General features: G+C 72.2%; 55 protein-coding genes (2 of these 55 only partly in view). 23 read left to right on the forward strand and 32 right to left on the reverse strand.

Annotated elements, in window-relative coordinates:
* The 3 genes in view from GA0070561_RS01075 to hutH are tightly spaced (each overlapping or abutting the next) and all read left to right on the forward strand, a layout consistent with a single transcriptional unit that may run on beyond the window.
* Nucleotides 1-1051, forward strand: the 3' portion of a protein-coding gene (locus tag GA0070561_RS01075; RefSeq protein WP_091393553.1) for a formimidoylglutamate deiminase. 317 nt of this gene lie to the left of the window's left edge; the window shows 1051 of its 1368 coding nt (coding positions 318-1368); its start codon lies beyond the left edge, outside the window; the stop codon is at nt 1049-1051.
* The gene (hutI, locus tag GA0070561_RS01080; protein ID WP_091393556.1) at nt 1048-2235 is read left to right on the forward strand and encodes an imidazolonepropionase; all 1188 of its coding nucleotides are present in this window, start codon (nt 1048-1050) and stop codon (nt 2233-2235) included. The genes GA0070561_RS01075 and hutI overlap by 4 nt, the downstream gene beginning before the upstream one ends.
* On the forward strand, nt 2232-3770 hold the full coding sequence (hutH, locus tag GA0070561_RS01085; RefSeq protein WP_091393558.1) for a histidine ammonia-lyase: 1539 nt from the start codon (nt 2232-2234) through the stop codon (nt 3768-3770). Before hutI ends, hutH begins: the two co-directional genes overlap by 4 nt.
* Nucleotides 3771-3832: 62 nt before the next feature.
* Here the strand turns inward: hutH and rdgB are convergent, their stop codons facing one another.
* The 9 genes from rdgB to GA0070561_RS01130 all read right to left on the reverse strand — a co-directional run bounded on the left by rdgB (nt 3833) and on the right by GA0070561_RS01130 (nt 10786).
* Complete coding sequence (gene rdgB, locus GA0070561_RS01090; protein WP_091393561.1) at nt 3833-4450, reverse strand: RdgB/HAM1 family non-canonical purine NTP pyrophosphatase; 618 nt, start codon at nt 4448-4450, stop codon at nt 3833-3835.
* Between the two features lie 49 nt (nt 4451-4499).
* Nucleotides 4500-5225, reverse strand: coding sequence for a ribonuclease PH (rph, locus tag GA0070561_RS01095; RefSeq protein WP_091393564.1), 726 nt, complete (start codon nt 5223-5225; stop codon nt 4500-4502).
* Between the two features lie 122 nt (nt 5226-5347).
* Nucleotides 5348-6091, reverse strand: a complete 744-nt coding sequence (locus GA0070561_RS01100; protein WP_091393566.1) for an MBL fold metallo-hydrolase — start codon at nt 6089-6091, stop codon at nt 5348-5350.
* A 223-nt stretch (nt 6092-6314) separates the two neighbouring features.
* Nucleotides 6315-7280, reverse strand: coding sequence for a PLP-dependent cysteine synthase family protein (locus tag GA0070561_RS01105; protein WP_091393569.1), 966 nt, complete (start codon nt 7278-7280; stop codon nt 6315-6317).
* 11 nt (nt 7281-7291) lie between these two features.
* A complete protein-coding gene (locus tag GA0070561_RS01110; RefSeq protein WP_091393572.1) occupies nt 7292-7693 on the reverse strand; it encodes a MoaD/ThiS family protein in 402 nt (133 codons plus the stop codon).
* A 65-nt stretch (nt 7694-7758) separates the two neighbouring features.
* Nucleotides 7759-8247, reverse strand: coding sequence for a M67 family metallopeptidase (locus tag GA0070561_RS01115; RefSeq protein ID WP_030487200.1), 489 nt, complete (start codon nt 8245-8247; stop codon nt 7759-7761).
* A 52-nt stretch (nt 8248-8299) separates the two neighbouring features.
* Nucleotides 8300-8800, reverse strand: a complete 501-nt coding sequence (locus GA0070561_RS01120) for a DUF2017 domain-containing protein (RefSeq protein ID WP_091393575.1) — start codon at nt 8798-8800, stop codon at nt 8300-8302.
* A complete protein-coding gene (gene clpS, locus GA0070561_RS01125; RefSeq protein ID WP_088946433.1) occupies nt 8797-9087 on the reverse strand; it encodes an ATP-dependent Clp protease adapter ClpS in 291 nt (96 codons plus the stop codon). The genes GA0070561_RS01120 and clpS overlap by 4 nt, the downstream gene beginning before the upstream one ends.
* A 148-nt stretch (nt 9088-9235) precedes the next feature.
* Nucleotides 9236-10786: a P-loop NTPase family protein gene (locus GA0070561_RS01130; protein WP_091393578.1), complete on the reverse strand. Its 1551-nt coding sequence runs from the start codon at nt 10784-10786 to the stop codon at nt 9236-9238.
* 195 nt (nt 10787-10981) lie between these two features.
* Between GA0070561_RS01130 and GA0070561_RS01135 the strand changes: the two genes are divergently transcribed.
* Genes GA0070561_RS01135 through GA0070561_RS01150 form a run of 4 tightly spaced genes read left to right on the forward strand, consistent with a single transcriptional unit; the run spans nt 10982 to nt 16883 of the window.
* Nucleotides 10982-13660, forward strand: a complete 2679-nt coding sequence (locus GA0070561_RS01135) for a LuxR C-terminal-related transcriptional regulator (RefSeq protein WP_091393581.1) — start codon at nt 10982-10984, stop codon at nt 13658-13660.
* 16 nt (nt 13661-13676) lie between these two features.
* Nucleotides 13677-14963, forward strand: coding sequence for a nicotinate phosphoribosyltransferase (locus GA0070561_RS01140; protein ID WP_091393583.1), 1287 nt, complete (start codon nt 13677-13679; stop codon nt 14961-14963).
* 50 nt (nt 14964-15013) lie between these two features.
* On the forward strand, nt 15014-15595 hold the full coding sequence (locus GA0070561_RS01145; protein ID WP_091393586.1) for an isochorismatase family protein: 582 nt from the start codon (nt 15014-15016) through the stop codon (nt 15593-15595).
* 40 nt (nt 15596-15635) lie between these two features.
* A complete protein-coding gene (locus GA0070561_RS01150; protein ID WP_091393589.1) occupies nt 15636-16883 on the forward strand; it encodes an MFS transporter in 1248 nt (415 codons plus the stop codon).
* An 818-nt stretch (nt 16884-17701) separates the two neighbouring features.
* Here the strand turns inward: GA0070561_RS01150 and ctaD are convergent.
* Nucleotides 17702-19462 (reverse strand): aa3-type cytochrome oxidase subunit I, encoded by a 1761-nt coding sequence (ctaD, locus tag GA0070561_RS01155; RefSeq protein WP_091393593.1) that lies wholly within the window; start codon nt 19460-19462, stop codon nt 17702-17704.
* Between the two features lie 130 nt (nt 19463-19592).
* Nucleotides 19593-20699 (reverse strand): FAD-dependent monooxygenase, encoded by a 1107-nt coding sequence (locus tag GA0070561_RS01160; RefSeq protein WP_091393596.1) that lies wholly within the window; start codon nt 20697-20699, stop codon nt 19593-19595.
* Nucleotides 20700-20998: 299 nt separating this feature from the next.
* Between GA0070561_RS01160 and GA0070561_RS01165 the strand changes: the two genes are divergently transcribed.
* Nucleotides 20999-22120, forward strand: coding sequence for a glycoside hydrolase family 12 protein (locus GA0070561_RS01165; protein ID WP_091393598.1), 1122 nt, complete (start codon nt 20999-21001; stop codon nt 22118-22120).
* Nucleotides 22121-22175: 55 nt separating this feature from the next.
* On the opposite strand, the gene GA0070561_RS01170 is transcribed toward GA0070561_RS01165, so the two are convergent.
* The 3 genes from GA0070561_RS01170 to GA0070561_RS01175 form a co-directional block, all read right to left on the reverse strand.
* Nucleotides 22176-23141, reverse strand: coding sequence for a golvesin C-terminal-like domain-containing protein (locus GA0070561_RS01170; protein ID WP_091393601.1), 966 nt, complete (start codon nt 23139-23141; stop codon nt 22176-22178).
* Nucleotides 23141-23293, reverse strand: coding sequence for a hypothetical protein (locus GA0070561_RS33435; protein ID WP_167362321.1), 153 nt, complete (start codon nt 23291-23293; stop codon nt 23141-23143). Before GA0070561_RS33435 ends, GA0070561_RS01170 begins: the two co-directional genes overlap by 1 nt.
* A 124-nt stretch (nt 23294-23417) precedes the next feature.
* Nucleotides 23418-24206 (reverse strand): aldo/keto reductase, encoded by a 789-nt coding sequence (locus GA0070561_RS01175; RefSeq protein WP_091393604.1) that lies wholly within the window; start codon nt 24204-24206, stop codon nt 23418-23420.
* A 94-nt stretch (nt 24207-24300) separates the two neighbouring features.
* Here GA0070561_RS01175 and GA0070561_RS01180 point away from each other — a divergent pair, with 94 nt between their 5' ends.
* Both GA0070561_RS01180 and GA0070561_RS01185 read left to right on the forward strand, forming a co-directional pair.
* Complete coding sequence (locus GA0070561_RS01180; protein ID WP_091393607.1) at nt 24301-25344, forward strand: DNA polymerase ligase N-terminal domain-containing protein; 1044 nt, start codon at nt 24301-24303, stop codon at nt 25342-25344.
* A gap of 14 nt (nt 25345-25358) precedes the next feature.
* Nucleotides 25359-26549 (forward strand): threonine synthase, encoded by a 1191-nt coding sequence (locus tag GA0070561_RS01185; protein ID WP_091393609.1) that lies wholly within the window; start codon nt 25359-25361, stop codon nt 26547-26549.
* Between the two features lie 51 nt (nt 26550-26600).
* Here GA0070561_RS01185 and GA0070561_RS01190 read toward each other — a convergent pair whose 3' ends face one another.
* The 4 genes from GA0070561_RS01190 to GA0070561_RS01205 form a co-directional block, all read right to left on the reverse strand.
* Entirely contained in the window at nt 26601-27968 is a 1368-nt protein-coding gene (locus tag GA0070561_RS01190) for a pectate lyase (protein ID WP_091393613.1), read from the reverse strand.
* Nucleotides 27969-28225: 257 nt separating this feature from the next.
* Nucleotides 28226-30025 carry a glycoside hydrolase family 15 protein gene (locus tag GA0070561_RS01195; protein WP_091393616.1) on the reverse strand — a complete coding sequence of 600 codons (1800 nt, stop codon included), beginning with the start codon at nt 30023-30025 and terminating at the stop codon, nt 28226-28228.
* A gap of 42 nt (nt 30026-30067) precedes the next feature.
* Nucleotides 30068-30460, reverse strand: a complete 393-nt coding sequence (locus GA0070561_RS01200; RefSeq protein WP_091397116.1) for a cupin domain-containing protein — start codon at nt 30458-30460, stop codon at nt 30068-30070.
* Nucleotides 30461-30707: 247 nt separating this feature from the next.
* Nucleotides 30708-31586 (reverse strand): sulfotransferase domain-containing protein, encoded by an 879-nt coding sequence (locus tag GA0070561_RS01205; protein ID WP_091393619.1) that lies wholly within the window; start codon nt 31584-31586, stop codon nt 30708-30710.
* Nucleotides 31587-31677: 91 nt separating this feature from the next.
* Between GA0070561_RS01205 and GA0070561_RS01210 the strand changes: the two genes are divergently transcribed.
* Complete coding sequence (locus GA0070561_RS01210; RefSeq protein WP_181539544.1) at nt 31678-32748, forward strand: beta family protein; 1071 nt, start codon at nt 31678-31680, stop codon at nt 32746-32748.
* Between the two features lie 8 nt (nt 32749-32756).
* Here GA0070561_RS01210 and GA0070561_RS01215 read toward each other — a convergent pair whose 3' ends face one another.
* Entirely contained in the window at nt 32757-33038 is a 282-nt protein-coding gene (locus tag GA0070561_RS01215; protein WP_091393621.1) for an adhesin, read from the reverse strand.
* A 192-nt stretch (nt 33039-33230) separates the two neighbouring features.
* Nucleotides 33231-34304, reverse strand: coding sequence for an NAD(P)-binding domain-containing protein (locus tag GA0070561_RS01220; protein WP_091397124.1), 1074 nt, complete (start codon nt 34302-34304; stop codon nt 33231-33233).
* 109 nt (nt 34305-34413) lie between these two features.
* Here GA0070561_RS01220 and GA0070561_RS01225 point away from each other — a divergent pair, with 109 nt between their 5' ends.
* A complete protein-coding gene (locus tag GA0070561_RS01225; protein WP_091393624.1) occupies nt 34414-35130 on the forward strand; it encodes an MIP/aquaporin family protein in 717 nt (238 codons plus the stop codon).
* Nucleotides 35131-35196: 66 nt separating this feature from the next.
* The gene (dacB, locus tag GA0070561_RS01230; RefSeq protein WP_091393627.1) at nt 35197-36780 is read left to right on the forward strand and encodes a D-alanyl-D-alanine carboxypeptidase/D-alanyl-D-alanine endopeptidase; all 1584 of its coding nucleotides are present in this window, start codon (nt 35197-35199) and stop codon (nt 36778-36780) included.
* A gap of 45 nt (nt 36781-36825) precedes the next feature.
* Here the strand turns inward: dacB and GA0070561_RS01235 are convergent, their stop codons facing one another.
* The 3 genes from GA0070561_RS01235 to GA0070561_RS01245 all read right to left on the reverse strand — a co-directional run bounded on the left by GA0070561_RS01235 (nt 36826) and on the right by GA0070561_RS01245 (nt 39000).
* The gene (locus GA0070561_RS01235; RefSeq protein ID WP_091393630.1) at nt 36826-37155 is read right to left on the reverse strand and encodes a hypothetical protein; all 330 of its coding nucleotides are present in this window, start codon (nt 37153-37155) and stop codon (nt 36826-36828) included.
* A 118-nt stretch (nt 37156-37273) separates the two neighbouring features.
* On the reverse strand, nt 37274-38122 hold the full coding sequence (locus GA0070561_RS01240; RefSeq protein WP_244166019.1) for a hypothetical protein: 849 nt from the start codon (nt 38120-38122) through the stop codon (nt 37274-37276).
* Between the two features lie 284 nt (nt 38123-38406).
* Nucleotides 38407-39000, reverse strand: a complete 594-nt coding sequence (locus tag GA0070561_RS01245) for a pentapeptide repeat-containing protein (RefSeq protein WP_091393633.1) — start codon at nt 38998-39000, stop codon at nt 38407-38409.
* A gap of 96 nt (nt 39001-39096) precedes the next feature.
* Between GA0070561_RS01245 and GA0070561_RS01250 the strand changes: the two genes are divergently transcribed.
* Both GA0070561_RS01250 and GA0070561_RS01255 read left to right on the forward strand, forming a co-directional pair.
* Nucleotides 39097-40329, forward strand: coding sequence for a serine hydrolase domain-containing protein (locus GA0070561_RS01250; protein ID WP_091393635.1), 1233 nt, complete (start codon nt 39097-39099; stop codon nt 40327-40329).
* A 52-nt stretch (nt 40330-40381) separates the two neighbouring features.
* Complete coding sequence (locus GA0070561_RS01255) at nt 40382-41023, forward strand: NAD(P)-dependent oxidoreductase (protein ID WP_091393638.1); 642 nt, start codon at nt 40382-40384, stop codon at nt 41021-41023.
* 23 nt (nt 41024-41046) lie between these two features.
* Here GA0070561_RS01255 and GA0070561_RS01260 read toward each other — a convergent pair whose 3' ends face one another.
* Nucleotides 41047-41511, reverse strand: coding sequence for a PPOX class F420-dependent oxidoreductase (locus GA0070561_RS01260; protein ID WP_091393641.1), 465 nt, complete (start codon nt 41509-41511; stop codon nt 41047-41049).
* Nucleotides 41512-41553: 42 nt separating this feature from the next.
* The gene (locus GA0070561_RS01265) at nt 41554-42192 is read right to left on the reverse strand and encodes a DUF6642 family protein (RefSeq protein ID WP_091393643.1); all 639 of its coding nucleotides are present in this window, start codon (nt 42190-42192) and stop codon (nt 41554-41556) included.
* Nucleotides 42193-42497: 305 nt separating this feature from the next.
* Between GA0070561_RS01265 and GA0070561_RS01270 the strand changes: the two genes are divergently transcribed.
* A complete protein-coding gene (locus GA0070561_RS01270; protein ID WP_091393646.1) occupies nt 42498-43277 on the forward strand; it encodes a D-Ala-D-Ala carboxypeptidase family metallohydrolase in 780 nt (259 codons plus the stop codon).
* A gap of 102 nt (nt 43278-43379) precedes the next feature.
* On the opposite strand, the gene GA0070561_RS01275 is transcribed toward GA0070561_RS01270, so the two are convergent.
* The 3 genes from GA0070561_RS01275 to GA0070561_RS01285 all read right to left on the reverse strand — a co-directional run bounded on the left by GA0070561_RS01275 (nt 43380) and on the right by GA0070561_RS01285 (nt 45922).
* Nucleotides 43380-43733, reverse strand: a complete 354-nt coding sequence (locus GA0070561_RS01275) for a hypothetical protein (protein WP_238677641.1) — start codon at nt 43731-43733, stop codon at nt 43380-43382.
* A gap of 201 nt (nt 43734-43934) precedes the next feature.
* Nucleotides 43935-44684 carry a response regulator gene (locus GA0070561_RS01280; RefSeq protein WP_091393653.1) on the reverse strand — a complete coding sequence of 250 codons (750 nt, stop codon included), beginning with the start codon at nt 44682-44684 and terminating at the stop codon, nt 43935-43937.
* The gene (locus GA0070561_RS01285; protein WP_091393656.1) at nt 44663-45922 is read right to left on the reverse strand and encodes a sensor histidine kinase; all 1260 of its coding nucleotides are present in this window, start codon (nt 45920-45922) and stop codon (nt 44663-44665) included. The genes GA0070561_RS01280 and GA0070561_RS01285 overlap by 22 nt, the downstream gene beginning before the upstream one ends.
* 133 nt (nt 45923-46055) lie before the next feature.
* Between GA0070561_RS01285 and GA0070561_RS01290 the strand changes: the two genes are divergently transcribed.
* From GA0070561_RS01290 to GA0070561_RS01305, 4 genes are read left to right on the forward strand one after another with little or no spacing between them, the layout of a single operon-like run.
* Nucleotides 46056-46952, forward strand: a complete 897-nt coding sequence (locus GA0070561_RS01290) for an ABC transporter ATP-binding protein (protein WP_091397128.1) — start codon at nt 46056-46058, stop codon at nt 46950-46952.
* Nucleotides 46949-47746, forward strand: a complete 798-nt coding sequence (locus GA0070561_RS01295; RefSeq protein WP_091393659.1) for an ABC transporter permease — start codon at nt 46949-46951, stop codon at nt 47744-47746. The genes GA0070561_RS01290 and GA0070561_RS01295 overlap by 4 nt, the downstream gene beginning before the upstream one ends.
* Before the next feature lie 2 nt (nt 47747-47748).
* A complete protein-coding gene (locus GA0070561_RS01300) occupies nt 47749-48498 on the forward strand; it encodes a YqeB family protein (RefSeq protein WP_091393661.1) in 750 nt (249 codons plus the stop codon).
* A gap of 32 nt (nt 48499-48530) precedes the next feature.
* Nucleotides 48531-49094 (forward strand): SOUL family heme-binding protein, encoded by a 564-nt coding sequence (locus GA0070561_RS01305; RefSeq protein ID WP_091393664.1) that lies wholly within the window; start codon nt 48531-48533, stop codon nt 49092-49094.
* 1 nt (nt 49095) lies between these two features.
* Here GA0070561_RS01305 and GA0070561_RS01310 read toward each other — a convergent pair whose 3' ends face one another.
* From GA0070561_RS01310 to GA0070561_RS01320, 3 genes are read right to left on the reverse strand one after another with little or no spacing between them, the layout of a single operon-like run.
* A complete protein-coding gene (locus GA0070561_RS01310; RefSeq protein ID WP_091393667.1) occupies nt 49096-50103 on the reverse strand; it encodes a hypothetical protein in 1008 nt (335 codons plus the stop codon).
* Between the two features lie 42 nt (nt 50104-50145).
* Nucleotides 50146-52569 (reverse strand): ABC transporter permease, encoded by a 2424-nt coding sequence (locus GA0070561_RS01315; RefSeq protein WP_244166020.1) that lies wholly within the window; start codon nt 52567-52569, stop codon nt 50146-50148.
* Nucleotides 52563-53312, reverse strand: a complete 750-nt coding sequence (locus tag GA0070561_RS01320; RefSeq protein WP_167362322.1) for an ABC transporter ATP-binding protein — start codon at nt 53310-53312, stop codon at nt 52563-52565. Before GA0070561_RS01320 ends, GA0070561_RS01315 begins: the two co-directional genes overlap by 7 nt.
* A 169-nt stretch (nt 53313-53481) precedes the next feature.
* On the opposite strand from GA0070561_RS01320, the gene GA0070561_RS01325 reads away from it, so the two are divergent.
* The 3 genes from GA0070561_RS01325 to GA0070561_RS01335 are packed head-to-tail and all read left to right on the forward strand — an operon-like array spanning nt 53482 to nt 55872.
* Complete coding sequence (locus tag GA0070561_RS01325; RefSeq protein WP_244166021.1) at nt 53482-54639, forward strand: sensor histidine kinase; 1158 nt, start codon at nt 53482-53484, stop codon at nt 54637-54639.
* Nucleotides 54636-55304 carry a response regulator gene (locus GA0070561_RS01330; RefSeq protein WP_091393674.1) on the forward strand — a complete coding sequence of 223 codons (669 nt, stop codon included), beginning with the start codon at nt 54636-54638 and terminating at the stop codon, nt 55302-55304. The genes GA0070561_RS01325 and GA0070561_RS01330 overlap by 4 nt, the downstream gene beginning before the upstream one ends.
* Nucleotides 55305-55332: 28 nt before the next feature.
* Nucleotides 55333-55872: a DUF1697 domain-containing protein gene (locus tag GA0070561_RS01335; RefSeq protein ID WP_091393677.1), complete on the forward strand. Its 540-nt coding sequence runs from the start codon at nt 55333-55335 to the stop codon at nt 55870-55872.
* Nucleotides 55873-55914: 42 nt separating this feature from the next.
* On the opposite strand, the gene GA0070561_RS01340 is transcribed toward GA0070561_RS01335, so the two are convergent.
* Nucleotides 55915-56010, reverse strand: partial view of an MBL fold metallo-hydrolase gene (locus GA0070561_RS01340; RefSeq protein ID WP_091393680.1) — the 3' portion only. It continues 882 nt past the right edge of the window; the window shows 96 of its 978 coding nt (coding positions 883-978); the start codon falls outside the window, past its right edge; it ends in the stop codon at nt 55915-55917.

The following is a 56010-nucleotide window of genomic DNA, read 5'->3' on the forward strand; positions in this document are numbered from 1 at the left end:
GGAGACCTACCTCGCTCTGGCCCGGGCCGTCTACGCCGAGATGGCGCTGACCGGGATCACCTGCGTGGGCGAGTTCCACTACCTGCACCACCGCCCGGACGGCGGCGCCTACGACGACCCGAACGCGATGAGCGAGGCGCTGGTGGAGGCCGCCGCGCACGCCGGGATCCGGCTCACACTGCTGGACACCTGCTATCTGACCTCCAGCGTGGACGGTCGACCCCTCGCCGGACCGCAGCGCCGCTTCGGCGACGGCGACGCGGGCCGCTGGGCCGAGCGGGCCGGCGCGTTCCAGCCGACGGACCCGCACGCCCGGGTCGGCGCGGCAGTGCACTCGGTGCGGGCCGTTCCGGCGGATCAGTTGCGCACTGTCGCCGACTGGGCCCGGGAGCGGCAGGCACCACTGCACGTGCACCTCTCCGAGCAGCCCGCCGAGAACGACGAGTGCCGGGCCGTGCACGGGCGTACGCCCACCGCGCTGCTCGCCGAGCACGGCGTGCTCGGGCCGCACACCACCGCCGTGCACGCCACCCACCCCACCAGCGCGGACCTGTCCCTGCTCGCCGACAGCCGGACCGGGGTGTGCCTCTGCCCGACCACCGAACGGGACCTCGCCGACGGCATCGGCCCGGCCCGGCGGATGGCCGACGCGGGCATCCGGTTGAGCCTCGGCAGCGACAGCCACGCCGTGATCGACCTGTTCGAGGAGGCCCGGGCGGTCGAGCTGGACGAGCGGCTGCGTACCCGCCGGCGTGGACACTTCGCGCCGCTCGACCTGCTGAACGCGGCCAGCGTCGCCGGGCACGCCGCGCTGGGCTGGGCCGACGCCGGGAGGATCGCGGTGGGCGCCCGCGCCGACCTGGTGACGGTACGCCTGGACAGCGCCCGCACCGCCGGGGTGCCGCCGGTGGGCGCGTTCTTCGCCGCCGGCGCGGCGGACGTCGAGCAGGTCGTGGTGGACGGTCGGGTGGTAGTGGCCGAGGGCCGACACCTGACCGTGGACGTGCCGGCCGAACTGTCGTCCGCGATCGAGGCGGTGACCCCCGCATGAGCGGCAGCCTGCTGGTCGACAACATCGGGGAGCTGGTCACCAACGGTGCCGGCGAGGGCCCGCTCGGCATCCGCCGCAACGCCGCCGTGCTGGTCGAGGAGGGCCGGGTGGTCTGGGTCGGGCCGTCCGCGTACGCGCCGGCCGCCGACCATCACGTCGACGCCGGTGGGGCCGCCGTGCTGCCCGGTTTCGTGGACAGCCACGCCCACCTGGTCTTCGCCGGGGATCGGGCCGCCGAGTTCGCCGCCCGGATGGCCGGTCAGCCCTACACCGGCGGCGGCATCCGGACCACTGTCGGTGCCACCCGGGCCGCCACCGACGAGGAGCTGCGTGCCACGGTGCGCCGGCTGCGCGGGGAGGCGCTGCGCCAGGGCACCACGACCATGGAGATCAAGAGTGGGTACGGCCTGACCGTCGCCGACGAGGCCCGCTCGCTGCGGATCGCCGCCGAGACCAGCACCGAGACCACCTTCCTGGGCGCGCACGTGGTGCCCGCCGAGTACGCCGACCGCCCCGACGACTACGTGGGGTTGGTCTGCGGGCCGATGCTGGCCGCCGCCGCTCCGTACGCGAAGTGGATCGACGTGTTCTGCGAGCGGGGCGCCTTCGACGTGGACCACGCCCGCGCCATCCTGGCCTGCGGTCGGGCCGCCGGGCTGGGCGTACGGCTGCACGCCAACCAGCTCGGCCCCGGCCCCGGGGTGCAGCTGGGCGTGGAGCTGGACGCGGCCAGTGTCGACCACTGCACCCACCTGAGCGACGCCGACGTGGCCGCGCTCGCCGACACGGCCCACAGCGACGGGTCGGGCACCCGCACGGTGGCGACCCTGCTGCCCGGCGCGGAGTTCTCCACCCGCTCGCCCTACCCGGATGCCCGCCGGCTGCTCGACGCCGGTGTCACAGTGGCGCTGGCGACCGACTGCAACCCCGGCTCGTCGTACACCTCGTCGATGCCGTTCTGCGTGGCCCTCGCGGTCCGCGAGATGCGGATGACCCCGGCGGAGGCGGTCTGGGCCGCCACCGCCGGTGGCGCGCGGGCGCTGCGCCGCGACGACATCGGTGTCCTCACCCCCGGCGCGCGGGCCGACCTCGTCGTCCTCGACGCGCCGTCGTACCTGCACCTGGCCTACCGGCCCGGTGTCCCCCTGATCCGCCAGGTAATACGCAACGGAGTGCCGCAATGACGCACGTGACCATCCAGCCCACCGGAGTCTCCGCCGAGGACGTGCTCGCGGTGGCCCGCGGCACCGCCACGGTCGTCCTCGCCCCGGCCACCATCGACGCGATGGCGACCAGCCGGGCCATCGTGGACGGCATCGAGTCGTCGGGCCGTCCCGTCTACGGGGTCTCCACCGGGTTCGGCGCGTTGGCCAACACCTTCATCGCCCCGGAGCGGCGGGCCGAGCTGCAACACGCGCTGATCCGCTCGCACGCCGCCGGGGTGGGCGCCCCGATGCCGCGCGAGGTGGTCCGGGCCATGATGCTGCTGCGGGTCCGGTCCCTCGCCCTGGGCCGATCCGGGGTCCGGCCGCTGGTCGCGGAGGCCCTGGTCGACCTGCTCAACCACGACATCACCCCCTGGGTGCCGGAGCACGGCTCGCTGGGCGCCTCCGGTGACCTGGCGCCGCTGGCGCACTGCGCGCTGGTGCTGCTCGGCGAGGGTTGGGTGCTCGGCCCGGCCGGTGAGCGGCAGGACGCGGCCGACGCGTTGACCGCCGCCGGGCTCAAGCCGATCGAGCTGGCCGCCAAGGAGGGGCTGGCGCTGATCAACGGCACCGACGGCATGCTCGGCATGCTGCTGCTGGCCATCCACGACGCCGCGCACCTGTTCGCCATGGCCGACGTGACGGCGGCGCTGGCCATCGAGGCGATGCTCGGCTCGGAGCGGCCGTTCCTGCCCGAGCTGCACGCGATCCGGCCGCACCCCGGTCAGGCGGCGTCGGCGGCGAACATCCACCGCCTGTTGCAGGACTCCCGGGTGATGGACTCGCACCGCGACGACCTGGCGCACGCCGTGCAGGACGCGTACTCGATGCGCTGCGCGCCGCAGGTGGCCGGCGCGGCCCGCGACACCCTGGACTTCGTCCGCACTGTCGCCGGCCGGGAACTGGTGTCAGTGGTGGACAACCCGGTGGTGTTGCCGGACGGCCGGGTCGAGTCGACCGGTAACTTCCACGGCGCCCCGCTCGGCTTCGCCGCGGACTTCCTCGCCATCGCCGCCGCCGAGGTGGGCGCGATCGCCGAGCGGCGGGTCGACCGGCTGCTCGACGTGACCCGCTCCCGGGAGCTGCCGGCGTTCCTCTCCCCCGACGCCGGGGTCAACTCCGGGCTGATGATCGCCCAGTACACGGCGGCCGGGATCGTCGCCGAGAACCGTCGACTGGCCGCCCCCGCCTCGGTGGACTCGCTGCCCACCAGCGGGATGCAGGAGGACCACGTCTCGATGGGCTGGGCGGCGGCCAAGAAGCTGCGCACCGTGCTGGACAACCTGACCAGCCTGCTCGCTGTGGAGCTGCTGGCCGGCGTACGCGGCCTCCAGCTGCGCGCCCCGCTGCAGCCGTCACCGGCCGGCCGGGCGGCCGTCGCCGCCCTCGGTGCGGCAGCCGGCGAGCCCGGACCGGACGTGTTCCTCGCCCCGGTCATGGAGGCGGCCCGCGCCGTCGTCGCCGGGCCGGAGTTGCGCGCCGCCATCGAACGGGAGGTCGGCCCGCTGGGCTGATCTCCGGCGGGTCGCTGTCGTCCGCCGCGGGTCAGGCGGCGGGCGGCAGCACCTCGTGCCCGTCAGGCGGCGGGCGGCAGCACCTTGGCGATTAGTTTGGCCAGCTCGCGCAGCGCCTTGCCCCGGTGACTGATGGCGTCCTTCTCCGCCGGGGTCAGCTCGGCGTTGGTCCGGTCCTGTCCGTCGCCCAGGAAGATCGGGTCGTAGCCGAACCCGCCGTCGCCGCGCGGCGCACGCAGCACCCGCCCGGACTGCCGGCCGTCGACGAGGTGCTCCTTCCCGCCGGGCAGCACCAACGCGACGGTGCAGACGAACGAGGCGGCCCGCTGCTCGTCCGGGACGTCGGCGATCTGGTCCAGCACCAGCTGAAGGTTGGCCCGGTCGTCGCCGTGCTGGCCGGACCAGCGGGCGCTGAACACCCCCGGCATGCCGTTGAGCGCGTCGACAGCGAGCCCGGAGTCGTCGGCGATGGTCGGCAGTCCACTCTGCCGGCAGCCCTCCCGCGCCTTGATCAGCGCGTTCTCGCCGAAGGTCAGGCCGGTCTCCGGCAGCTCCGCGTACTGCTCGACGTCGTCCAGCCCGAGCAGGGCGATCCGGTGCGCGCCGAGCGCGCCGTCCAGGATCCGCTGCAGCTCGACCAGCTTCTTGCGGTTACGGGTGGCGAGCAGGACCTTGTTCATGCTGAGACACCTTTGTTCGCGACTGCGGGGCTCGCAAGCTTCCTCGCGCTCACGCGAGGGCCTTCCGCTGGGCTTCGGCCAACTCGGCGCAGCCGGCGACGGCCAGGTCGAGCAGGGCGTCGAGCTGGTCGCGGGCGAACACGCCCGCCTCACCGGTGCCCTGCACCTCGACGAAGTCGCCAGCCCCGGTGCACACCACGTTCATGTCCACCTCGGCGGCGACGTCCTCCTCGTAGCAGAGGTCGAGCCGGGCCTCCCCGGCGATGACCCCCACGCTGACCGCGGCCACCGAGCGGTGCATCACCTTCTCCGGCTTGCCGGCCAACGACTTGCGGGCGGCAAGCCAGCCCACCGCGTCGTGCAGGGCGACGTACGCGCCGGTGATCGCGGCGGTGCGGGTGCCGCCGTCGGCCTGGAGCACGTCGCAGTCGAGCACTATCGAGTTCTCGCCGAGCGCCTTGAGGTCGATGCTGGCCCGCAGACTGCGGCCGATCAACCGGGAGATCTCGTGGGTACGACCACCGACCCGACCCTTGACGCTTTCCCGGTCGGAGCGGGTGTTGGTGGCCCGGGGCAGCATCGCGTACTCGGCGGTCACCCAGCCGAGCCCGGAGCCCTTGCGCCAGCGGGGCACCCCCTCGGTGACGCTCGCCGTGCAGAGCACCCGGGTGCCGCCGAACTCGACGAGCACCGAGCCCTCCGGATGGGTGCTCCAGCCTCGGGTCAGGGTCACCGGTCGAAGTTGAGAGGGCCCTCGCCCGTCAGGTCGCGCCATCCCTGCACCCTATGCGGTGCGGCGATCCACCTCGCTCGCGGTGCCCCAGGGAACGTCCGCGACGTGCACACCGAGGAACCCGGCGACCGCCGGCCGGGGCCCCGCGAACCGGGCGTGCTGCGTCAGACGTCGTAGCTGGCGCCGGGCCGGACCACCTCGAGCGGCCCGGTGTACGCGGAAGCGGCCGACTCCAACGTGTGCGCCTCGCTGCCCCACGCGGGCACCAGGTGGGTGAGCAGCAGCCGACCCACAGCGGCCTTGGTCGCCGCCTCGCCGGCCTCCCGACCGGTCAGGTGCAGATCCGGCGGATTGTCCATGCCGTCGAGGTAACTGGCCTCGCAGAGGAACACGTCGGCGTTCTGGGCCAGCCGCAGCAGCGCCTCACAGGGCGCGGTGTCCGACGAGTAGCACAGCGAACGGCCGTCGTGCTCCAGCCGCACACCGTACGTCTCGACGGGGTGGTTGACCCGGTCGACGGTGACGGAGAACGGGCCGATCGGGAAGGTGCCCGGCTGGAGTGCGTAGAACTGGTACACGTCCTCCACCGAACCGTCGTCGCCGTAGGCGGCGCTGAGCCGGTCCGGTGCGCCGGCGGGCGCGTACACCGGCAGGGCCGGGTAGGGGCCGTCCGGGGCGTACCGGCGCACCACCACGTACAGCACGGCGTCGAACATGTGGTCACAGTGCAGGTGGGTCAGCAGGATGGCGTCCGGGGCGTGCAACCCCGCGTACCGCTGGAGGCTGGACAGCGACCCCGAGCCGAAGTCGACCAGGAGCCGGAAGCCGTCGGCCTCGACGAGGTACGCCGAGCAGGGCGACTCGGGGCCAGGGAAGCTGCCGGCGCTTCCCAGAACGGTCAGTCGCATCGAGTGGTCTCGCTGTCACTATCAGTAGCAACCGCGCCGGCGATGGTCCCGGCCATGATCTCTACCGACGCGTACGCCACGCTGCGCAGCCTACGCTGGCGCACCCGGCAGCAAGAATCACCCAACGGAAGTTGTCACGAACGTGACACCCACTCGCGGTACGTCGGGAAGCGCACGGGCCGTCGACGAATGTCGACGGCCCGTAGTCGGCAGACCAGACCGGTCAGGCCCAGAGCTGCCCGTCCAGGGCGTCCTCGGCATCGGCGAGGGTGCCGCCGTACGCGCCGGTGGACAGGTACTTCCACCCGCCGTCGCAGACCACGAAGGCCACATCGGCCCGCCGGCCGTCGCGCACCGCCTCGTGCGCCACCGCCAGCGCGGCGTGCAGGATCGCACCGGTGGAGAACCCGGCGAAGATGCCTTCCACGTCCACGAGCTGGCGGGTACGCAACACCGCGTCCCGGGTGCCGACCGAGAACCGCCGGGAGAGCACCGAGGCGTCGTAGAGCTCCGGAACGTACCCCTCGTCGATGTTGCGCAGGCCGTAGACCAACTCGCCGTAGCGCGGCTCGGCGGCCACGATCTGAATGCCCTCGACCTTTTCCCGCAGGTAACGCCCGGTGCCCATCAGGGTGCCGGTGGTGCCCAGCCCGGCCACGAAGTGCGTGATGCTGGGCAGGTCGTGCAGCAGCTCCGGCCCGGTCGTCTCGTAGTGCGCCCGCGCGTTCGCCTCGTTGCCGTACTGGTAGAGCATCACCCAGTCGGGGTGCTCGACGGCGATCTGCTTCGCCGTGGCGACCGCCTGGTTGGAACCACCCGCCGCCGGCGAGAAGATGATCTCGGCCCCGTACATCCGGAGCAGCTGCACCCGCTCGGTGGAGACGTTCTCCGGCATCACGCAGACCAGCCGGTAGCCGCGCAGCTTCGCCACCATCGCCAACGAGATGCCGGTGTTGCCACTCGTCGGTTCGAGGATGGTGTCACCCGCGCGGAGCCGGCCAGCCTCCTCCGCCGCCCGGACCATGAACAGCGCCGCGCGGTCCTTGATGCTGCCGGTGGGGTTGCGGTCCTCCAGCTTGGCCCAGAGCCGCACCGGAGGGGCACCGTCGGGCACCGTCGGGGAGAGTCGGGGCAGGCCGACCAGCGGCGTACCCCCGCAGGCGTCGAGCAGGCTGTCGTACCGCGCCATGGCGGCCGACCTCAGCGAGCCGCGACGGCGCCGCGGGCCACTGCGGCGGCGGCACTCTGCGAGCTGATGCTGTGCGAGCTGATCGCCGCTGCCGCCGCGCTGTGCGAGCTGATCGCCGCTGCGGCGGCGAAGCCGAACGCGCCGCCCGCCACCGCCGGCAGGATGGTGACGCTGTCGCCGTCGGAGAGCTTCGCGTCGAGCGCGCCCAGGAATCGGACGTCCTCGTCGTTCACGTAGACGTTGACGAAGCGGTGCAGCGTGCCCGCGTCGGTGATCAGCCGGCCGCGCAGACCACCGTGCCGCGAATCCAGGTCGGTGAGCAGGTCGGCGAGCGTGTCGCCGGTGCCGTCGACGACCTTGGCGCCGCCGGTGTAGCTGCGCAGGATGGTGGGGATGCGAACCTCAATAGCCATGATGTGGAACTCCTCGATCGGGTGTGCCTACGGTGACGGGACGAGACGGCTGCGGCGCTGACAGGTCAGCGGCCGGAACACTCGTAATCGACCGTCGCCGGGCTCTGCCCGAACATGTAGGACTGGACGGCGTGCGGGTCGACACCGGCCTCCACGACACGGACCGGCTCCTCGGTGACCACGCCATCGACGATCCGGAAGGACCGGATCTCCTCCGAGTCGGGCTCACGGGTCGACACGAGCAGGTAGTGCGCCCCCGGCTCACCGGCGAAGGAGACATCCGTCCGCGACGGGTACGCCTCGGTGGCGGTGTGCGAGTGGTAGATGACGACGGGCTCTTCGTCCCGGTCGTCCATCTCCCGCCACACGCGCAGGTGCTCCATCGAGTCGAACTCGTAGAAGGTCATCGACCGCGCGGCATTGTCCATCGGGATGTGCCGGGTCGGGGTGTCGCTGCCGACGGGACCGGCGACCACGCCGCACGCCTCGTCAGGGTGATCCCGGCGCGCGTGGGCGACGATCGCGTCAATGATCGACCGGTCGATGCTCAGCACGTGCACCAGCCTAACGCCTGCCGGGCACGGGCCGAAGTGGTGCCGGTCACCCCTAGTCGATCAAGGCGTTGAGCAGCGACTCCTGTAGATATCCGAGATAGGCGTAGACCGAAAGCTGGAACACCCGGCTGGAACCCGGGTCCTCAGCGACCGCGTCGTCCAACTCCTCGCCCAGATCCGTGCCGTCCTTGATCTCCAGGCGGACGCCCATCGCGAGCCGGGCGTCGTTCAGTGCCCGCAACCACGCCTCGGCGGCCTCGGCGTCCAGCCGCACCTCGCCACCGGCGTCGTCCGGCAACGCGGCCAGGATCGCCCCCGCCTGATCGATCTTCGCGGTCTTCAGGTCGCCCTCGGTGTAGCGGCGGAACTCGGCGGTGCCCGGAGCGTCCTGTGGGTAGACCGCCGGAAAGAGCCGACCGACCACCGGGTCGGTGTGGTCGAAGCCATCGGTGAGCAGACCCACCACCTCGGAGGCGACCTTGCGCAGCACCCGCACCTCGTCGACGGCGAAGACTGCGACGTAGTGACCGGCCTGGCGATGGAACATGCTCATGATCTGTCCACCGTCGCCCACAGCCCGTACGCGTGCAGCTGCGACGCGTCGTGCTCCATCCGTTCGCGGGCACCGGTGGAAACCACGGCGCGGCCCTTGTGGTGCACGTCCAGCATCAGCTGTTCGGCCCTCTCCCGGCTGTAGCCGAAAAGCTTCTGGAAGACCCAGGTCACGTACGTCATCAGATTGACCGGGTCGTCCCACACGATCGTCACCCACTGCCGGTCGGACGCCGGCACCTCGTCAGTGTCCGGCGTCTCGACCGGTGCAACCTGCGGAGCCGCCATGCCCCCCATCGTGCCACCGGTTTCCCGGAACCGAGGAACCGGAACGCCGGCCCGGCGCGGATCACCCACCCCGGGCCCTCCCGACCCGCCCCGGACGCCATCGGAGGTGGGGTCCGGCCCGGACCCGGACCAACCGGTGGGCGCGCCGTCAGGCGAGCAGAATGCCGTGATCGACTGCATCGGAGAGCACCACGCCCAGCGAGAGGCGGATCACCTCGAACCGTCGGGAGATCTCCCTGGACAACCCCAACTCGACCTCGCGCACCGCCCGTTGGGACCAGGCCCGCGCCGCGCTGTGGTCGCCGGTGCCGGGCGTACGCCACTGCTGCCAGCACCCGCCGGAGAGCGCCACCGCGATGGGCGGGAGCACCTCGTCCCGGGACGCCACCGGATAGCTGGCGGCGGCGTCGATCGCCTCCAGGCCGGTCAACTCGGCCACGCCTGCCGTGCTGGTGATCAACAGCACCTTGTCCAGTTCGTGGCCGGGCCGGTGATCGGCCAGGCCGTACTGCACCGCGGCGGCGATCCGGCGGCGCACACCTTCGGCCGGCGGCGCGCCGAGCACCTGGGACGCGACGTCGGTCATGATGCCGCGCACCGCCTGATCGCACTGCGCGGTGGCCAGCAACGACAACGCCGCCATCTCCCGGTCGAGGAGATCCGGTAGGCCGGCACAGCCGACTCCGAACACGATCTCCTGAACGGCCCGAAGGTGGATGTTCGCCAACTCCAGGGCGAGGTGCTGGCGGATCCGCTGAGCACACGAGCGGGCGTGGCGGTCGAGCCGCTCGGACCAGTCACCCGCATCGGCGGCCACGGCGACGCGGCCCTGCTGGCCCGGTAGAACCGGTGGGTCGACGCTGGCCCGCTGCAACCCCTCACGCGACGCCCAACCCACCAGCGCCCGCCGCAGGTCGGCGGCGGTGTCGGCCCCGTCGACCGGGAACCACCGTGCGCTGGCCAGCGCCGGCACCGCGGCCAGGAGTGCCGCCCGATGTGCCTCCACCGTCACCGCGACCGCGTCCACCTCGGTCTCCGCACCCCCGACCGGCGGGACGGACGCCCCCGCGCCCTCCGTAGTCGCCGTGCCGTCGGTCAGCGGAGCCCACCCCGCCGCGCCGGGGGTGACCGCGAAGACGACCTCCACCGAGGTCGGGGCGACTTCGGCGAGCAGGTTCAACTCGGCGGCGGTGAAGGCCTGGTCGGCGGCGATCACGAAGAGCAGCGCGCCGGCTCGGCCCGCCGCTTCGAGCAGCACCCGGGTGCCGGACACGCCGAGGGTGGCGGTGTCCGGAACATCGACCAGGGTGAAGTGCCGCAGCAGCGGCTGGGGCACGCTCAACTCGACCCGCCGGGGCGGGCGGGCCAACGCCGGACCGGCGGCGTCCCGGTCCGCGCCGTACGAGTGCGGCTGGCGGTAACCGGGCACGAACGCCGCGCGGGTGGGCACCTTGGCGTCGCGCACCACCAACCAGCTGCCCGCCGGCACTGTGAGCATGACCGGGTCGAGCTCGAGCAGGGTGGCGAGCACGGCACGCCGCTCGGCACCGGCCGGGCCGACGGCGACCACACCGAGCGGCTCGTCCGGGGCGGCGCCGGACACGCCGACCCGGGTGGGGAGGGGGCCGCAGATGGGTAGGTCGGTTGGGCCGGTCATGTCGTCCGGCGAATCGACCGAGGGGAGAGGGCCCTGCTTCATCAGGTGCCTCCCGTTGCAGGTGACCGTGGGTCCGGTCGCGAAAATTCCGGTGCGTCAACCCGGATGTTCCGAAGACTACGGGCGGGCTGGCGACCGGGCGGAACACCTCGAATACTCACGGGTAATTGTGCGAATACTCAACTTCGCACCGTGACGGTGCGGGCGCGGACGGATTCCGGTCGATATGCTGCGCGAATGAGTCGATGGGAGTTCGTCGGCCGCACGGGTGAGCTCAACCGCCTGCTGGAGGCGGTGACCGGTGAGGCCGGCCGCGGGCTCTTCTTCAGCGGCAGCGCTGGCATCGGCAAGAGTCGGCTGCTGCGCGAGGGCGTGGGCGCGTTGCCCACCGACCGGTTCGCGATCTGGTCCATCGCCGCCAGCGCCACCACCGCGGCGCTGCCGTTCGGCGGGCTGGTCCAGGTCCTCCCCGCCGAGCAGCCCCAGGGCCTCTCCCCCGCCGGCATCCTGCGCTGGGCGCTCAACGTGCTGCAACAGCAGGCGGCCGGCCGACGGATCGTGCTCGCCATCGACGATGCCCACCTGCTCGATCCCCCCTCGGCCGCACTTGTGCATCTGGTCGCCCGCGCCGAGAACGCCACAGTGGTCGGCACCCTGCGCGACGGCGAGCAGATCCCGCTGCCGATCCGCGCACTCTGGACCGACGACCTGGTCGAGCACGTCGAGCTGACCCCGATGCCGCAGGAGGAGACCACCGACCTGCTGGCGGCGATCCTGGGCGGCCCGGTCGACGCCGGCTCCGCCGACCGGCTCGGCCGGCTGTCGGCCGGCAACCCGCTGCTGCTGCGCGAGCTGGTGCACGCCGCCAACGGCAGCGCCGAGTTGAAGCGCACGTACGGGATCTGGAAGTGGACCGGGCGACTGGAACTGGCGCCCAACCTGACCGACCTCATCGACACCCGGGTCGGCAAGCTCACCGACGGCGTCCGCGCGGTCGTCGAGCTGGTCGCGTTCGGCGAACCACTGGGCCTGCACCTTCTGAGGCAGGCCGCCGAACAGTCGGACGTGGAGACCGCCGAAGAACGCGGGCTGATCACCGTCATCCAGCACGACCGGCGCACCAACGTCCGGCTGGCGCACCCGCTCTACGGCGAGGTGATGCGCCGTCGCTGCCCGGTCAGCCGCACCCGCCGACTCCAGGCACACCTCGCCGAGCTGCTCGAGCAGGTCGGCAAACGCCGACGCGACGACCTGTTGCGGGTGGCCGTCTGGCGACTCGACTCGGGCACCGCACAGGACCCGGCTCTGCTGCTGGACGCAGCGGTGCAGGCGTTCACCCGCTACGACGTGCCGCTGGCGACCCGCCTGGCGCGGGCCGCGCTGAACGCCGACGGCGGCTACGACGCGGCGGAGCTGCTGGCCACCATCCTGATGTTCGCCGACCGACCCGACGAGGCGATCGACGTCCTCGACGCGGTCACTCCCGAACCCGGCGACGAGCGGCGGCTCTGCCGCTGGCTGACCGTACGCGGCATGGTCAGCTACTGGGGGCTGAGCCAGCAGTCCACGGTGGAGGAGATCGCAAGCCGGGTCGAGCAGCTCAGCGACTCCGCCGACCGGTCCCGGGTGCACGCCTTCGAGGCGATCATGCGTCTGCACCGACTGGACACGACCACAGCTGTGCAGCTCAGCCGACGGGTACTGGACCGGCCGGCGGCCGGCGTCGCCGCCCGCGAGCTGGCCCGTTCCACCATCGCGTACGTCCAGGCCGCGCAGGGCGAGCTGACCCGCAGCGGTACGGCGATCGCCCAGGTGCACTCGGCTGCGGCGAGTTGGCGCACCGACATGCCGTACCTCCAGTTGGCCCTGGAACTGGCCCGAGGCACCCGGCTCATGCTCACCGGTGACCTGGCCGGGATCGACGCGATCGTGGCCGACGAGTTCGCCGACCTCGCCGGAGCCGGCGACTTCCGCCTCGGCACCGGCTACCTGGCCATCCTCCAGGCGTACGCGGCCCGGCTGCGCGGGCAGAGCGACGCGGCCATGCGGACCTCGCTGGGTGCCTGCGCGGTGCTGGCCACGAGTCGGGTCTACGCCGGTCTGGCCCAGGCCGAACGCGCCCAGGCGGCGGCGCTGCGCGGTGACGCCACGCAGGCGGTTGCGGCGATGGCCGAAGCCGACCGCACCCACGCGCCGGGCATGGCGGTGCTCTACCCGTGGCTGGAGCAGGCCCGGGGCGCGTCGCTCGCCGCCTCGGGTGACCTCCCGGGCGCTGTCAAACACCTCGGTGACCTGGTGGATCGACTGCGCTCGGACGGCTTCGCCGGGCACGAGGTGCATGTCCTGCACGACCTCGTCCGACTCGACCAGGCGGGCATGGCTGTCGGCCCCACCTGCTCCGACGGTGGTCGGCGCACCGTCGCGCAGCGCCTCGCCGAGCTCTCCGAGCGGGTCGACGGGGTGCTCCCGCCGCTGCTGGCCCGGCACGCCCGCGCCGCGGTGACCGACTCCCCCACCGATCTGCTCGCGGTCGCCGACGACTATGCCGCCCTGGAGTTGACCGTGTACGCCGCCGAGGCCACCTCCCAGGCCGTCCAGCGGCTGCGCCGGCAGCACTCGGCTGCCGCCAACGACGCCCGGGAACGCCTCGCCGGGTTGCTCGGGCGCTGTGACCTGATCCGGACGCCGGCGCTCCAGGCCGGCGCGCCCGTGCTCACCGAGCGGGAGTGGCAGGTGGCGCGCCTCGCCGCACACGGCGCTCCCAGCCGGGCCATCGCCGAACGGCTCTACCTCTCGGCGCGCACCGTGGAGAACCACCTCCAGCGGATCTACGCCAAGCTCGGCGTCACCGGCCGGGCCGAGCTGTGGGCGGCGTTACGCTCGATCCCGGGCCACGACGGCGTCGACCCGAGCTGAACCTTAGGCTGGGGCGGTGAGCATCCACCGCCCCGCGCTCCTGACCGACCACTACGAGCTGACCATGGTCAGCGCGGCACTGAAGGACGGCACCGCCGACCGCCGCTGTGTCTTCGAGGTGTTCAGCCGCCGGCTGCCCAGCGGCCGCCGGTACGGCGTGGTCGCCGGGACGGCCCGGCTGATCGAGCTGATCCGCGACTTCCGGTTCGACCCCACCGAGGTCGAGTTCCTGCTGCGGACCGGGGTGGTCGACGAGACGGCGGCGGCGTGGCTCACCGACTACCGCTTCACCGGCGACATCGACGGGTACGCCGAGGGTGAGCTGTTCTTCCCCGGTTCACCGATCCTCACCGTCTCCGGTGGCTTCGCCGAATGTGTGGTGCTGGAGACGCTGGCGCTGTCCGTGCTCAACCACGATTGCGCGGTGGCCGCCGCGGCGGCCCGGATGGTGACCGCGGCGCGGGGCCGGACGCTGATCGAGATGGGGTCGCGTCGGGCACACGAGGAGGCGGCGGTGGCGGCGGCGCGGGCCGCGTACCTGGCCGGGTTCCGGTTCACGTCCAACCTCGCCGCCGGCGCGCGCTACGGCATCCCGACGGCGGGCACGGCGGCGCACGCGTTCACCCTGCTGCACGACGACGAGCGGGCGGCGTTCGCCTCGCAGGTCGCCACGCTGGGCAAGGACACCACGCTGCTGGTCGACACGTACGACATCAGCCAGGGCATCCGCAACGCCATCGCGGTGGCCGGGCCGGACCTGCGTGCGGTACGGATCGACTCCGGCGACCTCGCGGTGATCGCTCAGCAGTCCCGGGAGTTGCTCGACTCGCTGGGCGCCACCGAGACCAAGATCATCGTCTCCGGCGACCTGGACGAGTACGCGATCGCCGCGCTGGCCGCCGAACCGGTGGACATGTACGGCGCCGGCACGGCCGTGGTCACCGGCTCCGGAGCACCGACCGCCGGGCTGGTCTACAAACTGGTCGAGGTCGAGGGACGGCCGGTGGTGAAGCGCTCCGAGCACAAGGCCACCATCGGCGGCCGGAAGGTCGCGGTCCGCCGGCACAAGCCGACCGGCACCGCCACCGAGGAGGTCATCGTCCCGCAGGGCGTTCCCGACCGGCAGCCCAACGACCGCCTGCTCCAGCAGTCGTACGTGGTCGCCGGTGAATCGGTGCCGCTGCCCACCCTCGACGAGTCACGGGAGCACCTGCGGGAGTGCCTGATCTCCATCCCGTGGGAGGGGCTGAAGCTCTCGGCCGGCGATCCGGCCGTGCCGGTCACCGTCGTACCCGCTGGCTGAGTCATCCCCGAGCGCCACCGACCGACCGTGCGGAGAGAGGAAACCCCCCGATGGCGAACGCGCTGATCATCGTGGACGTGCAGAACGACTTCTGCGAGGGCGGCTCGCTGGCCGTCGCCGGCGGCGCAGGCGTGGCCGCCGGCATCTCCCGGTTACTCGCCGCCGAGCCGGACCGGTGGACGCACGTGGTCGCCACCAAGGACTACCACGTCGACCCGGGTGCCCACTTCGGCGATCCGCCGGACTTCGTGGAGTCCTGGCCCCGGCACTGCGTGGTCGGCACCACCGGTTCGGAGTTCCACCCGGAACTGGACACCGCCCGAGTCGAGGCGATCTTCCACAAGGGCGAGCACGCGGCGGCGTACTCCGGTTTCGAGGGGCATGCCGACGACGGCGAGTGCCTGGCCGACTGGCTGCGCCAGCGCGACGTGGACCGGGTCGACGTGGTCGGCATCGCCACGGACCACTGCGTCCGGGCGACCGCACTGGACGCCGCCCGGGAGGGTTTCGCCACCACCGTGCTGCTGGAGTTGACCGCCGCCGTCGCCCCGGCGACCACCGACGTGGCCCTGCGCGCGATGGAGGGCGCCGGGGTGATCATGCACGGCCAGCCTGTGATCAGGGCCGCATGAGGCGCTAATTGGTTGGCCAAGGGGCCGCCGCCGGTCGAGGATGTCGCCGGAGGTACGGACCCACGTGAACATGAAGCCTTACCGGCGGGCGCTCGCCCTGCCCGGCCTGCGGTCGCTGCTACTGGTTGCCGTCCTCGCCCGCATCCCGCTCACCGCGACCGGGGTGACGCTGACCTTCCACGTGGTGCTCGATCTTGATCGGGGCTACGGCGCGGCCGGCCTGGTGGGTGCGGCGGTCACCGTGGGCGCGGCGATCGGCGGGCCGCTGCTCGGCCGACTCGTGGACCGGCGAGGACTGCGCCCGGTCCTGGTGCTCACCGCCATCGCCGAGGCGATCTTCTGGACCACCGCGCCGTCGCTGACGTACCCCGTGCTCCTGCCGGCCGCCTTCGTGGCCGGCTCCCTGGCCCTACCCATCTTCTCCGTGGTCCGTCAGTCGATCGCCGCGCTGGTCCCCGAGGACCAACGCCGCCCGGCCTACGCACTGGACTCGATGTCGGTGGAGCTGTCCTTCATGATCGGCCCGGCGTTGGCAGTGGCCCTGGTCACCGCTATCTCCGCGCAGACCACCATGTATCTGGTCGGTGGCGGCATCGTCGCCGCCGGGATCGCCCTGTGGGTGGTCAACCCACCGATCCGGGAGGCCACCGAGCCCACCGGCCCACAACGCCGCGTGCCGCGCCGGGAGTGGCTGAGCCCCCGACTGCTCGCCATCCTTGCGCTCAGCGCCGCCGCGACCCTGGTGCTCGGGGGCACCGACGTGGCGGTGGTCGCCGTCCTGCGGGCCAGCGGCGAGGTCGGGTGGACCGGCGCGGTGCTGGCCATCTGGGCGGTCGCCTCGCTGGCCGGCGGTTTCGCGTACGGAGCCGTGCACCGCTCCTTCTCCCCGCTGGCGCTGACCGCCGCACTGGCCCTGTGCACCATTCCGGTGGGGCTGGGTGGTGCGCACTGGTGGCTGCTGTGCCTGGCGCTGATCCCCGCCGGCGCGCTCTGCGCGCCGACCATCGCGGCCGGCTCGGACGCGGTCAGCCGCCTGGTTCCGGCCGAGGTACGCGGTGAGGCGATGGGTCTGCACGGCTCCGCGGTCACCGTCGGCATCGCGGTCGGCGCACCACTCGCCGGCGCGGTGATCGACGCCAGCGCGCCACTCTGGGGTTTCGTGGTGACCGGTGCGCTCGGCGCGCTGGTCACCCTTGTGGTGCTCCCGATCGAGCTGCGCCGCCGCCGCATCGCCCAAGCGGCCACCCCGCCGCCCGCCGAGGCCGACCTCGCCCCCGCCGCCCACTGACGACCCCGCCGTCGCGCGAAGCTGAAGGTCGGCGTCCCTGACCGGTCGCTCGCTGCGCTGTCCAACGCGGCCGTGGAGCCGCGCCGAACGGCCTGCGTTAACGACCTGCGAAGCAGCCTGCGCTGGCTCGCGCTGCACTGGGACAGGGCGCACCGCACTGCACCGCACTGCACCGCACCGCACCGCACTGCACCGCACCGCACCGCACCGCGGCATGCTGGTCTGCCGGAACAACGCATTGCCACACCGGTAGGCGATCCACCTCGACCGCCCGAGACGGCACACATGCTCCTGGCAGATATACCTGTGAGGCATATTTATGACTCACAGGTATATCGCTCGTCAGCACTACCGTCACCTGGAGATCCGGCCACGCCGGTGCCACGCGGGCCCGGCCGGCAGAGCCGAGCGGACCCAGCCGAAGCAAGCCAACCGGCCGGACCAGGCCAGGGCTAGACGGACCCAAGCCGGACTGGCCGAGTCAGGCCGGCCCGGCGGACTAGAGCCGGGGCCATACAGCCGTCAGGGTCATCAGGGAATGCCCCGCAGCCCAGCCGCGCCAGGCCAGGACCGAGTCAGGCCGGGCAGGGCGAGGCTGGGCGGGGTGGCCCGAGCCAGGCTGGGCGGGGCTGGGCGGGGTGGCCGAGCCAGGCCGGGCAGGGCGGGGCGGCGGAACTGCGGTAGACAGCCCGCCGGTGAGCGATGCGGAGCGGCTGGAACGCGGCGAGACGCGCGAGCGACAGTGGGCTGGACATGGCGACGGGCGCCGCTCCCGGTGTCCCGGGGGGCGGCGCCCGTCGTACTGCTGAGCTTGAGCGTCAGTGCCGGTCGGCGTCGCTCGCGGTGTCCTCGCGGTAGCTGGCTCCGCCGTCCGACTCGCTGGTGAGCGGCTTGGCGCCACCCTCCGGCGGGCCGGCCAGGCTCTGGCCACCGGCCGCCAGCTCCGGGAACTTCGCGTCGAACGCCGGCCGCTCGGAGCGGATCCGCGGCATCCGGTCGAAGTTGCGCAGCGGCGGCGGGCTGCTGGTCGCCCACTCCAGCGAGTTGCCGTGACCCCAGGGGTCGTTCACCTCGACCACGGGGCCGGTCTTGTACGACTTCCAGCAGTTGTAGATGAACGGCAGCGTGGAGATACCGGTGATGAACGCGCCGATCGTGGAGATCGTGTTCAGCGTGGTGAAGCCGTCGCTGGGCAGGTAGTCGGCGTACCGACGGGGCATGCCCTCGTTGCCGAGCCAGTGCTGCACCAGGAACGTGGTGTGGAAGCCGATCATGGTGAGCCAGAAGTGCACCTTGCCCAGGCGCTCGTCGAGCATCCGGCCGAACATCTTCGGGAACCAGAAGTAGATGCCCGCGAAGACCGCGAACACGATGGTGCCGAAGAGCACGTAGTGGAAGTGCGCCACCACGAAGTACGAGTCCGACACGTGGAAGTCGATCGGCGGGCTGGCCAGCAGCACACCGGTGAGACCACCGAAGAGGAAGGTGACCAGGAAGCCGACCGCCCAGAGCATGGGCGTCTCGAAGCTGATCTGGCCCCGCCACATGGTGCCGATCCAGTTGAAGAACTTCATACCGGTCGGCACGGCGATCAGGTAGCTCAGGAAGCTGAAGAACGGCAGCAGCACCTGGCCGGTGGCGAACATGTGGTGCGCCCAGACGCTCATGGAGAGCGCGGCGATCGCGACGGTCGCGGCGACCAGACCCTTGTAGCCGAAGATCGGCTTGCGGGAGAAGACCGGGATGACCTCGCTGATGATGCCGAAGAACGGCAACGCCACGATGTAGACCTCGGGGTGCCCGAAGAACCAGAACAGGTGCTGCCAGAGCATCGGCCCACCGGTTGCCGGGTCGTACACGTGCGCGCCGAGGATGCGGTCCGCGGCGAGCGCGAAGAGCGCGGCAGCCAGCAGCGGGAAGACCAGGATCACCAGGAGGCTGGTGACCAGGATGTTCCACGTGAAGATCGGCATCCGGAACATGGTCATGCCGGGCGCGCGCAGGGTCAGCACCGTGGTGATCATGTTCACGGCGCCGAGGATGGTGCCCAGGCCGGAGATGGCCAGACCCATGATCCACATGTTGGCGCCGACGCCCGGCGAGTGCTCGACGCTGCTCAGCGGCGCGTACGCGAACCAGCCGAAGTCAGCGGCGCCACCCGGGGTGATGAATCCGGCGGTCGCCATCGTTCCGCCGAACAGGTACAGCCAGTAGGCGAAGCTGTTCAGACGGGGGAAGGAGACGTCGGGCGCGCCGATCTGGATCGGCACGATGTAGTTCGCGAACGCGAACACGATCGGCGTCGCGAAGAACAGCAACATGATCGTGCCGTGCATCGTGAAGAGCTGGTTGTACTGCTCGGGCGACAGGAACTGCAGCCCGGGTCGCGCCAGCTCAGCACGCATGACCAGGGCCATCAGGCCACCGATCATGAAGAACACGAACGCGGTGACCATGTACATGATCCCGATTTGCTTCGCGTCCGTGGTTCGCAGCAGCCGCGCGATGGCCGACCCCTTGACCGGCTCCCGGACCGGCCAGGGCCGGGTCACGACCGGCTTGGGTGCGACGGTGGTCACGAGTGGCCTCCGGTTCTCGGTTGTCCCGCTCGGCACACGCTGGTTATCGGCGGGCCGTCATCCGCAAGGAGGATAGTCCCCGGCAGGTCGCAGCGCCGCGTGGGGTGGCGTGACACGATCTACTACGGGCCTACAGCGGGCCGAGCAGGAGCCGGTAGTGCTCCCCGAAGATCCGGTCGCCGCGTCCGCGCAGCAGCGGGTCACGCAGCGCCGGCGGCACGTCCCTGGTCCGGTTGCGGTCCCGGGTCCGGTCCCGCACCCATCGGGTACGCGGACGGCGACGACTCTCGTACGCCACGAGCGCCGCCTCCACGCTGTTGGCGGCGCGTAGCGACTCGGCCAGCACCACGGCGTCCTCCAGGGCCATGGCCGCACCCTGCGACAGTGTCGGCGCGGTGGCGTGCGCGGCGTCGCCGACCAGCAGGACACGCCCCCGGTACCAGCGGCCCAACTCCACCTCGTCGGTGATCCCGACGCGCACCTCGTCGAGGGCCGACAGCACCTCGGGTACCGGGCCGCGGTAGTCGGCGAAGAGGTCCCGCAGCCGGGCCAGCGGGTCGGCGGGTTCCTCGGTGCCGGCCTCGTCGGCGTAGAGGTGCAGCCGCCCGGCGCCGATCGGCACCATCAGGAACCCGGAGCGCTGGCCGAGCAGTGCGGTCCACTCCGTGACCGGTGGACCGTCGCGCAGGACAGCCCGGTAGACCACCTGCCCGACCGGGCGTGGCGGCCCACCGAGCGCGGCCAGGGCGCGGACCGAGGAGCGTGGCCCGTCGGCGCCGATGACCAGGTCGTACTCCGTGGTGGTGCCGTCGGTGAAGGTGACGCCGACCGCGCCCGGGAGGAGGTCCAGGGTGCGGACCTCGGCGCCGTGCCGGACGGCGCCGCCGGCACCGCTGAGCAGCACCCGGTGCAGGTCGGCCCGGGGTAGCGCCCGGCACTCGCCGACGCCGGTCCAGAGGGCGTCGAGGTCGACCTCGCAGAGTTGCACGCCCGCAGCGTCGAAGAACCGCTGCCGGCGGATCACCTGCCCGATCGGCCGGACCGGGTCGTGCAGGTCGAGCCGGTGCAGCGCGCGGGCGGCGTTGCCGGGCAGGTAGAGACCGGTCTCGGTGGACTCCCCCGGCGGCAGCTTGTCGGTGACGTCGGGCCGGAAGCCTGCCAGGCGCAGCGCCCGGGCTACGGCCAGGCCGGCGATGCCCGCGCCGACGACGAGGATGCGCAGGGGGGAGCCACCCATGGTGGTGTACGCCTCCGGAGGGGGAGCGGCACGCGTTGGAGGCAACACGCTACTCGGAGCGATCGACGCACACCAGGCCCAATCGGCCCGCACGCCGCCGCTCGTCGGTGACCCGCGCCGCTCGGCTGGCCGTCCGCGGCCAGCCGTCCGGCGGGAGATGGCAATCCTCACAATTCACCAGTTCGACCCGTACGGTTGCGCGTCAGTTTCAGACATGTAAATGTGTCGTTGAGCGTGGGAGCGCTCCCGCACTGCCCCACCACATCCGGCGCCCGGCACGCGCCGAGTCAAGGAGTGTCATGAAACGTCAACTTCGGGCCCTGGCCGCCGCCGGGTTGCTGGTCGCCAGTTCGCTGGTGGCAGTAGCCCTCGGCGGCAGCGCCTCCGCCGACACCCAGATCTGCGAACAGTACGGCTCGACCGTCATCGGGGGCCGCTACGTGGTGCAGAACAACCGCTGGGGCACCACCGCCCAGCAGTGCATCAACGCCACCAACAACGGCTTCGAGATCACCACCCTGAACGGCAGCAGCCCCACCAACGGGGCGCCCACGGCGTACCCCTCGGTGTTCTTCGGTTGTCACTACACCAACTGCTCCCCCGGCACGAACCTGCCGATCCAGGTGAGCCAGATCAGCAGCGCCACCAGCAGCATCTCCTACCGCTACGTCAGCGGCGCCACCTACAACGCGTCGTACGACATCTGGCTGGACCCGTCGCCCAAGCGGGACGGGGTGAACCAGATGGAGATCATGATCTGGCTCAACCGGCAGGGTCCGATCCAGCCCATCGGCTCGGTCGTCGGCACCACCAACCTGGCCGGCCGCACCTGGGAGGTCTGGCGGGGCAGCAACGGCTCCAACAACGTCATCTCCTACGTCGCGTCGTCGGCGATCTCCAGCCTGAACTTCAGCGTGCTGGACTTCATCAACGACACCCGCAACCGGGGCGCGATCACCAACTCCTGGTACCTGACCAGCATCCAGGCCGGCTTCGAGCCGTGGCAGGGCGGCGTCGGCCTGGCCGTGACGTCGTTCTCGGCCAACGTCAACGGCGGCGGCAACCCCACCACCCCGCCGCCGACCACCCCGCCGCCGGGCAATGCGGCCTGCGCGGTGAAGTACACGGCGAACTCGTGGAACAACGGGTTCACGGCCGACGTGCAGATCACCAACACCGGGTCCAGCGCGATCAACGGTTGGACGCTCACCTACAGCCTGCCCAGCGGGCAGCAGGTCACCAACGCCTGGAACGCCACTGTGAGCCAGAGCGGCTCCACGGTGACCGCCCGCAACACCGGCCACAACGGGTCGGTCGCACCCGGCGGCACGGCAAGCTTCGGCTACCAGGGGACGCTGAGCGGCTCGTACTCGTCGCCGACCAGCTTCTCGCTCAACGGGGCCACCTGCTCCCGCTCCTGACCTGTCGTGGGGGCGCGACCATGCGGTCGCGCCCCCACCGCTCAGGAGATCAGGGTCACACGCGGGTGAGGCGTACGGCGTCGGCGATGACCAGGCCGGTGGCGTTGCTCCACCGGCTCACGCCCACCCGGTTGGCGTCACCGGCCGGGAGTGTGAAGGTGCCGAGGATTCGCCACTGCCCGCCGGTGGCCCGTTGGTCGACCCGGACGGTCTGGTTGCCGGCGCTGGTGGCGACGATGTACGGGGCGGCGCTGTTGTAGCCGGAGTTCGCGGGCCACCAGGCCTCGACCCGGTAGCTGGCGGTGGCCGGGACGTTGAACCGGTACCACGCGACATCGCTGGCGGCGACCGGGTCGGCGTAGCGGTAGTCGGCGCCGTAGCGCTGGCTGGAGTACGACGACACGCCCCAGTTGGCGCTGGCGGTGAACCGACCGCTGGTGGTGTTGTCCACAGTGGAAGACCAGGCCGGGCCGCCGCCTGCCATTCTCGCCGCCACGTCGGCGCGCATGACGTTCAGGTCGATGAAGGACGGGTCGATCTTGCCGGTGGTGCTGGTCTCCCGGTGGCCCCGGGCGTAGCTGCTGTCCCGGCCGAGCCGGGTGAGCACGGCGGCGGTGGCGGCGAGCGACGCGTTGTACTGCGCGGCCGTCATCTCCTGGTTGACGCCGTTGTAGTCGATCTCCCACCCGATCATCAGGGTGTTGCCGTCCCCGGCCGGGATCGGCCCGCTGCCGCCACTGACACCGGCGTGGTTGCACCGGCCGGCGGAGATGACGTGGAAGACGCCGTTGTAGTCGACGAGCGCCTGGCACAGCGGCCCCGGCAGGTCGGACCGGCCGTTGATGCAGATGCCGAGCGCCGGGTGGGGGTTGCTGGCGCTGGAGGTCGAGGCGGTGTGGTGCCAGAGCACCCCGATCGGGTCGAACGAGCCGGGCCGCATCCGGTTGAGCCAGTCCCCCTCGACCACGACCTGGACCCCGGCGGCGCGCAGCACGTCCACCAGCCAGGGAATCGTCGCCATCAGGCGTCCTGAATCAGGTCGGCGAGGCACTCGGCCTTCGGCGCGGCGTTCGCCGCGGTGGGTCGGGCGACGACGGTCAGCGCGGCGACGACCAGGGCGGGGATGCCGAGCACCCCACGACGGGGCAGACGGATGGACGGGGTTCGGGCCATGGCGATCCTCCAGCGACGGCGGTACGAACGGATCGACGAACGTGATGACGGGACGCTATACCGTCACGTACGTCGATGTCGATACCCTTCATTGCCGGGTCGCTGGCTGAAGGAATTCGCCGATTCAGACCTCGCCGAGCGCGTCGATGTCGCGCATCTCCTCCGCCGTGAGCGAGAAGTGGAAGACGTCGAAGTTGGCGCTGATCCGCTCCGGGGTCACCGACTTCGGGATCACCACGATCTCGTGGTCGATGTGCCACCGCAGCACCACCTGCGCCGGGGAGACGCCGTGCGCGGCGGCAATCCTGGTCAGCACCGGGTCACTGAGGTCACTGGTCTTGAACGGGCTGTACCCCTCCAGCACCACGCCCCGGTCCCGGTGCTCGGCGTGCCGCTGCCGGTCGTACAGCGACGGGCTCCACCGGATCTGGTTGACCGCCGGGTTCTCCTCGGTGGACTGGATCAGCTCGTCGATCTCCGCGGTGCTGTAGTTGCTCACCCCGACCGCCCGGGCCAGGTTCTCGTCCCGGGCGGCGAGCAGCTCGCGCCACAGCGGGATGCTGTCCCCCGGCGACGACGGCGGCCAGTGGATCAGCCAGAGGTCCACGTGCTCGACGCCGAGCGCCTCCAGGCTGGCCTCCAGCGTCGCGCGCTCCCGGCCCACCCGGTCCGGCGGGATCTTGGTGGTGATGAAGAGGTCCTCCCGACGCAGCCCGCTCTCCCGTACCGCCCGGCCGACCTCCCGCTCGTTGCCGTACACGGTGGCGGTGTCGAGGTGCCGGTAGCCGGTGTCGAGCGCGGCCAGCACGGCGTCGTAACCGGCCTGGCCGGTGGCCTGCCAGGTGCCGAAGCCGAGCAGGGGCATCCGCACGTCACCGGGGAGCAGGGCGGTGGGCTGGTCGGTGAGGTCCATGAGGTCCGTTCTACCCCGCCGCGCCCCCGGCCGCCGAGCGAACCGGACACTCCGGCGTCCAGCGCACCGGTCCGGTTTGCCCGAGAATGCCTGTGTGACCGACCGGCTGGACGAGTACCGGCGACGACGGGACGCGGCCCGCACGCCCGAGCCGGTGCCGTCGGAGAGCCCGCTGCCGGCCGGCCCCGACGCCGCCCGCTTCGTCATCCAGCAGCACCACGCCCGCAGCCTGCACTGGGACCTGCGCCTGGAGCACGAGGGGGTGCTCGCGTCCTGGGCGGTGCCACGCGGTCTGCCCCGCGATCCGGGTCGCAACCACCTCGCCGTGCACACCGAGGACCACCCGATGGAGTACCTCGACTTCGCCGGTGAGATCCCCGCCGGTGAGTACGGCGGCGGCCGGATGCTGATTCACGACCAGGGCACCTACCGCTGCGAGAAGTGGCGCGACGACGAGGTGATCGTGACGCTCTCCGGTGAGCGGACCGCCGGCCGCTACGTCCTCTTCGCCACCGGAGGACGGGACTGGATGGTCCGCCGCACCGACCCCGCGCCGCCGGGCTGGACGCCGATGCCGGATCTGGTCCGACCAATGCACAGCACCCCGGCCGCCGGGCTCCCCCGCGACCGCGCCGCCTGGGGGTACGAGCTGCGCTGGGACGGCGTCCGGGCGATGGCGTACGTCTCCGGCGGGCGACTGCGGCTGCTCTCCGAGACCGACGAGGAGATCACCGGCGGGTACCCGTGGCTGCGCGCGATGGCCGAGGCGCTCGCGCCCACCGAGGCGGTGCTCGACGGTGTGCTGGTCCGCATCGACAGTGCCGGGCGGGTCCGCCCGGTCCGGCCGGCCACCGGCAGCCGGGTCCCCGCCGGCGCCCAGTACCTGATCGTCGACCTGCTCTGGTTGGAGGGCGTGAGCAGCGTCGACGTGCCGTACGCGCAACGCCGGGAGCTGCTCGATGGGCTGGTCTTGTCCGGTACGCACTGGCAGACTCCGCCGTGGTTCCCGGGCGCGGGCGACGAGGCCCTGCGTGCCGGGCGGGAACAGGGCCTGCCGGGCGTGGTCGCCAAGCGACTGGACTCGGTCTACCAGCCGGGGCGGCGCAGCCGGCACTGGCAGAGCATCGACGCGGTGTGACGGCGAGGAGCAACGTGTACCTGACTCACCTGGACTGCCCGCGCTGCGGCAAGGAGCACGCCGCCGACCGGTTACAGAATCTCTGCGAGTGTGGGTCGCCGCTGCTGGCCCGCTACGACCTGCCGGCCGTGGCGAAGGCGGTCACGCCGGAACGCTTTCCGCTGCGCCCGGCCGACCTGTGGCGCTACCGGGAGGTGCTGCCGGTCGCCGATCCTCGGCACGTCACCACGCTGGGTGAGGGCTGGACGCCGCTGTTGCGGACTCCGGCGTACGGCACCGAGATCGGCATCACGGACCTGATGGTCAAGGACGAGGGGCTGATCCCGACCGGCTCGTTCAAGGCCCGGGGCGCGGCGGTCGGGGTGAGTCGGGCCCGCGAGCTGGGCGTCGAGCGGATCGCGATGCCCACCAACGGCAACGCCGGATCGGCCTGGGCCACGTACGCCGCGCGGGCCGGAATGGGCGCGACCATCGTCATGCCGCTGGAGGCGCCGAGCATCTGCCGGCGCGAGTGCGTCGCCGCCGGTGCCGACCTGCGCCTGATCGACGGGCTGATCGGCGACGCCGGCCGGCGGGTGGCCGAGCTGATCGCCGAGTCGAACGGGGCGATCTTCGACGCCGGCACGCTGCGCGAGCCCTACCGGCTGGAGGGCAAGAAGACGATGGGGTACGAGATCGTCGAGCAGCTCGGCTGGCAGACGCCGGACGTGATCATCTATCCGACCGGCGGCGGGGTCGGTCTGATCGGCATCCACAAGGCGCTGCACGAGCTGCGCGAGCTGGGCTGGATCGGCGACAAGTTGCCCCGGCTGGTGGCGGTGCAGTCCACCGGCTGCGCGCCGATCGTGCGGGCCTTCGCCGCCGGCGAGGATCGGGCCCAGCCGTGGGCGGACGCGCACACTGTGGCGTTCGGCATCACGGTGCCGGCCCCGCTGGGCGACGAGCTGATCCTGGCGGCGTTGCGGGAGTCCTCCGGCACGGCAGTCGCCGTCGATGACGCGGACATCCTGGCCGATCTGCGGGACTTCGCCGCCCGGGAGGGGCTGCTGCTCTGCCCGGAGGGGGCGGCCTGCCTCACGGCGGCCCGGCAACTGCGCGCGGGCGGGTGGATCCGGGCCGGCGAACGAGTGGTGGTGCTCAACACCGGTGCCGGGCTGAAGTATCCGGACACGGTCGACGTCTCCGGCGTACCAGTGATGGGGTGAGGTGACGGCGCCCCGCGGACCGGGCGGTCCGCGGGGCGCCGTCGTGCCGGTCTACTGGTAGGTGATGTCCGAGGGCGAGTAGAGGCAGTTGACGCCGTCGGCGCCCTCGCCGATCTCGGTCGGCTCGCTGCCCTTCGGCACGCCCTTGTACTTCACACAGATCGAGGTCTCCCGGTCCGGGTCGCCGACGATGGTGATCCGGCTGAACCGGGCGGTGTCGCCCCAGTTGGTGTTGATGCCGGCGATCGCGTCGGTGTTCCGGACGATCACGTTGTCGATCACGACGTGCCGCTGGTACGACGTGGAGCAGTTGCCGCAGGCGCGGTAGAGCTTGCCGGCGTTCTCCACCCGGAAGTTCTTGATGTAGACGGTGCCCGAGCCGTTGTGCTGGAAGACCTTGTCGCTGGCGGAGCGGGCCCCGCCGCCGTCGACTGTGTACGTGGTGCCGCCGCGGAAGGTCGCCGCGTCCTCGCCGACGTCCTCCCACCAGACGTTGATCAGGGTGCAGTTGCCCTCGCAGTGCACGCCGTCGCCGGCCGGGGCGCCGATGATCACGTTGCGCAGGGTGGCGCCGGCGGCCAGTTCGAACATCGGGTCCTGGCTCTCGCTCTGCCCGCCGTCACCGATGCCGTAGTAGCGCTTGAGCCCACCGTCGAAGGAGCCGGAGACCGGGATCGTGGCGTCCACCTTCTGGCTGCCGGTGGGTGTCGGCCAGCCAGCGGGCGGAGGTGTGGTGGTCGGCGGCGGCGTGGTGGGTGGCGGAGTGGTCGTCGGTGGCGGTGTGGTCGGGGTGCCGCCGCCGGACGAGTCGACCAGCACGTCGTCGAAGCCGCCACTGGCGTACGCGGTGACCAGGCCGATCCGGCCCGCACCGGCCAGGCTGTTGCTGCCGGACGCGATCTGGGTGCCGTTGACGAAGCCGCGGATGGTGCTGCCGCTGGTCTCGATGCGCACTGTGTACCAGGTGCCGGTGCCGATGCCCAGCGCGGCGGAACCGATCGCCGTGACGGAGCTTCCATTGACCGCCTGGAGCTCGGCCCGACCGGAGCCGAGCAGGGCCAGCCGGTACATCTTGGTGCTGCTGGTGGAGCGGGCGGCGAGCCCGACCAGGGCGCTGGACGAGCCGAAGCTCGTCGGCCTGACCCGGGCCTGCACGGAGTAGTCGGTCCAGCTGGTCTGGCCGGCGAACTGGCGGGCCAGCTCACTGCCGGCGTTGGACTGGTTGAGCACGCCGGAGCCGTCGACGGTCCAGGTGCCGCCCGACTTGGACCAGCCGGAGGTGTTGCCGTCGTTGAAGTCGTCGCTGAAGACGGTGGCCGCGAAGGCCGAGGTCATGCCGGCGGCGAGGGCCGCCGCGGTCACCCCGGCGCCCACCGCCAGCAGGAGTGGTCGGCGGCCGGAGAGTCGTCTTTTCTGCACAGGTGTCCTCCTTGACGCATGTGGTGGTGATCCCTCGGCCGCCGTACCGAGACGTGTTCGCACGGCGTGCTGCGCTGAACGGGATCGGTGTGCGCCCCGTCGGACGCCCGGATCCGAGGCGGGGTGAAGCGGGATCAAAGCCCTTGGGAAAGGGCTTTCCCACTCCTTCGAGGCTAGGACTGCCCAACCATCAGCGTCAATGCCTGGCGCTTGCAGGTCTGTTGCAGGATTCCGGCCGGGACGACAGCGCCGACCGATCAGTAGCTCTCCGGCTCGGTGATCCGCCACGCCGCGTTGATCAGCCCGATGTGCGAGAGCGCCTGCGGGGTGTTGCCGAGCTGCATCCCGGTGGCGAGGTCGATCTGCTCGCTGAACAACCCCACGTCGTTGGCGTGACCAACGACCCGCTCGAAGAGCGCCTCGGCGCGCTGCTGCTCACCCGTCATCACCAGGCACTCCACCAGCCAGAACGAGCACAGCAGGAATCCGGCCCCGTCGGTCGTCCAACGCCGCAGCAGGCCGTCCTCGGTGCCCAGCTCGCGCTCGACCATCGCGATGGTCGAGCGCATCCGTGGGTCGGTGGCCGGCAGGAAGTGCGTGACCGGCAGGGCGAGCACCGAGGCGTCCAGCTCCGCCGAGCCGAACGCGCCGGTGAACGCCCCGATCCGGTCGTTCCACCCCTCGCGCAGCACGGTGTCGCGGATCTCGTCGCGTACCCGCGCCCAGCGACGGGGGTCGGCCCGATCACCGAGCCGGTCGGCAAGCCCCACCGCCCGGTCCATGGTCAACCAGCAGGACACCTTGGACGAGACGTAGTGGCGCTCCTCGTCGCGGGTCTCCCAGATCCCCCGGTCCGGCAGGTGCCACGTCGCCGCCACCTGCTCGGTCAGCCCGAGCACCATCTCCCGCAGCTCGTCCTCGAACCGCGCGCCCAGGTAGTCGCGCAGCCGCCACACCGCCGACATCACCTCACCCGGCACGTCGAGCTGCCGCTGCCGCCAGGCGTCGTTGCCGACCCGCACGGGTCGACTGTCGCGGTAACCGCGCAGGTGGGTGCAGTGGTGCTCGGAGAGGTCGCGCTCACCCTCCAGCCCGAAGAGCACCGGCACGGGCTCATCGCCGAACCGGCCGATCGAGCGGGTCGCCCAGGCGAACAGCCGGGACGTCTCGTCGGGGCAGGCCGCCACCCAGAGCGCCCGCATGGTCAACGAGAAGTCCCGCAGCCACGAGTAGCGGTAGTCGTAGTTCCGGTCGCCGCCGATCTGCTCCGGCAACGAGGAGGTCAACGCGGCGGCGACCGCGCCACTGCGGGCGTACGTGAGGCCGGTCAGGACCGTCGAGCTGTGTTTGACGAGTTCGGGGTAGCGGCCGGAGTACCCGTGCGTCTCCCGGAACGCCTGCCACGCCTGCGTCGTCTCGGCGAGCGTGGTCAGCGGGTCCATCCGGGCCGGCGGGTCGCCGTACGCCTCGCCGAACGCGAGGTCCATCCCGATGACCTGACCGGCGGAGACCTCGAACTCGTGGGTCACCCGGTCGGTGCCCGCCCGCAGGTGCAGGCCCCCGGCGCGCAACATCAGCACCACCGGGCCGGCACCGGCCAGCACCCCGCCGTCCGGCTGCTCGTGCAGGTACGGCGTGAGCAGGCCGTACTCCGGGCGGGGTGCGAAGTCCAGCGCCATCCGTACCCGCCCGGAGAGCCCCTGGACCACCCGGATCAGAACGGCGGGTGAGTTCCTGCCCAGCTCGTGGGCGCGGGCGCCGACCTCGGCGGCCAGCGCGTCGGTGACCGCCACGCTGCCGTGCGGGGTGTGGTGCACCGTCCGCAGCACCAACGTGTCCGGCAGGTACGCGCGCTCCACCCGGTGACCCGGGCCGCCGACCCCGACCGGCGCCAGCCGGAAGTGGCCGGCTCCCGGATCGAGCAACCGCGCGAACACGGACGCCCCGTCGAACCGGTTCGGGCACCACCAGTCGACCGAGCCGTCCTTGCCGACCAGGGCACCCGAACGAGAGTCCGAGAGAAACCCGTAGTCGGAAATCTGCGGCTGCTGCTCCACCCGCCGGGGGTACCCGCATCGGCCCGGATCAGGCCGTATGGATCACTCGGTCGGTGGCTCGTCCTCGCCCGCCGCCTCGGCCGCGTCGGCCTCTTCCTTGGTCTTGTGCACGGCCTTGTCGGCGTGCTCCGGCGGCCCGTAGACCGTGTACAGCACCAGTGGGTTGGGGCCGGTGTTGACGAAGTTGTGCTTGGTGCCTGCCGGCACCACGACCAGGTCGCCCGCGACGACCTTCCGCTTCGCGCCAGCGACCCGCGCCTCGCCGACGCCGCTGACGAAGGTGAGGATCTGGTCGATGTCCTCGTGCACCTCCTCGCCGATCTCCCCATCGGCGGGGATGGTCATGATGACCAGCTGGGTGTGCTCACCGGTCCACAGCACGCGCCGGAAATCCGGGCTCTTCTCGGCGACAGTCGCGATAGTGAAATGCTCCATGTCCACGCTCATACCCCGTCCGGCGGCGCGTCACGCCGGGACTGGCGAATGGTGCAATTCCCCACGGCTGGCGGGTTTGGATCCACGCGGACCGGGGATCGACAACGCTGACCGGCGCGAACGGCCGGTCGAGCCAGGTCCCCGCCGGCGTACCGCCGAACGGCTGCGGTGGTGGGAGACGGCCAGAGCACGGCGACGTTCCGACCACTGTCGAAACGGCGCCGTGCGCTCTTGTGCCCCCGCGGGCCTAGCGGTGCAGCCAGCTGAGCAGGTCGGGCGGCGCCAGCGCCGCGACCCGATGCTGGTAGCGGGCGAGACCGGCCTCGTCCAGCAGGTCACGTCCCTGACCCGAGCCTCCCCGGCGAAAGAACGCCTGCCGGTCACGCAGCACGCCGAGCGTGTCCGGTGCGAGCCGGTCGGCACGCTCCCGCATTCGACCGAAGGTGGCGGCCTCAACCAACTCCGGCCCTGGGCTCGGGAGTTGCCACCGGTCGGCCAGCCGGCGCATCTCACCAGCCAGATCGGCCAGCAGGTCGTCGTAGTGCACCAGCTCGACGTTCGGCTCGTGCCGGCGGGCCCACGCGTCGTTCAGGTGCATCAACACCCCGGGCAGCGAATCCAGCTCGACGGGGGGGTCCACCTCCCGGTCGACCCAGCTCAGCAACCACTCCCGCACCGGAGGCCGCTCCCGGGGTGGCCCGGCCGGGGCGGGTTGGCCGGTCAACTCGGCGATGCGCGCCCGGTCCAGGTTGGCGCTCTGGTGGTAGAGGGAGACCGCCATGTCCAGCGGGTGCCGGGCCACCACCACGTAGTGCGCCCGGGGGTCGAGCGGCACCCCGTCCAGCGGGGTGTGCGTCTTGATGAACCGCCGGTGTGGCTGGGCGGCCAGCCGGTCGTACACCGTGGCCTGCGGCTCGCCCAACCAGTCCAGCCACGGCGACAGCACGGTCAGGGGCGCCGGCAACTCCGCGGTGCCCAGCACCAGGAGCGCACAGATCATCTGCATCCAGGTGGTGCCGCTCTTCGACCGGGTGCTGATCACGATGTCGCCGTCACGGAACGGAAAACCGGTCCACCGCGCGCTGTCCTCTTCGTCGGATTGGTAACGGTGAATTGGCGTGGGCATCGGTGGATGGTAGTCGCCGAACCGACAGTGCAGCAGCCGAATTCCGGCTTACATTCCTGGGGGATGTGCGTACGCCTGGCTAGATTGAACTATGGTGCCCGCCCACGGGGGCCGGGCGGCGGCACCGGTCTACCGCCCCATCCTCGCCAGCCGACGAGGCGAGCTTGAGGCCCTGAGCCACCTCGATCCCGCGTACGCCGCACTGGTCGCCCCGATCCTGGAGATCGGCGCGATCGGCCGGTCCACGATGGACACCATTCGCCGGTTGCCAGCCGGGCTGCTGCCCGCCATCGACGTCAGCGCACTGCCCGACATCCCCGAGGCGGAGCTGACCCGTTGGGGCGTACCGGTGGTGCCGGTGATCGGGCTCTCCGAGAGCGACCACCGGCTGGTCGCGCACGGCGCGGCGGCGCGGGTGTACGGCCGACGCGCGCTCATCCGGCTGCGAGCCGGCCAGGACCGGGCCGGGCCGGATGCGAGCACCACCGCTGTGGAACGGATCTGGCGGTTCACCAGCCTCGCCCCGGAGGAGTGCGACCTGCTGGTGGACGCGGGAGACGTCTGCTGCCCGGCGGACGTACGGACCGCCGAGCCCCGGGTACGCCACCTGCTGGACTGGGCGCGCCGACACGCCTGGCGGTCGGTGACGGTGGCGGCGGGCGGTATGCCGCCGACGCTGTCCCGGTTGCCCACCGACGAGCCGGTCCAGCTGGACCGTTGGGACTGGCAACTGTGGCGACGACTGGCCGACGCCGGGGTCGACTACGGCGACTACGGCGTCCAGCCGGCCGGGCCGGGCGCCGGTGACCCTGGCGACCGGTTGCCGACCGTGCGCTACACCGACGACGGCAGCTGGTGGGTCTATCGCTGGGCGCGACGCGGCGGCCGGGGCGACGACCGGTTCGCCGACCTGTGCCGCACGCTGGTGTCGGCACCGCACTGGCCGACCACCGGGGCGGCCTTCTCCTGGGGTGACCATGAGCTGCTGCGCCGGGCCCGCCGGGGCGCCGGGGCCGGCTCGACCGCCAACTGGGCGGCGTGGAGCACCTCGCACCACCTGGCCCACGTACTCGCCACGCTGCTGCATCCAGCCGGCGACGGCGCGCCGCGGTGGCACCCCGGGCAGGGGCCACCACCGCAGCGGGGACGATCGCTGCGGTGAAGCCGGATCTACTGCTTCTCGGTGAAGCCGAACTGGATGATGCCCTCGTCGTCGACGGTGGCGTCCACCGACGCGTCGCCGAGCAGCTCGGCGGCGTCCTCGTCCAGGAAGATCCGGGCGCCCTGGTTGTCGACCACCCGATCGCCCTGTACCGGTTCGGGAACCAGCTCGACGGTGAGCGAGCCCGCCTCGGTGTCGGCGGCGATACGCACACCGCCGTCCTGGGCGACGTCCTGTTGGTTGGCGAGGTCACGGATGACGAGCACGGCGTTATCGGTCATGGTGAGCATTGATGGAACTCCTCGTGGATTCTCGGCTCGCGGTCGGATACCGCGCGGACCGGACAGTCGGCCCGCGTACGAGCACACGTGGGAGGCGACAGAGGGGCGAACGGTCATCGCCGTCGCATCGAATCGGGGCAGCTGACGGCCCCGTCACTCCCACCGTGCCCGCTGGCGGACCATCCGTCAAATAGAGCCAGGTCAGTGGAGAGCGGGGGCCGGCGTCAGCCACGCGCGAATCTCGTTGACCGCCGCGCGGCCGGCCCGGTTGGCACCGATCGTGCTGGCCGAGGGCCCGTACCCGACCAGGTGAACCCTCGCGTCGGCGACCACCCGGGTGCCGTCCATCGTGATACCGCCGCCGGGCGCGCGCAGCCCCAGCGGGGCGAGGTGGTCGATGGCCGCCCGGAAGCCGGTGCACCACAGGATCACGTCCGCCGGCACGAACCTCCCGTCCGTCCAGGCCACCCCGTCGGGCGTGATCCGGTCGAACATGGGTAGCCGGTCGAGGACGCCGCGCTCGCGCAGTCGGCGTACCTCCGGGGTGACCGGAAGCCCGGTCACGCCCACCACACTGCCCGGCGGTCGGCCGGCCCGGACCGCCTGGTCCACCCGGGCCACCGCGGCGCGACCCAGTTCCGGGCCGAACTCCTCGTCGTTGAACGTCGGCGGCCGACGGGTCACCCAGGTGGTGGTCGCCGCGACGGTGGAGACCTCGCCGAGCAGTTGCACGGCCGAGGTGCCGCCGCCGACCACCACCACGCGAAGGCCGCTGAACTCGGCCGGCCCTCGGTAGTCGGCGGTGTGCAACTGGCGTCCCCGGAACGTCGACCGGCCCGGGTAGTGCGGCCAGAACGGTCGGGTCCAGGTGCCGGTGGCGTTGATCAGGGCGCGGGCGGTCCAGGTGCCCCGGTCGGTGTGCACGTCGAGCCGGCCGTCGGGGCGGGAGCGCACCGCCCGGACCCGCACCGGCCGTCGCACCGGCAGGTCGAAGGCCCTCTCGTACGCGGCGAAGTAGGCGCGGACCTGCTCGGAAGCCGGGCGCTGCGGCTCGGTGGGCGGGAGCGGCAGCCCGGGCAGGTCGTGGAAGCCGTGCACCCGGTCGAAGACCAGCGTCGGCCAGCGGTGCTGCCAGGCGCCGCCGGGCCCGTCGTCGGCGTCGAGGATGACGAAGCCGCTGCCGGGCGCGACGCCGGTGCGGTGCAGGTGATAGCCGGCGCTCAGGCCGGCCTGACCGGCACCGATCACCACGACGTCCACGGAGTGGGTGTCCACGTGGGCTACAACGCCCCGGATGTCACCGCTGTGCCCGGCCTCGACCGTCGCGCCGATCACAGCAGGCCATTCCAGCCTCGACCACCTGACCTGCGCCTACGCTGAGTGAATGAGCGACTTCCGTCGGTACGCGGGCGAGTTCCTCGGCACCCTGCTGCTGGTGTTCTTCGGGGTGGGCAGCGCGGTCGCCGCACGGGTCCAGGGCGGCGTGGTGGTGGTGGCGCTGGCCTTCGGGTTCGTGATGGTGGCCCTCGTCTACACGATCGGCCCGCTCTCCGGCAGCCACGTCAACCCGGCGGTGACGCTCGGTGTGCTGCTCTCCGGCAAGATCTCGGTGCTCGGGGCGGTGGCGTACTGGATCGCGCAGTTCGTCGGCGCGACCGTCGCGGGCTTCGTGCTCTGGGCGCTCACCCGATGGGGTGACGTCGCGGACCAGACCGGGGCCCTGGGCACGAACGGCTACGGCGCGCACATCAACCGGGGCGGCGCGGCTGTGCTGGAAGTCGTGCTGACCTTCCTCTTCGTGCTGGTCGTGCTGGTGGTGACGAGTCGGAGCGAAAATCCGGGCACCGCCGGGCTGGCCATCGGGTTGGCCCTGGCCGTGACCCAACTGGTGGGCGTGACGCTCACCGGCGCGGCGGTCAACCCGGCCCGCGCGTTCGGCCCGGCGGTCTTCGAGGGCGGCGTTGCGCTACGGCAGCTCTGGGTGTTCATCGTCTTCCCGCTGCTCGGCGGCGCGCTCGCCGCGCTGGTCGCACCACTGGTGATGGGGGCGCAGCGGCACTACTGGGGTGGCCACGAGAAGACGGTCGGCGGGCCGAAGTAGCCCAGACGGCAATTTCTTTCGCCTGAGGGCCTTCTCTGGCGAATATCTCCGTGACAGCATCGGCAGATGCATCGCCGTCACTTTCCCCGGGCCCTCGCCCTGCTCGCGCTGGTCGCCACCGCGGCCACCGCCGCCGCGCCCGGTGCCACGGCCGAGTCGCCCACCCCCGCGACGACCCAGCTGCGTGCCACCATCGACACGATCCTCGCCGACACCCGGTTGGCCGGCGCGCAGGCGTCGGTGGTCGTGGTCGACACCAGCACGGGACAGACGCTCTACGACCGCAACGGTGACCGCCGGCTGGTTCCGGCGTCCAACACCAAGCTGCTGACCTCGACGGCCGCCCTTGAGCTGCTCGGCCCGGGCCACCGCTTCAGCACCGACGTACGGGCCAGCGGCAAGCGCCGTGCCGGCCTGCTCTCCGGCAACCTCTACCTGCGCGGCGGGGGCGACCCGACCATGCTCGCCGCCGACTACGACGCGCTCGCCGCGCAGGTCGCCGCCGACGGCGTGCGGGTGGTCACCGGAAACCTGATCGCCGACGACACCCGCTACGACCGCACCCGGCTCGGCCCCGACTGGACCTGGGACGACGAGCCCTACTACTACGCCGCCCAGGTTTCCGCGCTGACCGTCGCCCCGGACACCGACTACGACGCGGGCACCGTGATCGTGCACGCCGCACCGGCCGACCGGGCCGGTGCCCCACCGGTGGTCACCACCACCCCCACCACCGGGTACGTCCGCGTCGACAACCGCGCCCAGACGGTCAGCGACGGCGAGACCTCGATCTCGATCGAGCGCGAGCACGGCGGCAACACCGTCGTGGTGACCGGTCAGATCGCCGTCGGTGACGAGCCCGCCAGCGACTGGGTCACCGTCTGGGAACCCACCGGCTACGCGGCCGACGTGTTCCGGGCAGCGCTGCACCGACACGGCGTCCGGGTGCTCGGCCGGACCGTGCTCGGCCAGCCCACCCCGGAGACGGCCGACCCGGTGGCACGCCACGACTCGATGAGCCTGGGCGAGTTGATGACGCCGTTCCTGAAGCTGTCCAACAACGGGCACGCCGAGGTGTTGACCAAGGAGATCGGCCGGGTGCTCTCCGGCTCGGGCACCTGGACGGCCGGTATCACCGCGATCAGCGAGTATGTCGCCGACACCGGAATGGACACCGGGAGACTGCGCCAGCGTGACGGCTCAGGGTTGTCCCGGCGCAATCTGATCCCGGCGACGGAATTCGTCGACCTGCTGAGCGCCGTCCGCGCCGAACCGTGGTTCGCGACCTGGTACGCGGCGTTGCCGATCGCCGGTCAGCCCGAGCGGTTCGTCGGCGGCACCCTGCGCAGCCGGATGGCCGGCACACCGGCCGCGGGCAACGTGCACGCCAAGACCGGCAGCCTGACCGGTGTCTCCGGGCTCTCCGGCTACGTCACCAGCGCCGATGGTCGACTGCTGGCGTTCTCCATCCTGCTGAACAACTACCTCACGGCGTCGGTGAAGTCGCTCGAGGACCAGATCGCCGTGGCGTTGGCCGGCTTCCGCGAGGGTGGTGCGCCGACGGCACGGGTGGCCCGGCCGGCAGTGCCGGAGACGCCGCGCACCCCGGAGGGCGTCGAGTGCTCCTGGGTCAAACCGATCACCTGCTGAGCGACGGCCGGGAGGCGCGAACGCGCCTCCCGGCCCAGCGAGCGCTCAGGCCGGACGGTCCGGTGGGGGGACCACCGCCGTCGGGTCACCACGTTCGATGAGCGCGGCGATCTCAGCGGCCCGCAGCCCGCGCAGCGCCAGCACCCGGGTGCCCCAGCGGTGCAGGCGGCACGGGTGCGGGCTGGCATCGTTACGGCAGACCACACCCCCGGACCATCGGCGGGGGGCGTGCACCACCACCGCCCGTACGGCGAACTGGGTGTCCTCGCCCGTCACGTACGGCGGCAGGGGGATGTCGCGAAGAACCTCCCCGGACGTTTCACCGGTGCCGGACGAAGCGGCACGACGGACGCGGTGGGCGGTACTGCTACTCATCTCCGCTGCCTCCACACTGGATGGTCGGATGGGGACAGCAGAAAGTTACGACGCATTCGACAGTCCGCGACGGACAAACTGTCCCCGCTGTCCCAACGCGCAGCGATCAGTCAGTCAGTCAACGCACCGTCACGGCCTGGAGGCCAACGTTGCCGCAGTGCGACGTGAAGACCTTCTCGACGGTCCAGTTCAGCAGCAGCCGGGCACCCTTCGGCACTGTGAAGCGGATGGTGAACTGGGCGCTCTGACTGGTGTACGGGTCTTCCAGTCGGACGGTGCTGGCGGGCCCGCCGGTGGACAGCCGCGCCTCCAGTCGCCCCCGAGCCATCCAGATGCCACCGTAGAGCTGGACGGTGCGCGGCTCACCACTGCCGGCGACGGCGAGGCTGAACCCGTTCCCGGTACCGCAGGCGTAGACGCCGTTGGAGCTGCCGTTCGTCGACCGCTCCGGCGTGCCGTCGGTCCAGCGCACGTACTCCTGGTTGCCGTCCCAACCGACCCGCCGGCCCGGGCCGCCCCCGTCGATGATCTCGCCGGAGCCGGAGCGCTTGCGGTTCGTCGACCTGCCGCCGCGCTCCCCCCAGTGCACCCAGTCCCGGGCGCCCACGGCGGTGAGGTCGACGATGGCGGGCATCTCGCCCCGGCTCACCGTCAGCGCCGGTGCACCGGGCTTCGCCGGTGGCGGGGCGGGCGCGCTGGCCGACGGCGTCGGGTCCGGCGAGGGTGGGCGCTGGCGCGGACGCAGACCGGGCGTCGCCGGCCCCGCCTCGCCGGTGCGCCCGTCGGCGGCCGGGAGACCTGGGGGACGAGCGGGCACGCCCCCCGGACCCGCCTGGTCGTCGTCCGGCACCGAACCGGACCGGGTGGCGAGGTACGAGATCAACATCACCAGGCAGACGAGTACGGCGGCTCCCTCCACCGCCCAGCGCCGCCGCTGTCGGGCGCGGCGCAACACCCTGCGGGTCACCCCGGCGGTAATGGCGCGCGGACGGTGCTTCGGCGGCGCGTCGCCTGCCCTCGAACCAGCCCGCGTGCGGTCTTCGTCCGCCACCGACCCCTCCAACTCCGCCGCCCGGCCGTTTTGGACCGCCGAGGACCACACCATCCACTGTGGGTAGTTTCACGTTTGCCCGGGCGTGGACGACACGCTAGATCCGGACTGCCGGACGTGTCCAGCCCACAATGGGACGCTGTCGGACAACCCGGCCGCCCCGCACGGGCACTTCGGCAGACCAGGAGCGCCTTCTCGGGTCAGCCGATCCGGAAGCCGAGCAGTTGCGCGACGACCACTGCCTGCTCGACGTCGATCACGGCACCGGCCCGTTCGACGACCGTCGGGTCCAGCGCGGTGAGATCGCTGCCCCGCAGGTCGGCGCCGCCGAGCCGGACGTTGGTCAGCTGCGCCCCGGAAAGATCGACACCGGTGACCGTAGCACCGGTGAGATTGGCTCTGGTGAGGTCCACCTCGCGCATGCGCACCCCGGTCAGCCGGACGCCACGCAGGTCGGCACCGGGCAACGCGACGAAGGACCAGTCACCGCCGTCCACCGTCAACGGGCGCAGATCGCACTCGCTGAAGGTGCTGCCGACCAGCTTGCAGCCGGTGAACTCGGCCTCGAAGAAGTTGCACCGCCGAAAGACGCAACGGGTGAAGGCGGAGTCGACATGTCGGGAGGCGTTGAACGCCACGTTGCCGAACGTGCACCCGGTGAAGACCGCGCCTCTGCTGACCGCCTCGGTCAGGTCCACCCCGAAGAACTCGCAACCCACGAAGTGCCGCTCGGTCAGCTCCTCGCCGTACCAGTCCTCGTTGCGGAAGGTCACGTCCTCGGTCAACTCCGGCATCCGGCCAGGTTAGTGGGCGCCGCCGACAGCCGACGGCCGGCGGGCCGGTGCCGGCCCCCTTCCGGTGTCGGTGTACCGGCGAGTACGTTCGGCGGCGTGAGTGTGGCTCGGAGCAAGGACCCGGATCAGATCGGTTTCGACAGGGCGCGGCTGGCGCGGATCGACGAGCACTTCGGCCGGTACGTCGACGACGGCCGGCTGGCTGGCTGGCAGGTGGTGGTCACCCGTCGCGGCGAGGTGGCGCACTCCTCGACGTACGGGCTGCGCGACCGGGAGTCGGGCGCACCGGTCGAGGCCGACACCCTGTGGCGGATCTACTCGATGACCAAGCCGGTCACCTCGGTCGCGGCCATGATGCTGTGGGAGGAGGGCCGGTTCGAGCTGACCGACGAGATCAGCCGCTGGCTGCCCGAGTTCGCCGACCTGCGGGTCTACTCCAAGGGGTCGGCGCTCAAGCCGTACACAGTGCCGGCGGTCGAGCCGATCCGGGTGTGGCACCTGCTCACCCACACGGCCGGCCTGACGTACGGCTTCATGCAGACCTCGGTGGTCGACGGGCTCTACCGGGCCGCCGGCTACGACCTGTACCCGCCGGCGGACGTCGACCTGGCTGGCGCCTGCGCGGCCTTCGGCGAGCTGCCGCTGCTGTTTCAGCCCGGCTCGGCGTGGGGCTACTCCGTCGCCACCGACGTGCTCGGCCGACTTGTCGAGGTGATCTCCGGGCAGAGCCTCGACGCCTTCTTCGCCGACCGGATCTTCGGCCCACTGGGCATGACCGACACCCGCTGGTGGGTGGAGGGCGAGGAGGCCGATCGGCTGGCCGCGCTCTACGTACCGGAACCGCGCGGCGGCCGGGCCGTCCGCTACGACAGCCTGGGGTCGCTCGCGTTCAGCAAGCCGGCGCTGCTCTCCGGCGGTGGCGGCCTGATCTCCAGCGCCGCCGACTACCACCGATTCACGCAGTTGCTGCTGCGCGGCGGCGAGCTGGACGGCGTCCGGCTACTCGGGCCGCGCACGGTGCGGTTCATGACCCGCAACCACCTGCCCGGCGGTCAGGATCTGGGCACCCTGTCCACCGGCGGCTTCGCCGAGACCACCCTGGACGGGATCGGTTTCGGCCTCGGCTTCGCGGTGGTCGACGACCCGGTCCCCAGCCGGGTGCCGAGCAGCGTCGGCGAGTACTACTGGGGCGGGGTGGCCAGCACCGCGTTCTGGGTCGACCCGGCCGAGGAGATCACCGCGCTGCTGTTCACGCAGCTGATGCCGTCGAGCACCTACCCGCTCCGCTCCCAGCTGCGCCAGCTCGTCTACGCCGCCCTGATCGACTGACGGGATCGTCGTTCCACCAACCGGGAGCTGGCCCAGTCCCTAACCTGAGCTGGTGAGCACCATCGTCGTGTTTGGCGCGGGCGGCACCGCCGGTTCGCGGGTCGTTTCCGAGGCGGTCGACCGGGGGCACCGGGTGATCGCCGCCGTTCGCCGCCCGGAGGCCACCTCGTATCTGCCGGCCGGGGTGCGGACGGTCACCGGCGACGCGACCAGCGAGCGGAGTGTCCGGGAGTTGGCGCCGGACGCCGACGCGCTGGTCGTGGCGATCGGCGGCGGCGAGCGTGAGCTGTGGCGGAACGCGGCGGAGAACCTGGTGACCACGCTGCGCGGGATGCCGGCCGCACCGCGGATCATCCACCTGGGCGGCGGGTCCACCCTGCTCACCCCGGGCGGCACCCGCATTCTCGACGAACCGGACTTCCCGGCGGAGTACCGGGAATCGGCGCTGGGCCAGGCGGACGCGCTGGACTACTACCGCACCGCGGCCGACGGGGTGAGCTGGACGTATGTCTCGCCACCCCCGCTGGAGTTCCATCCCGGCGCTCGCACCGGGCACTACCGCACCGGCACCGACCAGCCGGTCACCGATGCTCAGGGCCGCTCGGTGCTCACCTATGAGGACCTGGCGGTGGCGATCGTCGACGAAATCGAGCAGCCGCGACACCCGAACGCCCGTTTCACCGCCGCGTACTGACCCGGCTGCGGGGCCAGCCGCGGTCAGTCGGCGAGGCGGGCCGGGAAGCCACCGGTGGCGATCGGACCCCAGGTGTCGATGGTGACCCGGATCAGTGACTTGCCCTGACGCACCATCGCCGCCCGGTAGTCGTCCCAGTCCGGGTGCTCGCCCGAGATGCTGCGGAAGTATTCGACCAACGGCTCCAGTGCCTCGGGCAGGTCGAGCACCTCGGCGGTGCCGTCGATCTGCACCCAGGGGCCGTTCCAGTCGTCGCTGAGCACGCAGGCCGAGACCCGGGGGTCGCGGCGGACGTTGCTCACCTTGGCCCGTTCCGGGTAGGTGGAGACGACCAGCCGCCCCTGCCCGTCGACCCCGGCGGAGACCGGGGAGGACTGCGGTCGCCCGTCGGCGCGGGTGGTCATCAGCACGACGCGGTGTCGCGGCCGGAGGAAGTCGAGCAGGCCGTCCCGGTCGACCCGGGTGTTCCTTGCGATGCTGCGTGCCATTCCCCGTTCCTACCAGGGTGCGGGCGCAGCGGCGGCGGCGGGTCAGCGGGGTCGGGCCGCAGCGCGGTGCACCGCCTGGGTGGGCACCCGGGGACGGCCGGACGGGCGCCAAGCCCGACCGTTGGCGTAGATCACCCGAAAACCGAGGTACGACGCGAGCGGCGCCCAGTGGGCGGAGCCCATCCGCAGCTCGGCCGCATTGTGTCGCTGGCCGTTGGCGAGCACGTCGAGGAGCACGGTTTCGAAGGCCGCCGATTCGACCCAGTCGACTTCCCGGGTGAAACCGCAGATCAGAGCGGCTCCGGTGACCTCCAGGAACTCGCGGAGCACCGCGTCCGAGGCGCGCAGCACCGAGCAGCTGCCGAAATAGAGTCGCCGCCCCTCCGCGCGGCCGGCCATCAACTCGGCCACCTCGTTCAACTCCACCGACTGCCAGTCGGTGAGGCAGAGCCGGCTCGGCTCACCGTGCATGGCGAAGAAGCCGACCCGGTGGTCGGCGTACTGCTTGAGCAGCCAACGGTCCAGGAAGTAGAACAGCTCGTCGCGGGTGGCCGCGTCCTTGTGGATGAAGCGGATCTTGCCCAGCCGCTCCAGCAGCTCCAGCGTGGGCAGGACCGAGCCCCGCTCGTTGAGGTCACGGTGCCACTGACCCTCGACACAGAAGACGCCACCGCGTGCCACGCGCACCTCCGCCAGTCCGCCGCCCCGCAGCTGACGTTACCGGCCGCCATCGCCCCGGGAACATCACCCTCCGTGTGACAGATTGCGACGTTCGGTGCCCTTGGCCGCAGGAGGGGTGATCGGTCGGAAATGGCTGTTTCGCAAATCAGCCGAATTCCCAGCCAATACCCAGGGACAGCAGATTGTGAGCACGATTCTCGTTAACCACCTCCAACGGCACTGATCGGTGCGAGGGTGGAAATCACGGGACTTCTCGGTCGATGTCCTGGTGCCACCCCATTCGCTCTCCTATCGGGAGGACTTCTGTGCGCGTAAACACCTTGAAGCGGGTCGCCGTCGCATTCGCCCTGGCACTGCCCGGGGCCGCAATCGCCACGGTGATCGCCGCACCGGCGGCGCACGCGGACGGCTGTTACACCTGGAACCGCACCCTGAGCCAGGGGCGCTCCGGCGACGACGTCCGCCAGTTGCAGATCCGGGTCGCCGGGTGGGCCGGTTACCGGGACATCGTGGAGAACGACGGCCGCTACGGGCCGAAGACCGCCGCCGCGGTCAAGCGGTTCCAGCAGGCGTACGGGCTGCGCGCCGACGGCATCGCCGGCCCGCAGACCTTCGCCAAGCTGTACCAACTCCAGGACAACGACTGCACGCCCGCACACTTCAGCTACGGCGAGCTGGACAACGGCTGCGGCGGAAGCGGGTGGAGCGGCGGCCCGTTGTCGGCGAACCAGACCAAGCAGAACGCGTTGCGCACCATGTGGAAGCTGGAGGCGCTGCGCAAGGGCCTCGGTGACAAGCCGCTCTACGTGTCGAGTGGGTTCCGCAGTCGCGCCTGCAACAACCAGGTCGGCGGCGCGTCCGACAGCCAACACCTGTACGGCAACGCGGCCGACGTGACCTCACGGACGTCCTCGCTGTGCCAGGTCGCCCGCGGCGCCCGTAACAACGGCTTCAGTGGGATCTACGGGCCGGGCTACCCCGACCACGACGACCACGTGCACGTCGACTCGCGTCGGGAAAACAACAGCGACAGCAGCTCGAACACGACGAGCTGGTCCGCCCCGGACTGCGGGGTCGGCAACTGAGCCAACCCGCTCAGAGCGACGTCGGCCCGACGCGGAGGGGGAATCTTCGCGCCGGGCCGACGTCGTGTCGCCCCGGGTCGGATGGGCGGAGGGGTAGCGCGCTCAGCTCGCCCGGGGCCAGCGCGGCGCGGTGACGGGGGGAGTCACCGGCCGGCCAGCAGCGGTGGGCCGTACCCCCTGGGGGACGACCCGCGCGGCCTGTTGCCGCGACGGCCCGGTCGCCGTGAACGGGAACGGCACGTGCACAAACGGATTGCCATGCCGGATCAACGCCTCGATCTGCCGCTCGTTGAGCCCGTGTGCCTCCAACACCCGACGCCCCCAGCGGTGCAGTCGGCACGGGTAGGAGGCGCCGTCGTTGCGGCACAGCGGCCCGGTGGGCCACTCCTCGGCGGTGTGCACGACCACCGCCCGGACCGCGAGCCGGACATCCTCCGGGGTCAGTGGTGCCGGCATCGGCACCTCACCCAGTACCTGATCGATGGGATCCGTCGACTGCTCACCAACTCGCACGGCAGGCCTCCCGCAGTTCGGCAGCGGTACGGCGGACCTACCGCACCGACATCCTCGGCCATGGGTACGGCGGACACCGGACGAAAGTTCAATTCCGGTACGCGGTAAGCAGATCCTCCGCCGACAAGCCGGCGCGACCGACGGTCAGACGAGGCCGGCGTCGTGCACGAGCAGCGCCACCTGGACCCGGTTGTTCAGCTCCAGTCGGGTCAGCAGCCGGGAGACGTACGCCTTCACCGTCGCCACGCTCATGAACAACTCCCCCGCGATCTCCGCGTTGGTGTGGCCCCGCCCCAACGCGACAGCCACCTGCCGCTCCCGCTCGCTGAGCCCGGTGAGCAGCCGCAGCGCCCGTTCGCGGCGCGGGTCCGGGCCGACCGGGCCGGGGGCGGCGGCGGTCACGTGGGCGATCAACGTCCGGGTCACCGTCGGCGAGAGCGTCGCCTCGCCCGCCGCGACCCGGCGTACGGCGCGCACGATCTCCGCCGGTGGGGTGTCCTTGAGCAGGAAACCGGCTGCCCCGGCGCGGAGCGCCCGCAGCACCTGTTCGTCGGCGTCGAAGGTGGTCAGCACCAGCACCTCCGGCGGGTGCGGTTGGGCACGCAGCGCCTCGGTGGCGGTCAGCCCGTCGACCCGGGGCATCCGGATGTCCATCAGCACCACGTCCGGGGCGTACGCGGCGACGGCCGCCGGCACCTCGCCACCGTCGGCCGCCTCGCCGACCACGGCCAGGTCCGGCAGACCGCCGAGGATCATCGAGAGCCCGGCCCGGACCAACGCGTCGTCGTCCACGATCAGCACGCGTACCGGCGGCGCGGCCGCGTCGGCCGGCCCGGTCGCGTCCGGCGGTCCGGCTGAGCCGGCAGGGCTGGTCACGCCGGCCACGGCAGCCAGGCGGCCAGCCGGAAGTCACCGCTGTCGTCCCGACCGTAGGCGAGTCGCCCGCCGGCCAGGGTCACCCGTTCACTGATGCCGACCAGGCCGGTGCCGGCACCCGGCAGTGTGTCGCCGGCCGGCGCCCCGACCGGCCACCGGTTGCCGATCGCCACGCTCAGCCCGGCGCCCGGCCCGCCGGCCACGTCCACGGTGACGGCCGCGCCGGCAGCGTGCTTGCGGGCGTTGGTCAGCCCCTCCTGCACGATCCGGTACGCGGCCCGGCCCAACGCCGCCGGCACCTCCCCAGGGCTGGTGACGCTGTCACTGACGTTCACCCGCACCCCGGCCGACCGCGACTCGGCGATCAGGGCCGGCAGGTCGGCGAGGGTGGGCTGCGGCGGCTCGGGGGCGTCGCCCGCACCGTCGTCCTCGGCCCGGAGCACCCCGATCACCTCCCGCAGGTCCTGGAGGGCGGCGTGCGCGCTGCCCCGGATCACCCCGGCGGCCCGGGCCACCTCGTCGGCCGGCGCATCCGGGCGGAACTCCAGCGCACCCGCGTGCAGGCTGAGCAGGGAGATCCGGTGGGCCAGCACATCGTGCATCTCCCGGGCGATCCGGGTGCGTTCCAGGTGGCGGGCCTGGGTGACGCGCAGTTGCTGCTCCGCCTCGGCCCGCTCGGCCCGCTCCCGCAACGACACGATCAACTGCCGGCGGGCCCGGACGAACATCCCCCAGGCAAGCACCGCGAAACTGAGCACCACACCCCAGGACGCGGTCTCCCAGTACGACATGTGCGGATCCGGACGCACCCAACTGAAGACCAAGTTGGTGAGAAGGCCGGCACCGGTGACCGCGATCGCGACGGCCGTCCGTCGATGCACCACCACTGTGAAGTAGAAGATCAGCAGCGGAATGGCGGCGGCCATCGAGAACAGGGTCAGCGGTGTCGTGGCCACGATCAGCCCGAGCGGCCACCGTCGGCGCAGCCAGAGCAGCCCACAGCAGACCAGACCGAGCAGCGCGTCCACGCCGGTCATCCAGTCGTGCGGCAGCGGGGCCGCCATCGCCGGATCCGGCGACAGGGCATCCGCGGTGACGAACAGCACCCACAGCAGGGAGAGCAGGAAGGCCAGGGTGTCGACAGCCCAGTCCCGGGTCGTGCGGCGCGGCCGCCGCGTCGCCGCGTCCGGGCTGACCGCGCCGACCAGCGCCCCGGGCAGCAGCCAGGGGTGCTCCGGAACGGCGAGGCTGGTCACGACGCCAATGCTAGGCAGCCGACGGGCGACACGACCAGCTACCAAAGTCGAGACCTACCGGTCGACCAAGGTCGACGCGGCAGCGACCGGTGGCCGCAGCGGATGGCCGGGCGGCGCGGGCAGGCTCAACCGCATGATCACGGTAGAGAACCTCACCAAGCGATACGGGCCACACCCGGCCGTGGACGACGTGTCGTTCCAGTGCGAGCCGGGCACCGTCACCGGCTTCCTCGGCCCCAACGGGGCCGGCAAGTCGACGACCATGCGCATGATCTGCGGGCTGACCACGCCGACCGCCGGCCGCGCCACCGTCTCCGGGCACCCGTACCAGGAGCTGCCCAACCCGGGGCGGGAGGTCGGGGTGCTGCTGGACGCCTCCGCCCAGCACGCCGGGCGCACCGGCCGCGAGGCGTTGACGCTGTCCGCGTACACCATGGGTCTGGACCGGCGCGAGGTGGCCGCGAAGCTCGACCTGGTCGGGTTGAACGCGGTGGCCGCGAAGCGTCGGGTACGGGCGTACTCGTTGGGTATGCGCCAACGGCTCGGGCTGGCGCACGCGCTGCTCGGCGACCCCCGGGTGTTGATCCTCGACGAGCCGGCCAACGGGCTGGACCCGGAGGGGATCTTCTGGATGCGCGGCCTGCTGCGCGACTTCGCCGACCGGGGCGGCACCGTGCTGCTCTCCTCCCACCTGCTGCGCGAGGTGGAGGCGGTCGCGGACCGGCTGGTGGTTATCGGGGGCGGCCGGATCGTGGCCCAGGGGGACAAGAACGAGTTGCTGGCCGGCGGCGGCACCGTGGTCCGGGCCCGCGACAGTGCCGCGCTGCGCCGGGCGCTGGAGGTGGCCAACCTGAGCGCCGCCGACAGCTCGGAGGGGCTGCTCGTGCAGGCCGACGCCGAGGCGGTCGGCCAGGCCGCCGCCGATGCCGGCGTCGCGTTGGCCGAGCTGCGCCCCGCCAGCGGCGGCGGCCTGGAACAGCTCTTCCTCACCCTGACCGCCGGCGAATCGACCAAGGAGGCCGTCCGATGACCACCACCACCGCGCCCGCCGCCGGCGCCGTCGCGCCCCGGCACCACACTCCGGTACGCCGACCGTCGCTGCTCCGGCTCACCGGCGTGGAGCTGCGCAAGCTCGTCGACACCCGGGCCGGTCGCTGGCTGCTGATCACCATCGGCCTGACCACCGCCGCGATCGTCACCCTGCAACTGATCTACGCCGGGGAGGCCGACCAGACCTTCCTCAACTTCTTCGTCCCCTCGCTGCTGCCGGTGTCGGTGCTGCTGCCGGTGCTGGGCATCCTGTCGATCACCAGTGAGTGGTCGCAGCGCACCGCCCTCACCACGTACGCCCTGGTGCCCCGCCGGGAGCGGGTGGTCGCCGCGAAGCTGTTCGCCGTGATGCTCACCGCGCTCGCCTCGGTGCTGGCCAGTCTCGCCGTCGCCGCAGTCGGCACGCTGGTCGCGTCCGCGACCGGCGGGGCGGGCACCTGGGAGTTCGACTGGTCGCTGGTCCTGAACGCGGCGGTCCTCCAGGTCACCAGCGTGTTGATGGGTGCCGCCTTCGGTCTGCTGCTGCTCAACCCGCCGCTGGCGATCGTCGGCTACCTGCTGCTGCCCACCCTGTGGGGGGTGCTCGGCGAGATGGTCAAGCCGCTGCGCGGTCCGTCCGAATGGCTGGACACCAGCAAGACCATGGAGCCGTTGTTCAGCAGCGACGCCGTCACCGGCGGGCAGTGGGGGCGGATAGCGGTCTCCCTGCTGGTCTGGATGGTCCTCCCGCTGGCCGCCGGGCTGTTCCGGACCCTGCGCCGCGAGGTGTCCTGACCATGGAGATGGCCAGCTACCGTCCGCGCACCGTGGTCAGCGGCGGCCCGCTGGAGCTGGCGGTCCTGTGGGGTGGCTTTCCGCTGCTCGGCGCGGGTGCCGGATGGCTCCTCGCGGCGGCGACGGGCTGGCTCGCCCGGCTGCCCTGGGTGCCGTTCAGCGACCTGATCGAGTGGTTGGACCGGCTGCCCGAGCCGCAGGCCACCGCCGGCACCATCGGAGTGGGCGTCCTGGCCGGCCTGGTCATCGCCGGGATCGGCACCGCCGAACGGTTGATCGTCACCGTCGACGGGGCTCAGGTCCAGCTGCGCCGCTCCGATGAGAACCGGACCATCGCCCGGGTCGACACCCGGGTGGTCTTCCTCGCCGACAAACACCTGGTGCTGCTGGACGCCGACGGCGCGGAACTGGTGCGGGAGTCGACGGACCTGCCGGCCGCGAAACTGGCGGCGGCGTTCCGGGAGCACGGCTGGGGTTGGGCGGACGACGACCCGCACCGGTCGGCGTACCGGCTGTGGGTTCCGGAACTGCCCGGGTTGCCGGCCGGCGCGGACGCGCTGCTGCGTGCACGGGCTCGGGCGATCGAGCGGGACCGCCGCGACGACGCCCGGGAGTTGCGCCGCGAGCTGGGCCAGATCGGGGTGGTGCTGCGCGACGAGGGCAAGCGGCAGTACTGGCGGTTGACCACCCGGGCCCTCGCCCCCGGGCCGGAGCAGCCGACTTCGGCCGAGCGGGAGCCGGACGGGCGGTAGCGTCTGTCCCAGCAGACCCTGGGAGCCGCGCGATGACCGAACAGCAGCCGTACCGGGTGGTGTCCCGACACCCCGGCTTCGAGCTGCGTCGGTACCCCGCCCACCTGGTGGCCGAGATGCAGATCCAGGCGTCGTTCACCCGGGCGCCGATCGAGGCGTTCCGGCCGCTGGCCGCGTACATCGGTGGCGCCAATCGGGCCCGGCACCCGATCGGCTCCGCCGCGCCGGCGATGGCGGCGGCCGGCGGCTCGGAGAAGATCGCCATGACCGTGCCGGTGGTGCAGATCGAGGGTGAGTGGCCGGGCGCGTACCTGATCCAGTTCGTCATGCCGGCCAGCTTCACCACCGCCACCCTGCCCGAGCCGGTGGACGCCCGGGTGCGGATCCGCGCGGTTCCGGCGCGGCTGGCTGCGGCGATGCGGTTCTCCGGGCGGTGGACGGAGCAGGCGTTCAGCCAGCGGGCCACGATGCTGGGCCGGTCGGTGACAGCGGCCGGGCTGCAACCGACCGGCGCCATCCGGTACGCGCGCTTCGACCCGCCGTGGAAGCCGTGGTTCCTGCGCCGCAACGAGGTAGTGCTGCCGGTCGTCGAGTGAACTAGCGGAGCTGCCGACGGTCCTCCACGCTCGGCCGCGCCAGCAGCACCGCCATCCCGAGCCCCGAAAGCAACCCGGCCAGGGAGACCAGCAGGTCGGAGTCGGCCGCGTTGATCGGACTGTTGCCGGCCAGCTCAGTGAACGCCGCGCCGATCGGGATCATCATCATGGTGATGGCCGTGGCCACCAGGAACACCAACGGGCCCACCAACGCGATGAGAGCGGCCAGGGCGTGGTGCCACCAGATCGGCCGACCACCCGGCCAGTCCCAGGCCAGCACTGTGACCCCGGTGAGCAGCACCGCCCCGAGAACGGCCTCCGGCAGGAGTCGTTCACCGGGCGCGGCGGCACGGACCAGCCCGACGCCGAGCAGGCCCACCACGGTGAGGCCGGCCGCCAGCCCGACCCGAACTCGGGTCCGCGCCGGAGCCGCCGCCAGCGCGGTGCCGACGGCCACTGCCACCAGCAGCGCCGCCGTGGCCAGGGCGCCCTGGTTCAGCTCCGGCTCCCGGTCGGTCGGTGACTCGATTCCGGCCGCCACCAGCGTCAGCACCCCGGCCACGCAGGCCGCGCCGGTCAGCACCCGCCGGTCGGCGGCCGGAGTCGTGCCAGGCTCCCGCGTCTGCGGCGCGGCGCGCTCCCACCGGAGCAGAAGCGCCGCGACCACGCCGAGCACGGCGTAGCCGGCGACGGCGAGCAGCACCGTCGCGTCGAGGCCGATCGGGTCGGCCCGGTCGACAGCCACGTCGGCGCCGACCCAGCAGCCGCCCACCACCACCGCCGGGCCGCTCCACCGCACCTGCCCGCGCCCGGCCAGCACCAGCCCGAGCGGCACCGCCATGATCGCCATGAACCGCAGGTCGCGCGCCCAGTAGGCGTTGTTGCCCGGCAGGCTCTCCGACCAGGGGCCGAGCGGCTCGGTCAGCGGTTGCCACGTGGTCATGCCGTACGCCCAGAGCGCGACGGCGGCGGCGGAGAGGAGCAGCCCGACCGGGCGCGCGGATCGCATCAGTGGACGGTAACGGGCCCATCGCCCACGCGGGGGGCGGCGTCATCCGCCGACCGGTGACCGGGCGGGACGGTGGCGCAGCAGCCGCCACGTCGGCAACACACTGGACAGCACCGCGAGCAACAGGCACAGCCCCACCACCCCGGCGACCACCGACCACGGCACCACCAGGTCGACGGGGGCACCGACCTGCTCGGCGAGGCCGGCGCTGATGCTGAGCAGACCGACGAACGCGACAGCCCCGCCCAGCAGCGCGCCGATCAGGACCACCAGGGCGGACTCCGCCGTGACCAGCCAGATGGCCTGCCGTCGGGTCGCCCCGGCCATCCGGATCAGCCGCAGGTCCGCGGCGCGGCCGGCGGCGGCCAGCAGCAGCGTGTTGGCCACCGCGATCGCCCCGTAGCCGGCGGACACCCCGATCAGCAGCACTGTGAAGAGCCAGACGAGGCGGTCCTCGGCGGCGTCCGCCTCGGCCGCCCAGCCCGGCACGTCGAGGATCCGCGCGCCGACCGGTGGATCGATGCGGTCCCGGACGTACACAGTGGACGTCAGTGCCGACGGGTCGTGCGCCCGCACCACGGCCCGGGGCACGAGCAGGTCGCCGGGGATCGAGGCGTCGTCGACCACGGCGACGACGCGCAACGGCACCGTCGTCCCGTCGGCGAAGACCACCGGGTACGGCTCGGACGGCAGCCGGTTCGCCGAGGCGCTGACCACCACCGTGTCGTCACCCCTCAGGTCGTTCAGCGAACCGGCGACGACGGTGAGCACCCGGTTCGCGGCGGCGAAGCCCTCCGGGTCCACACCGAGCGCGGTCATCGGCCGGTCCGGTGGCGACGTTCCGGGGTCGGTGCGGTAGACGGTGGTCGGCAGGAGCGCGGTGCCGCCGGTCGCGGCGACGGCCCGGTCGGACAGGCCGGGCGCGCGGTCCGGCACGACGATCCAGCCGGCGTTCACGTTGTCCGCCCGACCCGCCGCGTACGCGGCGGTGCTGGTGCGCACCATCCCGGACACCAGCACCGCGAACGCGACAGTGAGCAGCACCGGCGCGGCGATGGCGGCGGTCCGCCGGGTCGCTGTCAACGCCCCGCCCCGGACCAGCATCCCGATCGCGCCACCGGGTCGACGCACCGGAGAACGCAGCAGCCACACCAGCGGTCCGACCACCACCGGGGCGAGCACTGTGGTGCCGGCCACCAGCGCCATCACCGCGTAGAGCGCGTACTGCGCCCCCACCCGCGCCTCGTCGGCGGTCGCCGTACCCAGGCTGAGAGCGGCCCCCGCCGCGAGGAGCAGCGCCCCGGTGACGGCACGCAGCCGGCCGATCGGTCGCTGTTCCACAGCGGCATCGCGTAACGCCTCCAACGGGCGGACCCGCGCCGCTCGGCGGGACGCCGACCAGACGGCCAGCAACGCGATCACCGGCCCGGCGGCGAGCGAGACCGCGACCGGCCAGAGTTCGTAGCGGACCCGGAAGGTCGACGGTTCGTAGCCGACGTCGACCAGCAGCCGACCCAGCAACGGGGCGAGCGCCGCGCCCACCAGCAGGCCGACGAGCCCCGCCGAGACGCCGACGGCGAGCGCCTCGGTGTGGACCATGCGGCGGACCTGGCGTCCGGTGGCGCCGACGGCGCGCAGCAGGCCCAGCTCACGGCGGCGCTGCGCGATGGTGAACGCGAAGGTGGAGGCGACCACGAACACCGTGACGAAGCCGGCGAGGGCCGCCGTGGCGGTGAGCACCTGCATGCCGATCCACCGGGTACGGGCATCGCCGCGCGGCTCCAGCGCACCACGGGCGTCACCGGTGAGCACCCGTCCGTCGACGCCGACGACTCCGCGAGCCGCCGTGGCGACCCGCTCGGGGTCGGCGTCCGGCGCGACCACCAGCCCGATGGCCCGCACGCCCGGCGCGAGCGTGGCGGCGACCTCGTCCGCGACGTGGACGCCGGGTCCGTCGACCAGACCGCTGACGGTGTACGACTCCGGGCCCACGGCGGTCAGCACTGTGACCGGTGCGCCGGCGCGCAGTCCGAGCGCGCTGTCGACGACCACCTCGCCGGGCCGGCGGGGTGGCTCGCCGGCCGTGAGTCGCAGCCCACCCAGTTGGGCGCTGGACCAGCCGTGCCCCTGGTAGGCGTCCTCGCGCCGGGTGTCGGCGGCCGAGGGTCGGCCGCCGACGAGCGGCTGAGCGTAGAAGGTGCGGTCCGGCACCGCCGCCACCACGCCCGGCAGACCAGTCAGCCTGCCGACCAACTCCGCCGCCGTGGTGGCGGACCAGGGCCGGGTCGGCACGAACTCGTCAGGGGACGCACCCGCCTCGGGGCTCTGCACCACGACCGCCGCCCGCGCCAGCCGGTCCGGCACCTGCGGGCGCCCGGAAGCGAGCAGCAGTGTGGCCGCCGCGACCAGTGTGACCCCGATGGCGACGGCCACGAACGCGCTGGCCGACCGCCGGACGCTCAGCACGACGACTCCGCGACGGTCTCCCGCTCGGCGATCCGGGCGGCGACGGCGGCGGCGGTGATCCCGCCGGTCAGCTCGTCGACGACGCGGCCGTCGGCCAGCAGGAGGACCCGATCGGCGTACGCGGCGGCGGCGGGATCGTGCGTCACCATCACGACGGTCTGCCCGTGGTCGTCGACGAGCGCCCGCAGCAGCCGGAGCACCTGCCGGGAGGAGGCGCTGTCCAACGCCCCGGTCGGTTCGTCGGCGAAGACCACCGCCGGACGGGTGATCAACGCGCGGGCCACGGCGACGCGCTGCTGCTCCCCGCCGGACAGCTCGCTCGGCCGGTGCCCGGCCCGGTCGGCGAGGCCGACGGCGTCGAGGGCGGCGGCGACGTCCCCGGCTGGCGGGCGGCGGCGGGCCAGGCGCGACGGCAACTCGACGTTCTGCGCGGCGGTCAGCGTGGACACGAGGTTGAACGCCTGGAAGACGAAGCCGATCCGGTCCCGTCGCAGCCGGGTCAGGTCGTCCTCACCGAGGTCGTTGAGGTTGGTGCCGTCGATCGTGACGATCCCCTCGGTCGGGCGGTCCAGCCCCGCCGCGCAGTGCAGCAGGGTGGACTTCCCCGAGCCGGAGGGGCCCATCACCGCCGTGAACGTGCCGCTCGCGAAGCCGGTGGTCACGCCGTCGAGCGCCGTCACCCGCCGGGTTCCGGTGCCGTACACCGCGCGCAGCCCCGTCAGGGTCACCGTGTCTGTGGTCATGACCGTTACCGTGCCGAATGCCGGGGGTGCGGCGCGTCGTGCCGGGGCGGGCACTTTCCAGCCCTCCCCCGGGTGGAGTCCGGGGCCCGCAACCCGCCGCGCGTCGTCCTGCGGGATGACCACCCGCAGGCGGACGCGGCCGACCCAGCCGGCCATTACCGTTCGACGGGTGACCGCTCTCCTGCTGACCCGACGAATGCGGCCGGTGGATCTCTACACCGTGGACGCCCTGCTGGCGGTGGCCGTCGGTGGGCTGCTCTGCCCGTACGCGGCGCTGGAGTCGCCGCTGCACGGCGGCGTACGCGAGCCGCTCTGGGTGTCGGTGCTGGTCGGGATGGCCCTCGGGCTGCCGTTGGCCGTCCGGCGACGGTGGCCGATGACGGTGGCCGTCGTGATCAGTTCGATCGCCACCGTCGCTCTGATCACCGGGGTGATACCCAACTTCGCGGCCGCCGCTCCGGCGTTCGCCATCGGCCTGTCCTTCTACACGGTGGCCGTGGCGACGCCCACCCGCCGGTCGATGCTCTGCGCCGCCGGTTGTCTGGCGCTGGTGAGCGTCGGCCTGGTGCTGACCGCTGGCGACCTCTGGTCGCGGACCGGCGCTGTCGTCTACGCCGCGGTCATGGTCGCGCCCGCCTGGGTGATCGGTTGGCTGATCCGGGAGCGACGCGCCCTCGCCACCCGGCAGAGTGATCAGCTGGTCCGTCAGGCTGCCACCGAGGAGCGGTTGCGGGTGGCGCGTGAGTTGCACGACGTGGTCGCGCACACGCTCAGTCTCATCGTGGTGAAGGCGGCCGTCGCCAATCACGTCGCGGAGGCCGACCCGCGCGAGGCGGGCGCCGCGCTCCGGGTCATCGAGGAGACCGGCCGTACCGCGCTGACCGACGTACGTCGGGTGCTCGGCGTGCTGCGCGAGGACAGCCCGTACGCGCCGACGCCCGGGCTGGACGAGTTGCCCCTCCTCGCCCGGCAGGCGGCGATCGGCGGCGTCGACGTGCAACTCGACGTACGGCGGGACGAGCCGGCCGTTGCGGTGCCGGAGTCGGTGGGCCTCGCGGTGTACCGGATCGTGCAGGAGGCGGTGACGAACGTGGTGAAGCACGCGGCGCCGGCCGCCTGCCGGGCCACGGTGACCGTCCTGCCCGACGAGGTGCGGGTGGAGGTGACCGACGACGGCCGGCGGCCGGTCCTGCTCGGCGGGGAGGGGCACGGGTTGATCGGCATGCGGGAACGGGTGGTGTTGCACGGCGGGGAGTTCCGTGCCGGCCCCCGCTCCGACGGTGGCTTCGCGGTGACGGCCAGCCTCCCCTACCGGGTGGCCGCGTGATCCGCGTGCTGATCGCCGACGACCAGGCGTTGCTGCGCGGCAGTTTCCGGCTGCTGGTGGATCTCAGCCCGGACTGCACCACTGTCGGTGAGGCGGGCACCGGCGTGGAGGCTGTCGCGTTGACCGGGCAGCACCGGCCGGATGTGGTGCTGATGGACGTGCGGATGCCGGAGATGGACGGCATCGAGGCGACCCGGCGGATCTGCGCCGACCCGGCGACGGCCGACACCCGGGTCATCATCCTGACCACGTTCGACCTCGACGAGTACGTCTACGGGGCGCTGCGCGCCGGAGCCAGCGGGTTCCTGCTCAAGGACACCCCACCGGCGGACCTGCTGACCGGGATCCGGGTGGTCGCGGCCGGGGAGGGGCTGCTGGCGCCGACGGTGACCCGCCGGCTGATCGACGAGTTCGCCCGGCAGCCGGAGCCGACCCGGCCGCTGCCCCGGCAGCTCGACGGGGTGACCGACCGGGAACGGGAGGTCCTCGCGCTGATCGCCCAGGGCCTGTCCAACGCGGAGTTGGCCGCGCACCTCAACCTCAGCCAGGCCACCGTCAAGACGCACGTCGGGCGGCTGCTGACCAAGCTGGCGGTACGCGACCGGGCGCAACTGGTCATCGTCGCGTACGAGACGGGCCTGGTGGGGCCGGGCGGCCTACGCTGAGCGGGTTGTCCGCACCCGAGGAGGAGCCATGACCCGGTACGTCGCCCTGCTGCGCGGGGTCAACGTCGGCACCACCCGGCTGGCGATGGCCGACCTGCGCCGGATCGTCACCGACCTCGGGCACGAGGACGTCAAGACGTACCTGCAGAGCGGCAACGTGGCCTTCGGCAGCACCGTGCGCGACGCGGAGAAGCTGGCCGCCGGCATCGCGCGGGCACTCACCGACGAGCTGGCGTTGACAGTGCCGGTGCTGGTGCGCAGCGGCCGGGAGTTGGCGGCGATCGCCGGCGGCAACCCGTACGCCGACCGGGAGGACGACCCGACGCGACTGCTGGTGGCCTTCCTCGCCACCGCACCGGAGAAGTCCACTGTGGACGCCCTGGCCGCGCCCGGTGGCGAGAACGTGTCGTTCACGGTGACCGGCCGGGAGGTGTTCCTGCACTACGTCGACGGCGGTTACGGGCGGTCGAAGTTCACAAACGCGTACCTGGAGAAGAAGCTCGGCGTGGTGGCCACCTCCCGCAACTGGAAGTCGGTGCGGGCCCTGGCGGAGATGACCGCCTCCTGACCGTGGTGGGGGCCGCGGCTCGGCGACCCCCACCGACGCTGGTCAGAAGTGGTACGCAGTCTCGTACTCGGGCACCAGCACCCGGCTGCGCGGCGAGATCCGGCGCACCGCCGCGATCATCTCGTTCAGGCGGGTGCG

The organism is Micromonospora saelicesensis, assembly GCF_900091575.1.
Lineage (GTDB): Bacteria > Actinomycetota > Actinomycetes > Mycobacteriales > Micromonosporaceae > Micromonospora > Micromonospora saelicesensis.

Excerpts from the sequence above, each read along its gene's own strand:
- hutI (WP_091393556.1), top strand. The coding sequence starts at position 1,048 with ATGAGCGGCAGCCTGCTGGTCGACAACATCGGGGAGCTGGTCACCAAC.
- hutH (WP_091393558.1), top strand. The coding sequence starts at position 2,232 with ATGACGCACGTGACCATCCAGCCCACCGGAGTCTCCGCCGAGGACGTG.
- rdgB (WP_091393561.1), bottom strand. The coding sequence starts at position 4,450 with ATGAACAAGGTCCTGCTCGCCACCCGTAACCGCAAGAAGCTGGTCGAG.
- rph (WP_091393564.1), bottom strand. The coding sequence starts at position 5,225 with ATGGCGCGACCTGACGGGCGAGGGCCCTCTCAACTTCGACCGGTGACC.
- GA0070561_RS01100 (WP_091393566.1), bottom strand. The coding sequence starts at position 6,091 with ATGCGACTGACCGTTCTGGGAAGCGCCGGCAGCTTCCCTGGCCCCGAG.
- GA0070561_RS01105 (WP_091393569.1), bottom strand. The coding sequence starts at position 7,280 with ATGGCGCGGTACGACAGCCTGCTCGACGCCTGCGGGGGTACGCCGCTG.
- GA0070561_RS01110 (WP_091393572.1), bottom strand. The coding sequence starts at position 7,693 with ATGGCTATTGAGGTTCGCATCCCCACCATCCTGCGCAGCTACACCGGC.
- GA0070561_RS01120 (WP_091393575.1), bottom strand. The coding sequence starts at position 8,800 with ATGAGCATGTTCCATCGCCAGGCCGGTCACTACGTCGCAGTCTTCGCC.
- clpS (WP_088946433.1), bottom strand. The coding sequence starts at position 9,087 with ATGGCGGCTCCGCAGGTTGCACCGGTCGAGACGCCGGACACTGACGAG.
- GA0070561_RS01130 (WP_091393578.1), bottom strand. The coding sequence starts at position 10,786 with ATGAAGCAGGGCCCTCTCCCCTCGGTCGATTCGCCGGACGACATGACC.
- GA0070561_RS01135 (WP_091393581.1), top strand. The coding sequence starts at position 10,982 with ATGAGTCGATGGGAGTTCGTCGGCCGCACGGGTGAGCTCAACCGCCTG.
- GA0070561_RS01145 (WP_091393586.1), top strand. The coding sequence starts at position 15,014 with ATGGCGAACGCGCTGATCATCGTGGACGTGCAGAACGACTTCTGCGAG.
- GA0070561_RS01150 (WP_091393589.1), top strand. The coding sequence starts at position 15,636 with ATGTCGCCGGAGGTACGGACCCACGTGAACATGAAGCCTTACCGGCGG.
- GA0070561_RS01160 (WP_091393596.1), bottom strand. The coding sequence starts at position 20,699 with ATGGGTGGCTCCCCCCTGCGCATCCTCGTCGTCGGCGCGGGCATCGCC.
- GA0070561_RS01165 (WP_091393598.1), top strand. The coding sequence starts at position 20,999 with ATGAAACGTCAACTTCGGGCCCTGGCCGCCGCCGGGTTGCTGGTCGCC.
- GA0070561_RS01170 (WP_091393601.1), bottom strand. The coding sequence starts at position 23,141 with ATGGCGACGATTCCCTGGCTGGTGGACGTGCTGCGCGCCGCCGGGGTC.
- GA0070561_RS33435 (WP_167362321.1), bottom strand. The coding sequence starts at position 23,293 with ATGGCCCGAACCCCGTCCATCCGTCTGCCCCGTCGTGGGGTGCTCGGC.
- GA0070561_RS01175 (WP_091393604.1), bottom strand. The coding sequence starts at position 24,206 with ATGGACCTCACCGACCAGCCCACCGCCCTGCTCCCCGGTGACGTGCGG.
- GA0070561_RS01200 (WP_091397116.1), bottom strand. The coding sequence starts at position 30,460 with ATGGAGCATTTCACTATCGCGACTGTCGCCGAGAAGAGCCCGGATTTC.
- GA0070561_RS01205 (WP_091393619.1), bottom strand. The coding sequence starts at position 31,586 with ATGCCCACGCCAATTCACCGTTACCAATCCGACGAAGAGGACAGCGCG.
- GA0070561_RS01210 (WP_181539544.1), top strand. The coding sequence starts at position 31,678 with ATGGTGCCCGCCCACGGGGGCCGGGCGGCGGCACCGGTCTACCGCCCC.
- GA0070561_RS01215 (WP_091393621.1), bottom strand. The coding sequence starts at position 33,038 with ATGCTCACCATGACCGATAACGCCGTGCTCGTCATCCGTGACCTCGCC.
- GA0070561_RS01225 (WP_091393624.1), top strand. The coding sequence starts at position 34,414 with ATGAGCGACTTCCGTCGGTACGCGGGCGAGTTCCTCGGCACCCTGCTG.
- dacB (WP_091393627.1), top strand. The coding sequence starts at position 35,197 with ATGCATCGCCGTCACTTTCCCCGGGCCCTCGCCCTGCTCGCGCTGGTC.
- GA0070561_RS01235 (WP_091393630.1), bottom strand. The coding sequence starts at position 37,155 with ATGAGTAGCAGTACCGCCCACCGCGTCCGTCGTGCCGCTTCGTCCGGC.
- GA0070561_RS01245 (WP_091393633.1), bottom strand. The coding sequence starts at position 39,000 with ATGCCGGAGTTGACCGAGGACGTGACCTTCCGCAACGAGGACTGGTAC.
- GA0070561_RS01260 (WP_091393641.1), bottom strand. The coding sequence starts at position 41,511 with ATGGCACGCAGCATCGCAAGGAACACCCGGGTCGACCGGGACGGCCTG.
- GA0070561_RS01275 (WP_238677641.1), bottom strand. The coding sequence starts at position 43,733 with ATGCCGGCACCACTGACCCCGGAGGATGTCCGGCTCGCGGTCCGGGCG.
- GA0070561_RS01290 (WP_091397128.1), top strand. The coding sequence starts at position 46,056 with ATGATCACGGTAGAGAACCTCACCAAGCGATACGGGCCACACCCGGCC.
- GA0070561_RS01295 (WP_091393659.1), top strand. The coding sequence starts at position 46,949 with ATGACCACCACCACCGCGCCCGCCGCCGGCGCCGTCGCGCCCCGGCAC.
- GA0070561_RS01300 (WP_091393661.1), top strand. The coding sequence starts at position 47,749 with ATGGAGATGGCCAGCTACCGTCCGCGCACCGTGGTCAGCGGCGGCCCG.
- GA0070561_RS01305 (WP_091393664.1), top strand. The coding sequence starts at position 48,531 with ATGACCGAACAGCAGCCGTACCGGGTGGTGTCCCGACACCCCGGCTTC.
- GA0070561_RS01310 (WP_091393667.1), bottom strand. The coding sequence starts at position 50,103 with ATGCGATCCGCGCGCCCGGTCGGGCTGCTCCTCTCCGCCGCCGCCGTC.
- GA0070561_RS01320 (WP_167362322.1), bottom strand. The coding sequence starts at position 53,312 with ATGACCACAGACACGGTGACCCTGACGGGGCTGCGCGCGGTGTACGGC.
- GA0070561_RS01335 (WP_091393677.1), top strand. The coding sequence starts at position 55,333 with ATGACCCGGTACGTCGCCCTGCTGCGCGGGGTCAACGTCGGCACCACC.